This window comes from Bradyrhizobium sp. MV1.5 (assembly GCF_055807615.1).
In genome coordinates, this window is sequence record NZ_JBVVPL010000011.1 from 145,498 (window position 1) to 188,170 (window position 42,673).

At 64.6% G+C, this 42,673-nt stretch carries 39 protein-coding genes; 17 read left to right on the forward strand and 22 right to left on the reverse strand.

Features of this window, described 5'->3' with window-relative positions:
• Window positions 1–168 precede the first annotated feature (168 nt).
• On the reverse strand, window positions 169–432 hold the full coding sequence (locus AC0L2J_RS13685; RefSeq protein ID WP_007605493.1) for a DUF7662 domain-containing protein: 264 nt from the start codon (window positions 430–432) through the stop codon (window positions 169–171).
• Window positions 433–576: 144 nt separating this feature from the next.
• On the opposite strand from AC0L2J_RS13685, the gene AC0L2J_RS13690 reads away from it, so the two are divergent.
• The gene (locus AC0L2J_RS13690; protein ID WP_063994706.1) at window positions 577–2,073 is read left to right on the forward strand and encodes a sensor domain-containing diguanylate cyclase; all 1,497 of its coding nucleotides are present in this window, start codon (window positions 577–579) and stop codon (window positions 2,071–2,073) included.
• Between the two features lie 104 nt (window positions 2,074–2,177).
• On the opposite strand, the gene AC0L2J_RS13695 is transcribed toward AC0L2J_RS13690, so the two are convergent.
• On the reverse strand, window positions 2,178–3,053 hold the full coding sequence (locus AC0L2J_RS13695; RefSeq protein WP_007599884.1) for a UTP--glucose-1-phosphate uridylyltransferase: 876 nt from the start codon (window positions 3,051–3,053) through the stop codon (window positions 2,178–2,180).
• A gap of 206 nt (window positions 3,054–3,259) precedes the next feature.
• Between AC0L2J_RS13695 and AC0L2J_RS13700 the strand changes: the two genes are divergently transcribed.
• Together AC0L2J_RS13700 and AC0L2J_RS13705 are read left to right on the forward strand one after the other, a co-directional pair.
• Entirely contained in the window at window positions 3,260–4,654 is a 1,395-nt protein-coding gene (locus AC0L2J_RS13700) for a lytic murein transglycosylase (RefSeq protein WP_007605486.1), read from the forward strand.
• A 189-nt stretch (window positions 4,655–4,843) separates the two neighbouring features.
• On the forward strand, window positions 4,844–6,532 hold the full coding sequence (locus tag AC0L2J_RS13705) for an SGNH/GDSL hydrolase family protein (protein ID WP_007605484.1): 1,689 nt from the start codon (window positions 4,844–4,846) through the stop codon (window positions 6,530–6,532).
• Between the two features lie 170 nt (window positions 6,533–6,702).
• Here AC0L2J_RS13705 and AC0L2J_RS13710 read toward each other — a convergent pair whose 3' ends face one another.
• A complete protein-coding gene (locus tag AC0L2J_RS13710) occupies window positions 6,703–7,077 on the reverse strand; it encodes a CsbD family protein (RefSeq protein WP_063994704.1) in 375 nt (124 codons plus the stop codon).
• A 73-nt stretch (window positions 7,078–7,150) separates the two neighbouring features.
• On the reverse strand, window positions 7,151–7,888 hold the full coding sequence (locus AC0L2J_RS13715; RefSeq protein WP_063994703.1) for an SDR family NAD(P)-dependent oxidoreductase: 738 nt from the start codon (window positions 7,886–7,888) through the stop codon (window positions 7,151–7,153).
• Window positions 7,889–7,986: 98 nt separating this feature from the next.
• Between AC0L2J_RS13715 and AC0L2J_RS13720 the strand changes: the two genes are divergently transcribed.
• Both AC0L2J_RS13720 and AC0L2J_RS13725 read left to right on the forward strand, forming a co-directional pair.
• Window positions 7,987–8,766, forward strand: coding sequence for an SDR family NAD(P)-dependent oxidoreductase (locus tag AC0L2J_RS13720; RefSeq protein WP_473390592.1), 780 nt, complete (start codon window positions 7,987–7,989; stop codon window positions 8,764–8,766).
• Between the two features lie 202 nt (window positions 8,767–8,968).
• Window positions 8,969–9,856 (forward strand): TauD/TfdA dioxygenase family protein, encoded by an 888-nt coding sequence (locus AC0L2J_RS13725; protein WP_473390596.1) that lies wholly within the window; start codon window positions 8,969–8,971, stop codon window positions 9,854–9,856.
• A gap of 136 nt (window positions 9,857–9,992) precedes the next feature.
• Here AC0L2J_RS13725 and AC0L2J_RS13730 read toward each other — a convergent pair whose 3' ends face one another.
• The gene (locus tag AC0L2J_RS13730) at window positions 9,993–10,637 is read right to left on the reverse strand and encodes a YqgE/AlgH family protein (RefSeq protein WP_007605477.1); all 645 of its coding nucleotides are present in this window, start codon (window positions 10,635–10,637) and stop codon (window positions 9,993–9,995) included.
• A 142-nt stretch (window positions 10,638–10,779) separates the two neighbouring features.
• On the opposite strand from AC0L2J_RS13730, the gene AC0L2J_RS13735 reads away from it, so the two are divergent.
• The 3 genes from AC0L2J_RS13735 (at window position 10,780) to AC0L2J_RS13745 (ending at window position 14,254) form a co-directional block, all read left to right on the forward strand.
• Complete coding sequence (locus AC0L2J_RS13735) at window positions 10,780–11,619, forward strand: protein-disulfide reductase DsbD domain-containing protein (RefSeq protein ID WP_473390599.1); 840 nt, start codon at window positions 10,780–10,782, stop codon at window positions 11,617–11,619.
• 245 nt (window positions 11,620–11,864) lie between these two features.
• Window positions 11,865–13,232, forward strand: coding sequence for a flippase (locus tag AC0L2J_RS13740; RefSeq protein ID WP_473390602.1), 1,368 nt, complete (start codon window positions 11,865–11,867; stop codon window positions 13,230–13,232).
• A 197-nt stretch (window positions 13,233–13,429) separates the two neighbouring features.
• Window positions 13,430–14,254: a sulfite exporter TauE/SafE family protein gene (locus AC0L2J_RS13745; protein ID WP_007605473.1), complete on the forward strand. Its 825-nt coding sequence runs from the start codon at window positions 13,430–13,432 to the stop codon at window positions 14,252–14,254.
• Window positions 14,255–14,488: 234 nt separating this feature from the next.
• Here the strand turns inward: AC0L2J_RS13745 and AC0L2J_RS13750 are convergent, their stop codons facing one another.
• The 12 genes from AC0L2J_RS13750 to cysG all read right to left on the reverse strand — a co-directional run bounded on the left by AC0L2J_RS13750 (window position 14,489) and on the right by cysG (window position 25,773).
• Complete coding sequence (locus AC0L2J_RS13750; protein WP_007605472.1) at window positions 14,489–15,277, reverse strand: 3-hydroxybutyrate dehydrogenase; 789 nt, start codon at window positions 15,275–15,277, stop codon at window positions 14,489–14,491.
• A 1-nt stretch (window position 15,278) separates the two neighbouring features.
• The gene (locus AC0L2J_RS13755) at window positions 15,279–16,454 is read right to left on the reverse strand and encodes a DUF3734 domain-containing protein (protein WP_473390606.1); all 1,176 of its coding nucleotides are present in this window, start codon (window positions 16,452–16,454) and stop codon (window positions 15,279–15,281) included.
• 78 nt (window positions 16,455–16,532) lie between these two features.
• Window positions 16,533–17,036 (reverse strand): CAP domain-containing protein, encoded by a 504-nt coding sequence (locus tag AC0L2J_RS13760; RefSeq protein ID WP_007605470.1) that lies wholly within the window; start codon window positions 17,034–17,036, stop codon window positions 16,533–16,535.
• 164 nt (window positions 17,037–17,200) lie between these two features.
• Window positions 17,201–18,235: a sulfate/molybdate ABC transporter ATP-binding protein gene (locus AC0L2J_RS13765; RefSeq protein WP_007605469.1), complete on the reverse strand. Its 1,035-nt coding sequence runs from the start codon at window positions 18,233–18,235 to the stop codon at window positions 17,201–17,203.
• Complete coding sequence (gene cysW, locus AC0L2J_RS13770) at window positions 18,225–19,136, reverse strand: sulfate ABC transporter permease subunit CysW (protein ID WP_473390613.1); 912 nt, start codon at window positions 19,134–19,136, stop codon at window positions 18,225–18,227. The genes AC0L2J_RS13765 and cysW overlap by 11 nt, the downstream gene beginning before the upstream one ends.
• 9 nt (window positions 19,137–19,145) lie before the next feature.
• Complete coding sequence (gene cysT / locus AC0L2J_RS13775) at window positions 19,146–19,979, reverse strand: sulfate ABC transporter permease subunit CysT (protein WP_473390617.1); 834 nt, start codon at window positions 19,977–19,979, stop codon at window positions 19,146–19,148.
• Between the two features lie 36 nt (window positions 19,980–20,015).
• Window positions 20,016–21,017, reverse strand: a complete 1,002-nt coding sequence (locus AC0L2J_RS13780; protein WP_473390621.1) for a sulfate ABC transporter substrate-binding protein — start codon at window positions 21,015–21,017, stop codon at window positions 20,016–20,018.
• A gap of 120 nt (window positions 21,018–21,137) precedes the next feature.
• A complete protein-coding gene (locus tag AC0L2J_RS13785; RefSeq protein ID WP_063994695.1) occupies window positions 21,138–21,869 on the reverse strand; it encodes a phosphoadenylyl-sulfate reductase in 732 nt (243 codons plus the stop codon).
• Window positions 21,866–22,381 carry a DUF934 domain-containing protein gene (locus tag AC0L2J_RS13790; protein ID WP_063994694.1) on the reverse strand — a complete coding sequence of 172 codons (516 nt, stop codon included), beginning with the start codon at window positions 22,379–22,381 and terminating at the stop codon, window positions 21,866–21,868. The genes AC0L2J_RS13785 and AC0L2J_RS13790 overlap by 4 nt, the downstream gene beginning before the upstream one ends.
• Window positions 22,368–24,023, reverse strand: coding sequence for a nitrite/sulfite reductase (locus AC0L2J_RS13795; protein ID WP_473390628.1), 1,656 nt, complete (start codon window positions 24,021–24,023; stop codon window positions 22,368–22,370). Before AC0L2J_RS13795 ends, AC0L2J_RS13790 begins: the two co-directional genes overlap by 14 nt.
• Window positions 24,024–24,034: 11 nt before the next feature.
• Window positions 24,035–24,352 carry a DUF2849 domain-containing protein gene (locus tag AC0L2J_RS13800; protein ID WP_007605455.1) on the reverse strand — a complete coding sequence of 106 codons (318 nt, stop codon included), beginning with the start codon at window positions 24,350–24,352 and terminating at the stop codon, window positions 24,035–24,037.
• On the reverse strand, window positions 24,349–25,773 hold the full coding sequence (gene cysG / locus AC0L2J_RS13805; protein WP_007605444.1) for a siroheme synthase CysG: 1,425 nt from the start codon (window positions 25,771–25,773) through the stop codon (window positions 24,349–24,351). The genes AC0L2J_RS13800 and cysG overlap by 4 nt, the downstream gene beginning before the upstream one ends.
• 245 nt (window positions 25,774–26,018) lie before the next feature.
• Between cysG and cysD the strand changes: the two genes are divergently transcribed.
• The 3 genes from cysD (at window position 26,019) to AC0L2J_RS13820 (ending at window position 31,314) form a co-directional block, all read left to right on the forward strand.
• Window positions 26,019–26,813, forward strand: coding sequence for a sulfate adenylyltransferase subunit CysD (gene cysD / locus AC0L2J_RS13810; RefSeq protein ID WP_035974680.1), 795 nt, complete (start codon window positions 26,019–26,021; stop codon window positions 26,811–26,813).
• A 19-nt stretch (window positions 26,814–26,832) separates the two neighbouring features.
• Complete coding sequence (gene cysC / locus AC0L2J_RS13815) at window positions 26,833–28,770, forward strand: adenylyl-sulfate kinase (protein WP_473390633.1); 1,938 nt, start codon at window positions 26,833–26,835, stop codon at window positions 28,768–28,770.
• 378 nt (window positions 28,771–29,148) lie between these two features.
• The gene (locus tag AC0L2J_RS13820) at window positions 29,149–31,314 is read left to right on the forward strand and encodes a malate synthase G (protein WP_473390637.1); all 2,166 of its coding nucleotides are present in this window, start codon (window positions 29,149–29,151) and stop codon (window positions 31,312–31,314) included.
• Window positions 31,315–31,381: 67 nt separating this feature from the next.
• On the opposite strand, the gene AC0L2J_RS13825 is transcribed toward AC0L2J_RS13820, so the two are convergent.
• Window positions 31,382–31,537 (reverse strand): Thivi_2564 family membrane protein, encoded by a 156-nt coding sequence (locus tag AC0L2J_RS13825; RefSeq protein ID WP_007599832.1) that lies wholly within the window; start codon window positions 31,535–31,537, stop codon window positions 31,382–31,384.
• A 275-nt stretch (window positions 31,538–31,812) separates the two neighbouring features.
• Here AC0L2J_RS13825 and AC0L2J_RS13830 point away from each other — a divergent pair, with 275 nt between their 5' ends.
• Window positions 31,813–33,906 (forward strand): methyl-accepting chemotaxis protein, encoded by a 2,094-nt coding sequence (locus AC0L2J_RS13830; protein ID WP_473390640.1) that lies wholly within the window; start codon window positions 31,813–31,815, stop codon window positions 33,904–33,906.
• Between the two features lie 166 nt (window positions 33,907–34,072).
• Here AC0L2J_RS13830 and AC0L2J_RS13835 read toward each other — a convergent pair whose 3' ends face one another.
• Both AC0L2J_RS13835 and AC0L2J_RS13840 read right to left on the reverse strand, forming a co-directional pair.
• Window positions 34,073–34,741: a DUF2865 domain-containing protein gene (locus AC0L2J_RS13835; RefSeq protein WP_473390644.1), complete on the reverse strand. Its 669-nt coding sequence runs from the start codon at window positions 34,739–34,741 to the stop codon at window positions 34,073–34,075.
• 17 nt (window positions 34,742–34,758) lie between these two features.
• Entirely contained in the window at window positions 34,759–35,565 is an 807-nt protein-coding gene (locus AC0L2J_RS13840; RefSeq protein WP_473390647.1) for a L,D-transpeptidase, read from the reverse strand.
• A gap of 209 nt (window positions 35,566–35,774) precedes the next feature.
• On the opposite strand from AC0L2J_RS13840, the gene AC0L2J_RS13845 reads away from it, so the two are divergent.
• The 5 genes from AC0L2J_RS13845 (at window position 35,775) to AC0L2J_RS13865 (ending at window position 39,896) form a co-directional block, all read left to right on the forward strand.
• Window positions 35,775–36,887 (forward strand): AI-2E family transporter, encoded by a 1,113-nt coding sequence (locus AC0L2J_RS13845; protein WP_063994688.1) that lies wholly within the window; start codon window positions 35,775–35,777, stop codon window positions 36,885–36,887.
• Window positions 36,888–36,965: 78 nt separating this feature from the next.
• The gene (locus AC0L2J_RS13850; protein ID WP_007599824.1) at window positions 36,966–37,337 is read left to right on the forward strand and encodes an ElaB/YgaM/YqjD family protein; all 372 of its coding nucleotides are present in this window, start codon (window positions 36,966–36,968) and stop codon (window positions 37,335–37,337) included.
• Between the two features lie 76 nt (window positions 37,338–37,413).
• The gene (locus tag AC0L2J_RS13855) at window positions 37,414–37,869 is read left to right on the forward strand and encodes a hypothetical protein (RefSeq protein WP_007605433.1); all 456 of its coding nucleotides are present in this window, start codon (window positions 37,414–37,416) and stop codon (window positions 37,867–37,869) included.
• 188 nt (window positions 37,870–38,057) lie between these two features.
• Entirely contained in the window at window positions 38,058–39,200 is a 1,143-nt protein-coding gene (locus AC0L2J_RS13860) for an OpgC domain-containing protein (protein WP_473390650.1), read from the forward strand.
• An 87-nt stretch (window positions 39,201–39,287) separates the two neighbouring features.
• A complete protein-coding gene (locus AC0L2J_RS13865) occupies window positions 39,288–39,896 on the forward strand; it encodes a TetR/AcrR family transcriptional regulator (RefSeq protein ID WP_473248292.1) in 609 nt (202 codons plus the stop codon).
• Window positions 39,897–39,903: 7 nt separating this feature from the next.
• Here the strand turns inward: AC0L2J_RS13865 and AC0L2J_RS13870 are convergent, their stop codons facing one another.
• Together AC0L2J_RS13870 and ureG are read right to left on the reverse strand one after the other, a co-directional pair.
• A complete protein-coding gene (locus AC0L2J_RS13870; protein WP_063994686.1) occupies window positions 39,904–41,562 on the reverse strand; it encodes a CHASE domain-containing protein in 1,659 nt (552 codons plus the stop codon).
• A 296-nt stretch (window positions 41,563–41,858) separates the two neighbouring features.
• Window positions 41,859–42,482 carry an urease accessory protein UreG gene (ureG, locus tag AC0L2J_RS13875; protein WP_473390657.1) on the reverse strand — a complete coding sequence of 208 codons (624 nt, stop codon included), beginning with the start codon at window positions 42,480–42,482 and terminating at the stop codon, window positions 41,859–41,861.
• Window positions 42,483–42,673: the final 191 nt, after the last annotated feature.

The following is a 42,673-nucleotide window of genomic DNA, read 5'->3' on the forward strand; positions in this document are numbered from 1 at the left end:
CCCCTCCCCCCTTGGGGGTTTTTGGGGGCGCCCCGGGCGGGTGGGGGGGTTGCCAAACCCAATTAAACCGCTCCCGTCCCCACCCCCCCCCCTCACCCGTCTCGCCGCTGCGCGGCGAGCCACCCTCTCCCACAGGGGGAGAGAGGAAGAGCGCACCTCTCCTCGATATCAACGCCGCCGGTCACTCTTCCGCTTCGTGAACCGCACGCTCTCGCCGTCCGGCATCCGCATCGCCACGAAGCCCGCGGCGAGGCAGGCTTCGCGCTGCGGCATCTGGATGTCCGGGCTGCGCAGAGTGTCCCACCATGAGGCACGATTGGCCGCGCGCGGCAGGGCCGCGCCGATGATCTCTTCGATCTGTTCATAGGTCAGCACGAATTCCGCCTGCTTCTGCCGCATCAGATAATCGCGCAACGCGTCGTAGTCGTTCACCGCTGTCCTCTTCGCTGGTCGAAGTCCCGCTTTGCCCAAAACCGTCAGCCGCGGAAACCAATTTTTAACTCATTCCGGCAGCGCCGTCCCGGCTTAAACACTGCTCAAGCTTTCGGGCGCATTCACTAATGTCGGGAGCAAACGATGTTGTCTCGATGGCGCGACGTCACGGCCCGCCGGCCATGGCGGCTTTCGGCGAAGCTGCTGATCATCTCGTCCGTGGTGACGGTGATCGGCTTTTCCGCCATTTGCGTCAACGTCATGCTGGACATGCGCCACGGCGAGGAGGCGCTCGCCCGCCAGACCTTGGAAAACCTGGCGACGACCATCGACTCCGACATCAGCCGCAACATCGAGATCTACGACCTGGCCCTCAAGGCGGTCGCCAGCAACATGCTGCTGCCGGAGATCGCCACGGTCTCGAAGCCGATCCGTCAGCTCATCCTGTTCGACCATGCGACCACGGCGAGGCATTTCGGCGCGATCCAGGTGTTCGACGCCGAGGGCAGGCTGACCATCGACGCTTCCACGCTCGATCCCGTTGCCGAAAACCGCATCGACGAGGATTACTTCAAGGTCCATCGCGATAATCCGCAAGCCGGGCTCTTCATCAGCCGGCCGATGCTGTTCCGCGGCGCCTATTCGATCGTGCTGAGCCGGCGCATCAGCGACACCGACGGCGGCTTCCTCGGCGTCGTCGCCGGATCGATCCGCTTCAGCTATTTCCACGAATTGTTCGAGCGGCTGAGCCTCGATCCCGACGACACCATCACCGTACTCAAGCGCGACCGTACCGTCATGATGCGGCGGCCGTTTGATCTCGATGTGATCGGCACGAATCTGGCCGCCCGGCCGGTCTGGAAGGCCGATAATCTGAAGGTCGGCGGCGCATTCGCCGGACAGGGGCCGATCGACGGCACGCCGCGGCTCTATGTCCGCAGCAGTGGGACCAGCCCACTATTCGTGGTGGCGGGCAAACCGCTCGCCGCCGTGTTCGAGCTCTGGCAGAGGGAAGCCTACCGCATCGGCGCCGTGGTCCTGGCGCTCAGCCTGTTCATGCTGGCATCGACGCTGGTGCTCGCGCGCGAGATCGGCCGGCGCGCCGAGGCCGAGCGCAAGCTCGAGGAGATGGCGACGACCGACGCGCTCACCGGCCTGAAGAACCGCCGCAAGTTCGACCAGGTGATCGACGTCGAATGGCGCCGCGCGATGCGGCAGCAGACGCCGATCGCGCTCTTGATGATCGATGCCGATCACTTCAAGGCCTACAACGACACGTTCGGCCATCAGGCCGGCGACCAGGTGCTGGTCGGCATCGCCATCTGCATTTCCGATTCGGTGAGCCGCGCCGGCGACTGCGCCGCGCGCTATGGCGGCGAGGAATTCGCCGTGCTGCTGCCGGGTACTTCGGTCACCGACGCCCTCACAGTGGCCGAGAAGATCCGCGCCAAGGTGCAGGGATGGTCCGACGACCACACGAACTCGACGGTGTCCTGCGGCATCGCGAGTCTCGTTCCCACCACCGGAATGGACTGGCCGCTCCTGGTCGCCGCCGCCGACAAGGCCCTCTACGCCGCAAAAGCCGGCGGCCGCAACCAGTCGGTGGTCGCAAGCTTGCCGAAGCTGTCGCTGGTGGCGTGAGGGGTTCCTTCCGTCATTGCGAGCGAAGCGAAGCAATCCAGACTGTCTCCGCGGAGGCAGCCTGGATTGCTTCGTCGCTTCGCTCCTCGCAATGACGACAGAGACTACTGCCCCAAATACTTCTTCATTTCCGCAATGAGCCCGTCACGCAGCTCCGGCCGCTTCAGGCCGTAGGCGATGTTGGCGCGGAGGAAGCCGGGCTTGGAGCCGCAATCGTGGCGCTCGCCCTCGAACTCGACGCCGTAGAATTTTTGCGATCTGGCGAGGCCGATCATGGCGTCGGTGAGCTGGATCTCGCCGCCGGCGCCGCGCTCCTGGGTCTCCAGGATCTTGAAGATCTCCGGCTGCAGGATGTAGCGGCCGGTGATCGAGAGGTTGGAGGGCGCGGTGCCCTTGGCCGGCTTCTCGACCATGCCGTCGACCTCGAACATCTTGCCGGTGCGTTTGCCGACGCCGCAGATGCCGTATTGATGGGTCAGATGATCGGGCACCGGCTCGACCGCGATGACATTGGATTTTTCCCCGAGCTTGCTGGCGGTGTCGATCATCTGCTTCAGGCAGCCGGGCGAATTGAGCACGAGTTCGTCGGGCAGCACGACCGCGAACGGTTCGTTGCCGACGATGTCGCGCGCGCACCAGACCGCGTGACCGAGGCCGAGCGGCGCCTGCTGGCGGGTGAAGCTGACGGCGCCGGCTTCGGGCTGGTTCTGCGCCAGAACGTCCTGCTCGGTCTTCTTGCCGCGCGCGGCCAGCGTCGCATCGAGCTCGAACATCCGGTCGAAATGATCTTCGATGACACTTTTGTTGCGGCCGGTGACGAAGATGAAGTGCTCGATGCCGGCTTCCCTCGCCTCGTCATAGACGTACTGGATCAGCGGCTTGTCGACGATCGTCAGCATTTCCTTCGGCATCGCCTTGGTGGCGGGCAGGACGCGGGTGCCGAGGCCGGCAACGGGAAATACGGCTTTGCGGATTTTCATGGGATTGATCGAATACCTGAGGAACACGTGAAGGGAGCAATGCCATCTTGCTAGCTTGTTTGCAGCCGCCAACAAAGGCGGATGTGGGGCCTCATCCTCACAGAGTTAAGAAAAAGGCCACCATCAAAATTTCACCTTTGTTAAGCTGTTGGCAACCGTAACCAGGCCTCCTGAGGGCGGATTTTGGCCAGACGGGTGAGGACATGATGCAATCAATGGCAGAGCTGGCGAAACGGGGCGGGTCCGTGATCGGTGCGACGATGATTGCGGCCGCCCTGCTGTTCCCGCTTCCCGCCCGCGCACAGGCTCAGAACGGTCTGTCCAATCTGTTCGGCGGTATTTTCTCCGGCCCGAACCCGGCGCCTTCGCAAGCAGCGCCCGGGCCCGGCGGCGCTCAAACGGGAGTTCAACCCTGGACCGGCGAGGACGGCGCCTCCGGCCATCCGCTGATGACAGCCGCCGCGATCCGCGAGGCCGCGGGTAACTTCAACAATTGCGTCGCAGGCATGTGGCCCGATGCCGCACGGCGCGGTATCACGCCGGAAAATTTCCAGCGCTTCACGGCGGGCCTCGCGCCCGATCTGCGCATCATGGACCTCATGGACTCGCAGCCCGAGTTCACCAAGTCGATCTGGGATTATCTCGACATCCTCGTGAACGACAACCGCCTCGCCAAGGGCCGCGAGGTCCTGGCCAAATACAAGGCGCAGTTCGACGCCACCGAAAAAGCCACCGGCGTCGACCGCTACATCATCGCCTCGATCTGGGGCATCGAGTCCAATTACTCGACGCAGATGGGCGACCGCAGCGTGCTGCAATCGACCGCGACGCTCGCCTGCATCGGCCGCCGCCAGGCCTACTTCAAGGACGAATTCCTCTCGGCGCTGGAGATCCTCAACCGCGGCGATCTCAGGCCCGAACAATTGCGCGGCTCCTGGGCCGGCGCCTTCGGTCCGACCCAGTTCATGCCGACCGCGTTCAAGCGCTTTGCCGTGGACGGCGACGGTGACGGCCGGCGTGACGTCGTCGACAATCCCTCCGACCTGATCGCGTCGACCGCCAACAATCTGAAGAAGGACGGCTGGCAGGCCGGCCAGACCTGGGGCTACGAGGTCGTGGTGCCCCAGGGCTTCAACTACATGCTGGCCGATCGCGCCAAGGCGATGACGGTGGCGCAATGGGAAAAGCTCGGGCTCAAGCGTCCGGCCAACCAACCCTTCCCGCATCCAACCGAGAAGGCCTATCTGCTGGCGCCGGCCGGTGCCCAGGGGCCGGGCTTCCTGATGCTGCAGAATTTCCGGGTGATCATGAAGTACAACCCGGCCGAGGCCTATGCGCTGGCGATCGGCCATTTCGCCGATCGCCTCCGCGGCGGCCAGCCCTTCGTGCAGCCCTGGCCGCGGCAGGAACGGGAATTGTCCCGCACCGAGCGGCTGGAACTGCAGCAGCTTCTGGCCCAGCGCGGCTTCTACAAGGGCACCCCGGACGGCCAGTTCGGCGGCCAGACCCGGGAGGCCCTGCGCAGCTTCCAGGCCTCGATCGGGGTCCCCGCGGACGGATTTGCCTCCTCCGACGCGCTGGAAAGGCTGCGCGGGCGGTAAAATCGCGCTGAAAGTAACCCTGAACAGGGATTTTGGCCGGCAGCCTTGACCGGGGCGGCGGTTCGCCGTGTATGGGCCAAGGATCCCAGTATCTGAAGAGAATCCGAAAAGAGAATCTGCCCGTTTGGTGCCCGATTCCGTTATTATATTCGAGCCTGTCCCGATCCCCATTGCACGTGCCGAGATCGCATGTCGAAGAAGTCCCTGTTCAAGGTGCTGACCGAGACCGGCCCGCTGATCGCGCTGGGGACGGCGCTTGCGATTCTGGTCTCGGTCGCGGGACCCGCCTCGGCGCAGTTCTTCAACTTCCCCGGCTTCGGCGGCCCGCCGCAGCGCGCGGCTCCGCCGCCACCGCGGAACGGCGGAGGCGGAGGCGGCGGATGGTTCGGCGGCGACTTCTTCGCGCCGTTCCAGCAGCAACAGCCGCAAGCACCGCGTCAGGACTTTTCGCGCGCGCCGGCGCCGGCCAAGCGCGACACCATTCCCGACAGGAACGTGCTGGTGATCGGCGACGCCATGGCCGACTGGCTCGCCTATGGCCTGGAGGACGCCTACACCGAGCAGCCCGACATGGGCGTGATCCGCAAGCACAAGACCACGTCCGGCCTGATCAAGTATCAGCCCAAGGGTGAGCCCTCGGACTGGACCGCTGCTGCGAAGGGCATTCTCGAGACCGAGAAGCCCGACGTGATCGTGGTGATGCTCGGCCTCAACGACCGCATTGCGATCCGCGAGGCGGCAGCACCTGAGAAATCGGACAAGGCGACGGACAAGGACAAAAAGAACGACAAGGGCGCACGCGGCAAACCACCGGCCAAGCCCGGCGATGCCAAGCCCGGCGACACCGCGGCGAAGCCTGACGACAAGCCGGCCGATGCCGACCTGCCGCAGGATGATGCCGACAACGCCGACGCACCGGCGGTCGCAGCGCCCGAGAAGACTGCGCGCAACCCGAACGGCCTCTACGAATTCCGCGACGAGCGCTGGGTCGAGCTCTACGGCAAGAAGATCGAGGAGCTCGCCAACGTCCTCAAGTCCAAGGGCGTGCCGGTGCTCTGGGTCGGCCTGCCCGCGATCCGCGGTCCCAAGGGCACCGCGGACATGCTGTTCCTGGATTCGCTCTATCGCGAAGGCGCGGCCAAGGCCGGGATCACCTATGTCGACGTCTGGGATGGCTTTGTCGACGAGGCCGGCCGTTTCCTGCAGAAGGGCCCGGACTTCGAAGGCCAGATCCGTCAGCTCCGCAGCGGTGACGGCGTCTATTTCACGAAACCCGGCGCGCGCAAGCTCGCCCACTATGTCGAGCGCGAGATCACCCGCCTGCTCGCCGGGCGCTCCGGCCCGATCGCGCTGCCGAGCGAGCCGGCGACCCCCGACACCAGTGCCGAACCCGGCAAGCCCGCGCCGCGGCCGCTGGCCGGCCCGATCGTCCCGCTGGTTGCGGCCTCGATCTCAACCGATCAATTGCTAGGTGGACCGGGCTCGCGTCCTGCCGCCGTCGATGCGCTCGCTGCGAAGACGATGGTGAAGGGCGAGCCACTGGCTGCGCCCGCCGGCCGTGCCGACGATTATGCCTGGCCGCGCCGCGAAGTCGGCCGCGAGCAGGCCAAGGGCGATACGCCGGTCGCCGCGACGACGCCCGATGGCGGTACGCCGGGTGCGGCCGCAGCGATCGCCCCACCAAAGCTTGCGCCGAAGAAGCCACCGGCGCCGCAGCAACCGGCACAGGCCGCGCCATCGATGCGCGATTTCTTCGGCTTTGGCTCGCCGCCGCCCCCGCCGCGTCAATTGGCACCGGCGCCGCGCAATCCGAATCCCAACCCGGCGATCCCGCGTCCGCCTGGCAATGTCGGGCGATCGGCGGAAGTGTTCCGATAATTTTTCTAAGCTGAGGTCTCGTGTCCCGGACACGCTGCAGCGTGAAACGCTGCTGCGCAGAGCCGGGACCCAGCACGTCCGACAGTCACAAAATGAATCGGCCCCGGCTCAGCAATGCGGCGTTTACACGCCGCACTGCGTCCGGGGCACGAGAGATCGAGTTACAGCAACTAGCCGTAATAGCGCCAGCGCGGCGGCGGACGGCGGGCGGGGCGCGCCATCAGCAGCGCGAGGGCAAAGCCGATGCCGCCGGCGACCAGCAGTGCGCCAAGCGGGTTGTCCTGCACCTTCTGGGCAATCGCCTGCGAGCCGTCGCGCAAGGTTTCGGCCGGCTTGTCGTAGGCGTCCTTGGCATAGCTGGCCGCGGTGTCCGTGGCGTCACGTACGGCATCCTTGGCCTGGCCGTAGAGATTTTGCACGGTGCCTGCGGCCTCACGCGCCTTGCCCGACGCCTGTGTCTGTGTATCGCTGGCCATGTCTCCGATGGCACCTTCCGCGCGTCCGGCGAATTCCTTGGCCGATCCGACAATCCGATCCTTATCCATGATGCTCCTCCTCGGGGGTCAGCCCAAGTAACCGATCAGGAGCGGCACAGTTCCATCTGACTTGAAATTGGACTCAAAGAATAAGCCCGCCGTCGACGACCAATGTCTGGCCGATGATGTAGGACGACAGCGGCGATGCCAGGAACAGCGCCGCGCCCGCCATGTCAGCCGGCGTGCCCAATCGCCGCAGCGGAATGCGTGAAAGTGCACCTTCGAGCCGCTTGGGATTGTCGGTCGTGACCTTGGTCATCTTGGTATCGACAAGACCGGGCGCGATGCCGTTGACGCGGATACCATCTTCGGCCCAGGCCTCGCCCAGCGTCCGTGTCAATCCGACCGCGCCGGTCTTCGACGCGTTGTAAGCGGGATTGCCCATGGTGGAATGATAGGCCGCGGTCGAGGACACCATGATCAGCGATCCCCGCGCGTCCCGCAGCATGGAATGAAAGCGCGTGGCACAGGCCATCAGGCTCATCAAATTGACCTCGACGACCTTGCGAAAGCCTGCCATCTCGAACTCGCCGCGGCGATAGAGCACCGCACCCTGCGCGAGCACCAAAATATCGAGCCGATCGAACGACGGCTTGAACGCTTCGACCGCTCCGGCATTGCCGACGTCGAGCTGCGCGTAGGAGAGACCGGTGAGATCCGAGCCCTCCTCTTGCGAATATTCCTTCGCGTGGGCACGCGTGCCGCAGACCGCAACTTGCGCGCCCCTGACACGAAAGGCTTGCGCAATGCCGTTGCCGATGCCGCTGGATCCGCCGACGACCAGCACCTGCTTGCCTGAGAAATCGAGCTCGTTCGTCATCGCTGGCCTCCCCGATTGTCTTGCTTGTTTGACCTGTCTGCGGATCGATGCCAGCCTTGTCAATCACAACAAGAACAAGCAAGGCACGAGGAAACAGCATGTCCGATTTCAAGCAGCTCAGCCGATCCGTGAAGGGCCTGACCGTTCTCGTCACCGGCGCGGCCAGCGGCATGGGACGCGCGACGGCACGCGTGTTCGCCGCTGAGGGCGCCAACGTCGCCGTCACCGATTATGACCAGCAGGGCGCGCTGGCCGTCGCGAACGAGATCGCGGCAAGCGGCGGAGCCGCGAAAGCCTGGAAGCTCGACGTTGCCGACGGCGATGAGATCAAGCGCGTGGTCGGCGACGTCGCCGCGCATTTCGGCGGGCTCGACATCATCGTCAACAATGCCGGCATCTCCGTGCGCGTCGCGATCGACGACGAGGCCTATGAGGACGCCTGGACCAAGGGCCTCGCGGTGATGCTGACGGCGCATCCGCGCATCATCCGCGCCGCGCTGCCTCACTTGCGCAAGTCGAACAGTCCGCGCATCGTCAACATCGCCTCGACCGAGGCGCTCGGCGCCACCGCATTGCACAGCCCCTATTCCGCGGCGAAGGGCGGCGTCGCCAGCCTCACCCGTTCGCTCGCAGTGGAGCTCGGCCGCGAAGGGATCACCGTCAATTGCATCTGCCCGGGGCCGGTCCGCACCGCCATCACCGACCGGATCTCGGAAGAGCACAAGACCATCTACGCCAGACGCCGCACGGCGCTGGGCCGCTACGGCGATCCCGAGGAAGTCGCGCACATGACGCTGAGCCTGTGCCTGCCGGCAGCGTCCTTCCTCACTGGCGCGGTCATCGCTGTCGATGGCGGCCTGATGGCGCGCAACGCGTGAGCGGCATGAAAGGGCGGTAGCCCGGATGGAGCGCAGCGCAATCCGGGGTTCTCACCTCGCGGGAAGACTCCCCCGGATTGCGCTTCGCTCCATCCGGGCTACGGGCAGCCATGCGCGCCCAGCGTTGACATCGCCTGTTACGGGAGTAACTTTTTCTTCGACAGAGCGGGACCAACCGCTCGCAGCCGCGGGAGAAAACGCAATGACGATCGCCATCCGGCAGCTTCACAAACATTTTGTCGGCGAGGTCTCCGGCCTCGATCTGCGACAGCCTCTCACCGAGGCCGAGGCGCGCGAGATCGAGGCCGCCATGGACAAATATGCGGTGCTGGTGTTCCACGACCAGGACATCACCGACGAACAGCAGATGGCTTTTGCGCTGAATTTCGGCCAGCGCGAGGACGCGCGCGGCGGCACTGTCACGAAGGAAAAGGACTACCGGCTCCAATCGGGCCTGAACGACGTCTCCAATCTCGGCAAGGACGGCAAGCCGCTGGCGAAGGACAGCCGCGCGCATCTGTTCAATCTCGGCAACTGCCTCTGGCATTCCGACAGCTCGTTCCGTCCCATCCCGGCGAAGTTCTCGCTGCTGTCGGCCCGCGTGCTCAACCCGAAGGGCGGCAATACCGAATTCGCCGACATGCGCGCGGCCTATGACGCGCTCGACGACGAGACCAAGGCGGAGATCGAGGACCTCGTCTGCGAGCACTCTCTGATGTATTCGCGGGGATCGCTCGGCTTCACCGAATACACCGATGACGAGAAGGCGATGTTCAAGCCGGTGCTGCAACGGCTCGTGCGTACCCATCCCATCCATCGCCGCAAGTCGCTCTATCTCTCATCGCATGCCGGCAAGATCGTCAGCATGAGCGTCCCCGAGGGAAGGTTGCTGCTGCGCGATCTCAACGAGCACGCGACGCAAAGCGAGTTCGTCTACGTCCACAAATGGAAGCTGCACGACCTCGTGATGTGGGACAACCGCCAGACCATGCACCGCGTCCGCCGCTACGACCAGTCGCAGCCCCGTGACATGCGCCGCGCGACGGTGGCGGGCACGGAGCCGACGGTGCAGCAACAGGCGGCGGAGTAGCTTGTTGTCGTCCCGGCGAAGGCCGGGACCCATATTCCAGAGACGAAGTTATCGGACAAAGCTGATAACTCCGAATCATCGCCAAACCTCGTTCGGTGGTTATGGGTCCCGGCCTTCGCCGGGACGACATACAAGGCTACGCGTGGCCCGCCTCGTTCGAGAGCATGCCGGGATCGATGCCGATCTTGCGCAGTGCGCGTCCGTATTTTTCGTCGACGTCGTCGCCGAAGATCAGATCCGAATCCGCGTCGCAATGCAGCCAGCCATTGCTCTGGATTTCGGTCTCGAGCTGGCCCGGCGCCCAGCCGGCATAGCCGAGCGCGAGGATAGCGTGCTTGGGGCCGGAGCCGTTGGCGATCGCGCGCAGGATGTCGACCGTCGCGGTGAGGCAGACGCCGTCGTCGATCCGGAGCGTCGCGTTCTCGATGTAGAAATCGCTGGAATGCAGCACGAAGCCGCGGCCGGTATCGACCGGACCGCCGCGCAGCACCTTCATGCTTTCGGCGTTCTCCGGCAGCTTGATGTGCTCGCCCTTGTTGATGATGCCGAGCTGCTGCAACAGCTCGGGGAAGTCGATGCTGCCGGCCGGGTGGTTGACGATGATGCCCATCGCGCCTTCGGCGGAGTGGGCGCAGAGATAGATCACCGAGCGCTCGAAGCGCTCGTCGCCCATCACGGGCATGGCGATCAACAGCTGGCCGTCGAGGTAACCCGCCGAACTCGGGAGCGCGGGGGCTGACTTGCGGGTGCTTTCGCCCGTCCTCTTGCCTGTGGGAGCCATCGGTGAAGCACTCCGGTTTCAATTCCTATCCTGATGTCGGGCCGGCCGGCTGTCAAATCAAGGCTTGCAGGGACTTGATTCAAGTGCATCCATCACAAGCAATTCAATGGTTTGCCGCGGGGCGACCCTGTAAAGACGTACCATGCTGACAAGAGTTCCCCGGCGTGCGGCGATTGGCGTCGCGACAACCCTGCTCGCGTCGTCGCTGGCGCTTGCGGCCCATGCCGACGACGCATCGCCGTGGCAGCGCGACGGACATTCCGCGGTGCGGTTGCTGGCGGGATCGCGCAGCGGCGCCGTCCTGCTCGGCGGTATCGCCTTCCAGATCCAGCCCGGCTGGAAAACCTATTGGCGCATGCCGGGCGATTCCGGCGTTCCGCCGCGCTTCGATTTCTCGAAATCTGACAATGTCGAAGCGGTGACGGTGATGTGGCCGGCCCCGCAGAAATTCGACGACGGCGCGGGCGGCCATTCGATCGGCTATCACGACCAGATCGTGCTGCCCCTGCGCATCATCGCCAAGGCGGCCGACAAGCCGGTAACCTTGCGCGCCGAGATCAATTATGCGGTGTGCGAAAAGCTTTGCATTCCGGTCGAGGCCCGCGCCGAGCTTGGCTTCAACAGCGTCGCCTCGACCGAGGACGCCAATCTGCGTGCAGCGCTCGACACCGTGCCCAAGCCTGCCACCATCGGCGATCCCAACCCGCTCACCATCCGCGACGTCAAGCGTGACGGGCCCAAGAATGTCGTCGTCGACGTGGTCGCGCCGGATGCGCGCACCGTCAATCTCTACGTGGAAGGCCCGACGCCCGATTGGGCGTTGCCCATCCCGGCACCGGTCGAGCCCAGCCCACCGGGCGTGAAGCGGTTTTCTTTCGAACTCGACGGACTGCCGCCGGGCGCCAAGGCCGACGGTGCTGCGCTGAAGTTCACGCTGGTCGGACCGGAGAAGTCGTACGAGTTCAATACCAATTTGGAATAGTTGTCGTCCTGGCGAACGCCAGGACCCATTACCCCAGGGAGTAGTTTGGCGAAGATTCCTAGTATGGAACTGCTACCCGATCCCTCCCGATAGATCACGCGGTATGGGTCCTGGCTTTCGCCAGGACGACGTTTGGGGTTGCAACACACTCCACCCAACCGAATCTTAACGAATGGTTGCTAATCCCCAAGGCTAGCGCAGAGGCCTGCCGCAGCATGCGCGTGCGCGCCTGGGGATCCTTCGAATTGGCCGTAATGGATGCAGAACCCGCAACGACCGGACCTGCCGGCCTCATCGCGCGGCTGCGCGAAAAATTGACGGGCGGGTCGAGCGAGGCATCGCTGACGCGGCGGCTGGCCGGCACCATCTTCGTCATCCGCGTGATCAGCGCCGGCCTTGCATATTTCTCGCAGGTCCTGCTCGCGCGCTGGATGGGGACGTCGGACTACGGCATTTATGTCTATGTCTGGACCTGGGTTCTGCTGCTCGGCAGCATGATGGACTTTGGCATCTCGGCCTCCGCGCAAAAGATCATTCCGGAATACCGCGCCCGTGGCGAGCATGCGCTGCTGCGCGGCTTTCTCTCGGGCAGCCGCTGGCTGACCTTTGCCGTTTCCGCACTGGTGTCGCTCGGCCTCGCCGGTCTCGTCAAATTGCTGTCACCCTGGATCGATCCGGCCGAAGAGCTGCCGCTCTATATCGGCTGCATGACGCTGCCCGCTTTCGTCGTGGCCAACACCCAGGACGGCATCGCGCGCTCGCATGACTGGATGCAGCTCGGCCTGATGCCGCAATTCATCATCCGCCAGGCCCTGATCATCGGCATCACGGCCTGCGCCTTCCTGCTCGGCTATCATCTCGGCGCGGTCGCCGCGATGGTCGCGAGTGCCGGCGCGGTGTGGATCGCGATGACCGGGCAGATGGTGGTGCTGAACCGCAGGCTCACCGATCACATCGAGCCCGGCCCCAAGGCCTACGACGTCGGCGGCTGGCTCGCCGTCTCGCTGCCGATCCTGCTGGTCGAAAGCTTCTACCTGCTGCTGTCCTACACCGACGTGCTGGTGCTTCAGCAATTCCGCCCCTCCGACGAGGTCGGCGTCTATTTCGCCGTGGTGAAGACACTGGCGCTGGTCTCTTTCATCCACTACGCGATGTCGGCGACGACCGCGCATCGCTTTGCCGAATACAACGCCGCTGGCGACAAGGCGCGGCTGTCGGCTTACGTGGCGCATGCCATCAACTGGACGTTCTGGCCGTCGCTGGCGGCGACCATCGTGCTGCTCGCGCTCGGCAAGCCGCTGCTCTGGCTGTTCGGGCCGCAATTCGTGGTCGGCTACGACATCATGTTCGTCGCCGCGATCGGCCTCGTGGTGCGCTCCGCGATCGGCCCGGTCGAACGGCTGCTCAACATGCTCGGCCAGCAGAAGATCTGCGCGCTGGCCTATGCGCTGGCCTTTGCGATGAACCTGGTGCTCTGTATCGCGCTGGTGCCGCGCTTCGGCGGCCACGGTGCTGCCGCCGCGACCTCGATCTCGCTCAGTTTCGAGACGGTGCTGCTGTTCTGGATCGTGCGACAGCGGCTCGGCCTGCACGTGCTGGCGTTCGGGAAATAGGACCAGCGCCCCTGCTCTTCCGCGCTTCCGCTGGGGAACAACCGTTTCGCGGCACGCTGGGGAGCGCGGCTAAACCCCTGCCCGTTCAGCGAGGACAGCACGATTTTTCTTATTGCTCCCAAACGGTTGCTCTGCAGGGAAAGTTTATTCTACGTCATATTGCCCAACTGACGAGATAAACCTAAGATTCCCTGGACATGATAGATCCACTCTACGTCGCCTCCGGGTTCGGCGTCGGCCTGCTGGTCGGGATGACCGGCGTCGGCGGCGGTTCGCTGATGACGCCGCTGCTGATCCTGCTGTTCGGCATTCACCCATCGACCGCGGTCGGCACCGACCTGCTCTATGCCGCCGCCACCAAGACCGGCGGCAGCGTGGTGCATGGCTGGTCGCGCAGCGTGCACTGGCCGGCGGTGCTGCGGCTCGCCTGCGGCAGCCTTCCGGCGAGCGCGCTGACGCTGCTCGTGCTGTGGAAGCTCGACCTCAAGAGCGATTCCGAGCGCAATCTCGTCAACCTCGTGCTCTGCTTCGCACTGCTGCTGACCGCGACCTCGCTGATTTTCCGCAGATCGATCATGGAGCGCTTTCGCCGGCGCCTGGAGCAGGTCGATGACCGCACCACCGCGATCGCGACGGTCGTCACCGGAATCGTGCTCGGCGTGCTGGTTTCGATTTCATCGGTCGGCGCCGGCGCGGTCGGCGTCACCGTTCTGCTGCTGCTCTATCCGCGCCTGCCGGTGGCGACCATCGTCGGCTCCGACATCGCCCATGCGGTCCCGCTGACGCTGATCGCCGGAATGGGGCACTGGGCGCTTGGCGACGTGGATTGGGCGCTGATGGGCGTGCTGCTGTTGGGCTCGCTGCCCGGTATCGTCGTCGGCAGCTTCAGCGCGACGCGCGTGCCTGAGACGGTGCTCCGCCTGACACTTGCCTGCGTGCTGTTCGTGGTCGCCGGCAAGATCATGTTCGCGGAGCTGCACCTGTCCTCGGCGTTCGAGACGGCGCTGGCCTGGACACATTAGACAGAGAACGGCCGCACCACTCTCACTGTCATCGCCCGCCTTGTGCGCAATTGCGCACTGGGGCGGGCGATCCAGTACGCCGAGACCGTTGTGATTGGCCGAGAAGCTGCGGAGTACTGGATGCCCCGCCTGCCGCCTACGCTAAAGCTTCGGCGCCCCTAGACCTCAGCCCCGGCGAAGCCTTGGCGTAGCCGGGTCGCGGGGCATCACCGAGAGTTGTTGGGTTGACGCGAACTACTCCGCGGTCCAGCCGCCGTCGATCGACAGGTTAGTGCCGGTGATCTGCGCGGCATCGTCGCCGCACAGGAACAGCGCGAGGGCTGCGACCTGCTCGGAGGTGACGAACTCCTTGGTCGGCTGCGCGTCGAGCAACACGTCGTTGATGACCTGCTCGCGCGTGAGGTTGCGGGCCTTCATGGTGTCGGGGATCTGCTTCTCCACCAGCGGCGTCCAGACATAACCGGGGCTGATGCAGTTGCAGGTGATCTTGTGGGTCGCGACCTCCAGCGCCACGGTCTTGGTCAGGCCGGCGATGCCGTGCTTGGCCGACACATAGGCCGACTTGAAGGGCGAGGCGACCAGCGAGTGCGCGGAAGCGGTATTGATGATGCGGCCCCAGCCCTTCTTCTTCATGCCGGGGACGGCGGCGCGAATGGAATGGAAGGCCGAGGACAGGTTGATCGCGATGATCTGGTCCCATTTCTCCGGCGGGAATTCCTCGATGGGCGAGACGAACTGGATGCCGGCATTGTTGACGAGGATGTCGACCGAACCGAAACTCTTCTCGCCGAGCGCGATCATCCCGGCGATCTCGGCCGGCTTGGTCATGTCAGCCGGCGAATAGACCGCCTTAACGCCGAAGTCGGACTCGATCTTGGCGCGCTCCTTCTCGATGTCCTCCGGCGAGCCGAACCCGTTGATGACGACATTGGCACCGGCGGCGGCGAAGGCGCGCGCATAGGCGAGGCCGATGCCGCTGGTCGACCCGGTCACGACGGCGTTCTTGCCTGACAGACTACCCATATTAGTCGCTCCTTTTTGCCGGGGGCGCAGTGACGTCCCCCGTGAGATCGTAGGTCACCATGGTCTCGCCGGATTGCGGCCGCTCGAGCCAGTCCTTGTGGCGCATCGACAGATGCACGTCACGCACGCCGGCTTCCCAATGCTCGACCATGGCGACATGTGAGAAATCGTAATCCTTGGACGAGGATTCGTAGTTCTTGCTGCGGTAGATCAGGTGCACCACAGTCACGGTGCTTTCGCGCGATACCTTGGCAAGGAATTCCACGGAAGGGTCGTTCTTGAGATAATCGGGCAATTTGGAAATCAGGTCGCGCACGGCCCTGCGGGCATTGTGCACCTGCTTGTTCTTGTCGGTGTTCATCCGCGTGCGGCTGGAGAAGCGGATGTCCTTCTCGCGCTCGGTCGCCTCGAGCAGCGAGGTCGGCAGGTCGCCGCGGGCGCTGAACAGGTCGACCTGGAAGATCAGGAGATCGCGGTCGGTCTCGGCGTCGAGCACGTAGTCGAGCGGCGTGTTGGAGGCGATGCCGCCGTCCCAATAATGCTCGCCGTCGATCACGACGGACGGAAAGCCGGGCGGCAGCGCGCCGGAGGCCATGATGTGCTCGGGGCCGATTTTCTTGCCGAGCTTCCTGAACTCGAAATTGTCGAAATATTTGAAGTTGCCGGAGGTGACGCCGACCGCACCGACCGACAGCCGCGTTTTCAGATCGTTGATGCGGTCGAAGTCGACCAGACGCTCCAGCGTCTTCTTCAGCGGTGCGGTGTCGTAATAGCTCTCGGCCTGCGGGCTGCCGGGCGGCCAGAGCGGCGCGGGCGGAATGCGCGGCGTGAAGAAACCGGGGACGCCGAAGGTCGCGATCAATGCGGCGCTGGTCGAGTTGAACAGCTCGCGGCTGTGGTCGCTCTTGCCGATCGGCTTCCATGGCACCGGCGCGGAGACCATCTCCCAGAATTCCTTCAGCCGCTTGACGCGCGTCTCCCCTTCGTTGCCGGCGATGATCGCGGCGTTGACAGCGCCGATCGAGATGCCGGCGACCCAGTCCGGCTCGAACCCGGCATGGCAGAGCGACTGATAGGCGCCGGCCTGATAGGAGCCGAGCGCGCCGCCGCCCTGGAGGACCAGGACACGTTGCGCGTTCGCGGGGATCGTTGCGACTTGTGGACTATGATCGGTCATGCGGGAACAATAGCAGATGGCGAGCGACCGTGGCGACAGTCTGCCGCGGCGTCAATGCATCCCGGGATCAAGTCTGGCTTATCGGGCGTCCGTCGAGGCCAGGATCATGGTCCAGAACACCTTGTATTTGGTGCCGGGAGCATAGCCCGCCGCGATGCCCAATTTTGTGACACCGCTCTTGAGCATGTTGGCGCGGTGCGGGGGCGAGTCGCGCCAGCCGGAAAACGCTTCCGCCAGCGTATGATAGCCGGCCGAGACGTTCTCGACCGCAACGGTCGCCGGATAGCCGCCGGCGCTGAGGCGCTTGGCCAGCGGTGCGCGGACGTCATGGTCCATCTTGTTGGCGGCAGCCATGGCCTGGGACTGAGATTCGGCGAGACTCATCAGGGCAGGATCGATCACGACGGTGCCGAGCCCGTTGTTCTGGCGGTATTGCGAGATCATGATCGCTGCCGCCTGCGCATCGAGCTTTGCGCCCGGGACAGCCATATCGGCATACATCGAGGGCTGCTGGACCGGTGCCTCGTTGCCAGCACAGCCGGCGAGCAGCAAAAGGATTGATATCGCGGCCGCGACGCGCATGAACAGGAGCCCCCAAATCACGGCGGTTGTTGCATACCAACCGTGGCTGAAAGGTGAATATTGAGGAAAAACGACCAAGTCGTTCCGGGGCGATGCGAAGCATCTAACCCGGAATCTCGAGATTCCGGGTCCGGTCCTGCGGACCATCCCGGAATGACGGGGATCTAGCCCGCAAATATCCGGTAGCGCCGGGGCTCCAGGCCGATCGTGTCGCCGGCTCGCAGTTCCCTGCCGCGGGGAGCGTCGATCTCGATGGTCTCTCCGCCTGATAGTGCCACCTCGGCCCGCTGCACGGGGCCGAAATTCCGGACATGCCGCACGGCGCCCTCGAAGGCGCCGCTGCCGGGCGGGCCGACCAGCATGTCGTGTCGCCGCACGAACAGTCTTGACGCGCCAGGCGCAAGGCCATCTGCCGCGAGCCGCAGCGGCCGGTCGCCGAGCGTGATGAGACCGCCGGCGATCAGGACAGGAAGCTCGATGGATTCGCCGATGAAGCTGTGGACGAAGGCGGTCGCCGGGCTCTCATAGACGTCATCGGGCGAGCCGATCTGCTCGATCTTGCCCTTGTCCATCACGACGACGCGGTTGGCGACTTCGAGCGCCTCCTCCTGGTCATGGGTGACGAAGATCGAGGTGACGTTGATCTCGTGGTGCAGCGAGCGCAGCCATTTGCGCAGCTCCTTGCGCACCTTGGCATCAAGCGCGCCGAAGGGCTCGTCGAGCAGCAGGATACGTGGCTCGATCGCGAGCGCGCGGGCCAGCGCGATGCGCTGGCGCTGGCCGCCCGAGAGCTGGCTCGGATAGCGGTCGGCGAGCCAGTCGAGTTGCACGAGATCGAGCAGCTCCTTGACGCGCGCACGGATGGTCGCTTCATCCTTGCGGATCGCGCGCGGCTGCACGCGGAGCCCGAAGGCGACGTTCTCGAACACCGTCATGTGGCGGAACAGCGCGTAGTGCTGGAATACGAATCCGACGTGCCGCTCGCGCGCGCCCTGCGCCAGCGCGTCCTCGCCGTTGAAAGACACCTCACCGGAATCGGGCCAGTCGAGCCCGGCGATGATCCGCAGCAGCGTCGTTTTGCCCGAGCCGGACGGCCCGAGCAGCGCCAGCAGCTCGCCGTCGTTGACCTTGAGGTCGACGCCGTCGAGGGCTGCGAAGCTGCCGAACTTCTTGACGAGATTCCTGACTTCAATGCTCACTTGCGTCATGTCCTTCGTCGAGGTGATTTTCGAGAACGGTTTTCGCGATCAGCGTGATCAGCGCCAGCATCGCCAGCAGCGAGGCGATCGCGAACGCCGCGACGAACTGGTATTCGTTGTAGAGAATCTCGACCAGGAGCGGCATCGTGTTGGTCTCGCCGCGGATATGGCCGGAGACGACGGACACCGCGCCGAACTCGCCCATCGCGCGCGCGTTGCAGAGCAGGACGCCGTAGAGCACGCCCCATTTGATGTTGGGCAGCGTGACGCGGAAGAAGGTCTGCAGGCCTGAGGCGCCGAGCGAGATCGCGGCCTCCTCCTCCTGCGTGCCCTGCTCCTGCATCAGCGGGATCAACGCCCGCGCCACGAAGGGGAAGGTCACGAAGGTGGTCGCAAGCGCGATGCCGGCCACCGCGAACAGGATCTGGACGTCATGATCGCGCAGCCAGCCGCCGAAATAGCCCTGCGCGCCGAACAGCAGCACGAAGACGAGGCCCGAGATCACCGGGCTGACCGAGAACGGCAAATCGATCAGCGTGATCAGGAAGGTCTTGCCCGGGAATTCAAATTTTGCAATCGCCCAGGCCGCGACCAGGCCGAAGACGAGATTGAGGCCGACGGAAATTGCAGCAACCAACAGCGTCAACCTGATCGCGGACAGCGCCTCCGGGTCGGTCAGCGCGGCGAGATAAGCAAGGATACCCCTCGAGAAGGCCTGCGCGAACACCACGACCAGCGGCAGCACGACGAAGACTGAGAGAAAGGTCATCGCCAGCGCGATGATGACGATGCGGACCGCGCGTGGTTCGGTGCGCAGGTTGTTCCGCGCGGCCGCCGCTTGCGCGCGTGCCTTGGCGTCGGGGGCCGGGAGCGAAACCGAATCTGCGATCTGCATCGTCATGATCCGCCCTCAGCGTGCCGGGATCCGGCTCTGCGCCCAGCGCTGGAGCCGATTGACGGCGAAGATAATGACGAAGGACACGACCAGCATGACCACCGCGATGGCGGTCGCATCGGCATAGCGGAATTCAGAGAGCCGGATCACGATCAGCAGCGGCGCGATCTCGGAGACGTTCGGCAGATTGCCGGCGATGAAGATCACCGAGCCGTATTCGCCGACGGCGCGGGCGAAGGCGAGCGCGAGCCCCGTGAGCAGCGCCGGCCCGAGCGAGGGCAGGATCACGCGAATAATGGTCTGCCAGCGGCTCGCGCCGAGGCTGCCCGCCGCCTCCTCGATCTCGGGGTCGAGATCCTGGAGTACCGGCTGCACCGTGCGCACCACGAAGGGGATACCGATGAAGATCATGGCGACGAAGATGCCGACCGGTGTGAACGCCACCTTGATGCCGGCCGCCGCAAGCGGCGCGCCGAGCCAGCCCTTCTCGGCGAACAACGCGGTCAGCGCGACACCGGCGACCGCCGTCGGCAGCGCAAAGGGCACGTCGACGATGGCGTCGAACAGCCGCCTTCCCGGAAAGCGGTACCGCACCAGTGCCCAGACGATGATGCTGCCCATCACCAGATTGACGCAGGCGGCCGCGAAGGCGAGCCCAAAGGACACGCGCAAGGCGTTCAGAGCGCGGCGGCTGGAGAGGATGTTCCAGAACTGCTCGGGGCTCAGCTCGAGCGATTTCAGGAACAGCCCGGCGAGCGGAATCAGGATGATGATCGACAGCCAGGACAGCGTCAGCCCCATGGTGAGACCGAAGCCCGGCAATGTCCGGCGTCGTGCGATTGCGCTCACCAGGCCCCCTGTTTAAGCCCCGCCGACAGCGCCCGATCAGTTCTTGTAGATCTGATCGAAGACGCCGCCGTCGGCAAAATGTTCCCTCTGCGCCTTGGTCCAGCCGTCGAAAAGTTCGTCGATCGTGAACAGCTCGACCTTCGCGAAGGAGTTTTCGTGTTTTTTGGCGATCTCGGGATCGCGCGGACGATAGAAGTTGCGCGCCGCGATTTCCTGACCTTCCTTGGTGTACCAATATTGCAGGTAGGCGTCGGCGGCGTTGCGGGTGCCCTTTTTATCGGCAACCTTGTCGATGATCGTCACCGGCGGTTCCGCCAGGATCGAGAGCGGCGGCGCCACGATCTCGAATTTCTCCGGACCGAATTCCTTGAGCGCCAGGTACGCCTCGTTCTCCCAGGCGAGCAGCACGTCGCCGACGCCGCGCTCGACGAAGGTCACGGTCGCGCCGCGCGCGCCGGTGTCGAGCACCGGCACCTGCTGATAGAGCTTTCCGATGAAATCCTTGGCCCTGTCCGCCGAGCCGTATTTCTTCTGCGCAAAGCCCCATGCCGCGAGATAATTCCAGCGCGCGCCGCCTGACGTCTTCGGGTTCGGCGTGATCACGGCGACACCCGGCTTGAGGAGATCGTCCCAATCCTTGATGCCCTTCGGATTGCCCTTGCGGACCAGGAACACGATGGTCGAGGTGTAGGGCGACGAATTCTGCGGCAGGCGCTTCTGCCAGTCAGCCGTCGTGAGGCCTTTGCCCGCGATGGCGTCGATGTCGTAGGCGAGCGCAAGCGTCACCACGTCGGCCTGCAATCCGTCGATCACGGCGCGCGCCTGCGAACCGCTGCCGCCATGCGACTGCTTGATCTCGACGCTCTTGCCGGTTTCTTTCCGATAGGCACTCGCGAACGCCTTGTTGAACTCGACATAGAGCTCACGCGTCGGATCGTACGATACGTTCAGCAGATTGATGTCGGCGGCGAGAGCCGAGCTTGCCAACATACCTGTCACGAGTAGTCCTGCAGCGAGCGGAACGATACGACGCATCATGTCCATCTCCATTCACATCAATGACGTCGGCGTCATCGATGGCAGGCATAACTCGGGTCGAAACACGCTTAAGTCAACGGAACCGGATTTTCTTGTTCGTAGCCGGGCAGCGTAACTTTGCTACGAAATCTTCATCGTGTGGATGCCGCATTCCGTCTTGGCCCGGCCGCGCCAGCGACCCGCACGCTCATCCTCGCCCTCAGTCGTTCTGCTCGTGCATGGCATACACCCAACCGACAGAAATCCCGACGCAACCAGAGGATGACGCGGCAATTTGGCGCGGGCGAAGATCGCCTCGAGTTCCTCGCGCGAAACATTGGCGAAGGGATTGAACTTCAACCGCGCGCCGTCGTCCTCGACCACCGGGATGTCGGCGCGCGAGTTGCCCTGGAAGCGCTTGCGGCCGTTGAGCCATGCGTCGAACGGCTTCAGCGCCCGCGCCAGCGGCTCGACCTTGCGGATACGGCAGCAGGCGTCGGGATCGGAGAACCAGAGGTCGCGGTCGGGATCTTCGCGCGACAGCGTCTCCTCGGCGGGCGTGATCGAGCGGACATCCTTCAGGCCGAGCATCGCAATCAGCGCATCGCGATAGGCCAGCGTCTCCTCGAACAGCCAGCCGGTGTCGAGGAAGATCACCGGGATCGCCGGATCGACATCCGCCATGACCTTGAGCAGCGTCGCCGATTCCGTGCCGAAGGACGACACCAGCGCAAGCTTGTCGCGCCCGACCGCCTTCAGCGCAGCGGCGATGATTTCGGCGGGCGAGGCATCGCGCAAGGCACGATCGAGCTCCTCCGCCGAGGGCAGCGCAGAGGCGGAGATTGACGAAACTGGGGGCGCGATTGCGTTCACGTGCCGACACCTTCGGAGTGACGCAGTTGCATGCGCCGGTGCAGCGCCGTGATGCGGCCGTCACCGGTCGGCTGGTAGAACACCGAATAGCGCTTCGCGGTCTGCATGAAGGCTTCCGCGTCGGCCTGCTTCTTGACGTCGAAGGAATCGAAGCCCGCACGCAGCATGAACACGAACTGGTCCCGCAGGATCTGGCCCGTCGCACGCAATTCGCCGCGGTAATTGTAGCGCTCGCGCAGCAGCCGCGCCTGGCTGTAAGCGCGTCCGTCGCGGAAGGTCGGGAACACCAGCGCGACGACGGCGATCTTGCCGAGATAGGGCACCAGCTCGGCGATGTCGCGATTGTTCGGCCAGATCACACCGACCTTGCCGGTTCGCTTGAGCAACGCATCCGCCTCGGCGACGAAGCGCTCGGCCGGCACGAGGATGTCGCCGCCCTCGGGCAGCGGCGTGTCGACGGCGAGCTTGACGAAGCTGTCGTCGGCGATCTTTCCGCCGTTAACGAGTGGCATAGACGCGCTCCTTGAAGGGTTCGACGCCGAGGCGTTTTACGGTGTCCATGAACAGCTCTTCAGGCCGCTCGCGCAGCGCCAGATAAGCTTCCACGATGTCCTCGACGACATCGGCGACCTCGTCGAACTTCACGCCGGGGCCGATCAGATTGCCGAGTGCGGCACTCTCGTCGGCGCGCCCGCCGATGGTGATCTGGTAGACCTCCTCGCCGTTCTTCTCAACGCCGAGAATGCCGATGTGACCGACATGGTGATGGCCGCAGGCGTTGATGCAGCCGGAGATATTGATGTGCAGCCGGCCGATCAGATTGGCCAGCTCGTGATTGGCGAAGCGCCGCGTCAATTCCTGCGCGATCGGGATCGAGCGCGCATTGGCCAGCGAGCAATAGTCGAGGCCCGGGCAGGCGATGATGTCGGTGATCAGATTGACGTTCGGGGTCGCCAGCCCGAGCTTGTCGAGCGCCTTCCACAGCGCCGGCAGGTCGCGCTTGGCGACATGCGGCAAAGCGAGGTTCTGCTCGTGGCCGACGCGGATCTCACCGAACGAATATCTGTCGGCAAGATCGGCAAGCGCATCCATCTGCTCGGCGGTAGCGTCACCCGGAGGCGCCCCGATCGGCTTCAGCGAGATCGTGACGATGGAATAGCCCTGGACCTTGTGCGGGGCCACCGAGTTCTTGCGCCATGCCTCGAAATCGGGATCCGCCGCGGCCTGCCGCAGTTCGTCCGGCATGTGCGGCAGCTTCTCGTAGGCGGGATAGGTGAAGCGCGAACGGATGTCCTCGACAACCTCGTCATCGATCAGGAGCGAGGAGTTGCGGATGTGCTGCCACTCCTCCTCGACCTCGCGCGAGAACTTCTCGATGCCGAGCTCGTGCACGAGGATCTTGATGCGCGCCTTGTAGATGTTGTCGCGGCGGCCGTACTGATTATACACTCGCAGGATCGCCTCGATATAGCTGAGAATGTCGCGGCCATGCACGAAGTGCTTGATAGTCTTGCCGATGAACGGCGTGCGTCCGAGCCCGCCGCCGACCAGCACCTCGAAGCCGGTCTCGCCCTTCTCGTTCTTGATCAGCTTCAGCCCGATGTCGTGGATCTTGATCGCGGCGCGGTCGTGGTCCGACGCGGTGATCGCGATCTTGAACTTGCGCGGCAGGAACGAGAATTCCGGATGCAGCGTGGTGTGCTGGCGGATCAGCTCCGACCAGATGCGGGGATCCTCGATCTCGCCGGGCGCGACGCCGGCCCACTGGTCCGAGGTGACGTTGCGCATGTTGTTGCCGGAGGTCTGCATCGCATGGATGCCGACCTCGGCGAGATCGGCCAGCGCATCCGGCAGCTCGGCAAGCTTGATCCAGTTGAACTGGATGTTCTGCCGGGTCGTGAAATGGCCGTAGCCGCGGTCGTATTTGCGCGCGACGTGGGCGAGCGCATGCAACTGGTTCGACGCCAGCGTCCCGTAGGGGATCGCGACGCGGAACATGTAGGCGTGCAGTTGCAGATAGACGCCGTTCTGAAGCCGCAGGATCTTGAACTCGTCCTCGGTGAGCTCGCCGGACAGGCGGCGCTTCACCTGGTCGCGGAATTCCGAGACGCGCTCGTTGACGAGCGTACGGTCGATTTCGTCGTAAGCGTACATGAGAGAATGCCTTAAACCTGGACCGGCTGTCCGATGGTCACGCCGGTGCGGCGGATCTGTTCGCGCAGATTGCCGGGCTCGATCTTGCCGTCCGCGCCGACCTGCACCGGCGCGATATAGGGACCGATTGCGCCGACGTCATCGGCCACGGACTCCGCAAGCAACGCTTTCGCCTCGTCGGAGTTGCGCACGATCGCGGCTTCCGACAAGTCCGCGGACCAGCTCTTGGCGGCGGTGCGGTAAACCACGATGCCGTCCCAGGTGCGGTTGGCGGTCACGACCGAGGGGCCGGCGATCTTGATCTTCTTCTGTTCAAGCGGGGAGGTCATTCGGCTGCATCCAATAGGTCAGAGATGATTTGCTTTGGGGTTTGGCGACGAAGCGAACCGGCATGCCGGAGCACATCGCCGATGATGAGAATGGCGGGACCGCCGTTGGTCCGGCGGACCAGCTCAGGCAGGTCGCGCAGCGTGCCGATCGCGCCTTGCGCATCGAGCCGCGTGACCCGGGCGAACACGCCGACCGGCGTCTCCGGCGAACGACCGGCGGCCAAGAGGCCGGCGCGTATGGCCGGCGCAGCCGTCATGCCCATGTAGACCACGACGGTCATCCTGGCGTCGGTCAGCGTCGACCAGTCCACGACTTCCGCGTCGCGCGCCTTGTGCGCGGTGAGGAAGGTGATGCGGGTCGCTTCGTTCCGATAGGTGAGCGGCACCTCGAAATCGGCGGCACCGCCGAGCCCTGCGGTGATGCCGGGAATGATCGAATAGGCAACGCCGGCGGCACGCAACGCTTCGACTTCTTCGCCGCCGCGGCCGAACACGAAGGGATCGCCGCCCTTCAGCCGCACCACACGCTGGCCGGATTGCGCGGCCTCGATCATGCGCGTGTTGATGGCGTCCTGCCCGATGCCGGGCTTGCCGACGCGACGGCCGACCGGCACGCGCGTGGTGTCACGGCGGATGCGGTCGAGAACTTCAGGCGAGACCAGTTCGTCATGGAAGACGATGTCGGCGTCCTGGAGCGCGCGCAGCGCCTTGATGGTGAGCAAATCCGGATCCCCCGGACCGGCGCCAACCAGCGCGACCGAGCCTTCCGGCTTGTCGGCGCGCGCGAACGCGGATGGATCGGAAATCGCCTTGAGCGCTGCGTCCGCCTCGCCTTTGCGGCCGGCCAGAACGGCGGCGCCGATCGGACCGTCGATGACGCGCTCCCAGAAGCGGCGGCGGAGCGGAAACTCGGCAATACGTTCGTTGATGGATTTGCGGAAGCCGCCGATGAACTCGGCGAGCTCGCCGATGCGCGCCGGCAGCAGTGCCTCGATCTTCTCGCGCACGCGCCGCGCCACCACCGGCGACGTGCCGCCAGTGCCGACGGCGACGACGACATCGCCGCGATCGACGATCGCCGGGAAGATGAAGCTCGAATGCTCGAGATCATCCATGACGTTGACGGGCAGGCCGAGCGCCTTGGCGCGGACCGACATCGCCACGCCGACATCGCCAGCGCCGGCGCAGACGACCGCGATGATTCCCGAGAGATCGGCTGTCAGCGGATCGGCGGCCGCGATGTCGATACGCGCGGCGTGCCCGGAGCTCAGACCCAGGTCCTGATTGCCGTCGGTCGCATGCACGCGAATGCGCGCACCGGCCGCAGCGAGCACGCGCAGCTTGGCGCGCAGAAGCTCACCCGCGCCGATGAGGACCACCGGACCGGCCTTGAGATCGAGGAACACCGGCAAGAACCGCATACGATACTCGCTCCCCCCAGATCCGGGGTTGACTGGAATTATTTTCTATATATGTGTCGTTTCGAGCGCGCAAAGAGAAAATTTTTTCTTCTCTCTTGCACCGCAACTATAGAATTTTCGCCTTCAAACGCAAAGTGGCAGAGATGCATCTTCTCAAGGACAATTCCACTGCTGTCGGGTTGGGCAGCCCGGCCGCGGCCGAGCGCGCGCGCACGCAAGAATTTTCTGTCGACCTTGCCCCGAGCATGGACCATCTCGACCAGCTCGAGGCCCAGAGCATCTATATCTTCCGCGAAGCCTTCGGCCGCCTCAAGAAGATCGCCCTGCTGTGGTCGCTCGGCAAGGACTCGAACGTCATGATTTGGCTGGCGCGCAAGGCGTTCTTCGGCCGTCTGCCGTTCCCGGCCCTCCATGTCGACACCGGCAAGAAGTTTCCGGAGATGTATCGCTTCCGCGATCACTACGGGAAGGAATGGGATCTCGATCTGCGCGTCGAGCCCTGCCCGCCGATTGATGCCGTCGACCCAACGCTGCCGCCGGCCGCCCGTTCCGCCGCCCGCAAGACCGAGGGCCTCAAGATGGCACTCGGCAAATACGGTTTTGACGGCCTGATCGCCGGCATCCGCCGCGACGAGGAGGCGACGCGTGCCAAGGAGCGCGTGTTCTCGCCACGTGGGCTCGAAGGCAATTGGGACGTGCGCGACCAGCCGCCGGAATTCTGGGATCACTTCAACGCGTCGCCGCCGCAAGGCGCGCATTTGCGCATCCATCCGATCCTGCATTGGACCGAGTCCGATATCTGGGCCTACACCAAGCGCGAGAACATCCCGATCATCCCGTTGTATCTGTCGCAAAACGGCAAGCGCTATCGCTCGCTGGGCGATCAGGACATCACCAATCCGGTCGCCTCAAACGCGTCGACGATCGACGAGATCCTGATCGAGCTCGAGCAGACCAAGGTGCCGGAACGTTCCGGCCGCGCGCTCGACCACGAGACCGAGGATGCATTCGAGCGCCTGCGTGTCGCCGGCTATCTCTGATCAAGGACGCGAGCGTCGTATGAACATGATCGTCACCCCCGCTTCGCCCGCCACTCCGAACGGCACCACGTCGATGCCAAATGGCACGACGCGACCGCAGGTCCGCATCGTCATTGTCGGCCATGTCGATCACGGCAAGTCGACGCTGGTCGGCCGCCTCTTGCACGAGACCGGCAGCCTGCCCGACGGCAAGCTCGAGATGCTCAAGGCCGTCAGCGCGCGGCGCGGCATGCCGTTCGAATGGTCGTTCCTGCTCGACGCGCTTCAGACCGAGCGCGACCAGGGCATCACCATCGACACCACGCAGATCCGCTTCCGCACCAATTCGCGCGACATCGTGCTGATCGACGCACCGGGCCACGCCGAATTCCTGCGCAACATGATCACCGGCGCCTCGCAGGCCGACGGCGCGGTGCTGATCATCGACGCGCTCGAAGGCGTGCGCGACCAGACAAGGCGGCACGGCTATCTCCTGCATCTGCTCGGCGTGAAGCAGGTCGCGGTCGTCGTCAACAAGATGGACCGCGTCGACTTCTCCGCCGAGCGCTTCAAGGAGATCAGCGACGAGATCTCGGCGCATCTGCAAGGCCTCGGCGTGAAGCCCACGGCCGTGATTCCGATTTCCGCCCGCGACGGCGACGGCGTCGCCGAGCGCACCGACCGGATCGGCTGGTACAAGGGCCCGACCGTGGTCGAGGCGCTGGATCGGCTCGAACCGGCGCGGCCGCTGGAAGCGCTGGCGCTGCGCTTGCCGGTGCAGGCGATCTACAAATTCGACGATCGCCGCATCGTTGCGGGCCGGATCGAATCCGGCAGCCTGGTTGCCGGCGACGAAATCGTGATCATGCCGGCCGGCAAGATCGCCAGGATCAAGACGGTCGAGAGCTGGCCGGTGACGCCGGTCGCGGGCCGACAGGGTGCTGGCCGCTCTGTCGGCATCACGCTCGACCGCGAATTGTTCGTCGAGCGCGGTGATATCATCGCGCATACCAACAGCGCGCCGCGCGAGACGCGACGGCTGCGCGCGCGGATCTTCTGGCTGCACGACAAGCCGCTGGCCAAGGGCGACCAGCTCCTGGTTCGCTGCGGACCGAAGGAAAGCCGCGCCACGGTCGTCGCAATCGAGAAGGCGGTCGATCCGGGCGAGCTGTCGAGCGTCGAGAACAAGGCAATCGGCCGCAACCATGTCGGCGAGATCGACATTTCCCTTTCGAATCCGATTGCCACCGATCCCTACACGGAAAATCCGCGCACCGGCCGTCTCGTGATCGAGGTGTCCGGGCGCATCGCCGGCGGCGGTCTGGTGCTGTCGGTCGATGCCGGCCAGCGCGCCGTGCCCGTCGACATCGTGCCGGTGGAATCCGCGCTGCGGCCCGACGAACGCTCCGCGCGCTATCGTCACAACGGCGCCGTGGTCTGGCTCACCGGCCTCCCCGCCTCCGGCAAGTCGACTCTCGCAAAAGCGCTGGAGCGGCGGCTGTTCAGCAATGGCGGCTCACCGATCCTGCTCGACGGCGACACGCTGCGCGCCGGGCTCAACAGCGATCTCGGCTTCTCCGCCGCCGATCGCAGCGAGAACATCCGCCGTCTCGCCGAAGTCGCGACACATCTCGCCCGTAACGGCCACATCGCCATTGTCGCTGCGGTCTCGCCCGCCCGCGAGGACCGCGCCACCGCGCGCCGCATCGCCGACACTTCGTTCCGCGAGATCCACGTCGCGACGCCGGCGGAAATTTGCGAGGAGCGCGACCCCAAGGGCCACTACAAAAAGGCCCGCGCCGGCACGCTCGCGTCGTTCACCGGTATCCTCAACAACTACGAGACGCCGCAAGCAGCCGAGCTCGTGATCGAGACCTCGACGCGGACGGTCGCCGAGGCGGCGGACGAGATTGAACAGATGCTCAAGACGACCGGCGTGCTGTTCGACGAAGTCGTGGACCTCGCCGCGAATATTTGACGGCGCCGATTATCGCGCCACATCATCGGAGTCGTCCCGGCGAAGGCCGGGACCCATACCGCGCGATCTGTCGGTGGGGATGGGGCGCGAATCCCGGACTACTAATCTTTGTCAAATTTCTCCCTGTGGTTATGGGTAACGGCCTTCGCCGGGACGACGCCGGGGAGAGATCACGCTCATTGCTTTGGCATTTGACGCTTAGGTGCCTTCCTCGCCGGCCTGCCCCACCGCCTTGACATTTTGACAACTTTTGGGGGCCTTCTCACGGCCCCGATTTTGGGGCTAATAAGATCCTGAAAGCCGCCCCTTATGGGCGCATTTTGCTGCTGTCGGGTCAAAAGCAGCCAAAAACAGCCATTTCCAACGAGAAAGCCCATCATGAAACGCGTCGATGCCCACGGATTGAAGATCGCTCCCGTCCTGTTCGATTTCATCGCCAAGGAAGCGGCCCCGAAGACGGGAATCGCGCCGGATGCGTTCTGGGCCGGGCTCGCCGCCATCATCAAGGAGTTGGGGCCGAAGAACCGCGCGCTGCTGGCGGAGCGCGACACGCTGCAGACCAAGATCGACGACTGGCACCGCGCCAACAAGGGCAAGGCGTTCGACCTCAATGCCTATACCGCCTTCCTGAAGGAGATCGGCTATCTCGTCCCTGAGCCGGCGACGCAGAAGGTCGAGACCGCCAATGTGGACGAGGAGATCGGCACGATCTGCGGCCCGCAGCTGGTCGTGCCCCTGACCAACGCACGCTATGCGCTGAACGCGGCGAATGCGCGCTGGGGCTCGCTCTATGACGCCTTCTACGGCACCGACGCGATCCCGCACGATCCGTCCGAGAGCGGCAAGGGCTACAACAAGGCGCGCGGCGACAAGGTCATCGCCAAGGCAAAAGCGTTCCTCGATTCCGCGGTGCCGCTGGCGACCGGCAGTCACACCGACGTCACCGCCTATAGCGTGGTCGCGGGCCAGCTCGCGGTGAAGCTGAAGAGCGGCAATGCCACCGCGCTGAAGAACGCCGCGCAATTCGCAGGCTTCCAGGGCGATACGGCCGCACCGAGCGCGGTGCTGCTCGCCAACAACGGCCTGCATGTCGAGGTGAAGATCGACCGCACCAGCGCGATCGGCAAGGACGATCCGGCCGGCGTCGCGGACATGGTCATGGAGTCCGCGGTCTCAACCATTCTCGACATGGAAGACTCGGTCGCGGCGGTCGACGCCGAGGACAAGGTGCTGGTCTATCGCAACACGCTCGGCCTGATGAACGGCACGCTGTCGGCCGATTTCGAAAAGGGCGGCAAGACGTTGACGCGCTCGCTCAATGCCGATCGCAGCTACAAGACGCCTGACGGCAAGGGCGAGGTCAAGCTGCACGGCCGCAGCCTGCTCCTGATGCGCAATTGCGGTCACCACATGTTCACCGACGCGGTGCTGGACGACAAGGGCGAGGAGATTCCGGAAGGCTTGCTCGACGCCGCCGTCTCCGGGCTTCTTGCCGTGCACGACTTGAAAGGCAACTCCAAGGTCAGGAACAGCCGCACCGGCTCGGCCTATATCGTCAAGCCCAAGATGCACGGCCCCGACGAGGTGTCGCTGACCTGCGAGATCTTCGACCGCGTCGAGAAGATGCTGTCGCTGCCCGAGAACACGCTCAAGGTCGGCATCATGGACGAGGAGCGGCGCACCACCGTCAACCTCAAGGCCTGCATCCAGCGCGCCTCCAAGCGCATCATGTTCATCAACACCGGCTTCCTCGACCGCACCGGCGACGAGATCCACACATCGATGGAAGCGGGTCCGATGATCCGCAAGAACGAGATGAAGGCGCAGCCCTGGATCAAGTCCTATGAGGACTGGAACGTCGATATGGGCCTGACCTGTGGCCTGCCCGGCCATGCCCAGATCGGCAAGGGCATGTGGGCCGCGCCGGACAAGATGGCGGACATGCTGGCCCAGAAGCTCGCTCATCCGCAGGCCGGTGCCACCACCGCGTGGGTGCCTTCGCCGACGGCCGCGACGCTGCACGCGCTGCACTACCACCAGGTCAACGTCACCGCGCGCCAGCAGGAGCTCGCCAAGGGCGGCCCGCGGGCAAAGCTCGAGGACATCCTCACCATCCCGGTGTCGAAGTCGAACTGGGCGCCCGACGACGTCAAGCAGGAGATCGACAACAACTGCCAGGGCATTCTGGGCTATGTCGTGCGCTGGATCGACCAGGGCGTCGGCTGCTCCAAAGTGCCTGACATCCACGACGTCGGCCTGATGGAAGACCGTGCCACCTTGCGCATCTCCAGCCAGCACCTCGCCAACTGGCTGCACCAGGGCGTCATCACCGAAGCGCAGGTGATGGAATCGCTCAAGCGCATGGCGGTCGTGGTCGACAAGCAGAACGCCGGCGATCCCGTCTACAAGCCGATGGCGCCCGCCTTCGACGGCACAGCCTTCAAGGCGGCGAGCGACCTCATCTTCAAGGGACGCGAGCAGCCCAACGGCTACACCGAATACATCCTCACCGCCCGCCGCCGCGAGGCGAAGGCGGCGGGATAAGCCCGAATAAGCGAGCACCAAAAGCCCCGGCTCACGCCGGGGCTTTTTTGTTGGAGCAGTAGCCCGGCTAGAACACTGCCAAATATTTCAGCAGCGACACGATACCGATGATGATGACGACAACGCGCGCGATCTGCTTGGCGCGGCCGTCCATCGGCAGCATGTTGATGAGGTAAAGTACGAGAATGACGACGAGAAAGGTGACGAGGACGCCGACCAACATTGCTAGGACCCCCCTTTTAGGCCAGTTGCGGACGCTCTCTCAACGCACAACTCCCGTGCCGGTTCCATTGATGCAACCCTCTGCAACTTCTAGTAATTCCGTACTTCTACCGTCAGTCGGCCTGCCTAAAACTTTACCCTTTTCCTTTCAGATGCAGTCACCGTTTGGGCCCTGAGCCACAAACGGCATGCGATTGCCTGGTCTTGCGTGCCCCTCTTTTCCGATGTTGCCCGGGGCGATTTCACGAACTTTGTCATGGGAATTGGGGGACTTCGATGCTGAATCGTCTGACCGTATCCGCGCTGCTGAAGGCGGTGATCGCGATCACGTCGGTTTGCGTGGTGATCGCACTCTCGCTCACCGCCTACGAGTCCTGGGATCGCCTGAAGACCGCCAACCGCATCTCGCAGATCGCCGTCACGTCCGCCGATCTGTTCAAGGCGATGCACAATCTGCGCACCGACCGCTCGACGACCAACCGCCTCCTGAACGCGACCGAGCCGATGGACGGCGAGATCGAAAAATACCTGCGCGCCTTGCGCGATGCCCAAATGTCCGCCATGGCGCGCGCGCTCGAGCTGCTGCCCAGTATGGACTTCCCACAGTCGGGCACCCTGGTACCGGAGCTCGCGCGTCTGTTCAAATTGTTGACCGAAGAGCAGAAGCAGTTCTGGGAGGATGTGGCCAAGCCGAAGGACCAGCGCCGCGCCGGCCTGCCCAAGGAATACATGGAGACGACGCAGGGCCTGCTCGACACGCTCGACAAGCTCTCGAACACGTTGGCCGCCACGGTCAATCACCTGGACGCCACGATCGACCAGCTCCTGTCGATCAAGCAGAACGCCTGGCTGCTCCGCAACACCGCAGGCGAGGCGTCGCTGATCGTCTCGACCGGGCTTGCCGCCGGCAAAATCACGCCGGAAGGCCGCTACGCCTATACCCAATATGTCGGCGGCACGAGCGCAATGTGGAAGGCGCTGGAGTTGTCGACGTCCGGCATGCAGTTGCCGGCGGGGCTCGCCTCCGCGATGGCCTCCGCCAAGACCTCCTATTTCGAGCCGCAATATCTGGCCTTGCGCGACCGTCTCGCCGACGCGCTGGTCAAGGGTGAGAAGCCCGAGATGACGGCGAACCAATGGAGCCCGGTCACGGTCGGCCGCATGGCGAGCGCGGTCGCAGTAGCAGAAGGTGCGCTCGATGCTGCCAAGATCCACACCCAGGAGCAGCGCGGCGCCGCAGAGCGCGCACTGATCGTGCAGCTGACGCTGCTGGCGCTCGCCGTGGGCCTTGCCGTCGGCGCGATCATGCTGGTCAGCCGCCGCGTCATCACTCCGCTCAATACCATTCGGGACGCCATGCTGAAGGTCGCCGGCGGCGACCTTGCCGTCGACAGCGGTTATCTCGACCGCAGCGACGAAATCGGCGCGCTTGCCGGCGCGCTGGAGACGTTCAAGCAGCAGGCCAACGAGAAGCTCAAGATCGAGGCACAGGAGCGCGAACGCAATGCGGGCGCCTCCGCGCGCCAGCGCGCGGTCGAGACCTATGTCGGCGAGTTCGAGGGCGCGGTGCGCAAGACGCTCGGCGAATTGAGCGAAGCCTCCGGCGAAATGCGCAAGACCTCGGGCGATCTCTCCGCGGTGTCGCGGCAGACCAACGACCGCGTGCAGGTCGCGGGCAAGGCCTCCAATGACGCCTCCATGAGCGTCGACAGCGTCGCCGCCGCAGCCGAAGAGCTCAGCGCCTCGATCAACGACATCAGCCAGCAGGCCGCGCATGCCGCGGGCATCGCCAGCCGCGCCGTGACCCAGGCGCGCGACACCGACGGCACGGTGCAGGGTCTTCAAAAGTCGGCCGGCCGCATCGGCGAGGTCGTCGGCCTGATCAACACCATTGCGCAGCAGACCAATTTGCTCGCGCTCAATGCCACGATCGAGGCGGCACGCGCCGGCGAAGCGGGGCGCGGCTTTGCCGTAGTCGCCTCGGAGGTGAAGTCGCTGGCGAGCCAGACGGCCAAGGCGACCGAGGAGATCTCCGAGCAGATCGCCGATATCCAGAAGGTCGCGGGCGACGCCATCAGCGCGATCCAGACCATCGGCGGCATCATCGGCGAAGTGAACGAGGTCGCGACCGCAATCGCTGCCGCCGTGCAGGAGCAGGGTGCGGCCACGCAAGAGATCACCCGCAGCACCCAGTTTGCGGCGCAGGGCACCAGGAACGTCTCGGACAACATCACCGGCGTCAAATCCGATGCTGACGCTGCGGCCGCCGCCGCCGACAACGTGAAGCACGCCTCCGAGATGCTGGAGAGCCAGAGCCGCCAGCTCGGCCATGAGGTCAGCGACTTCCTCGGCAAGATCCGCGCGGCTTAGGGTGGGCCTTTAAAGAGAGTCGCGCCCACACCCTCGGTGTCGTCCTGGCGGAAGCCAGGACCCATAACCACCGCCGTCCGCAATAGGCAGGCTGGTGGTTAGCGGTGCGGGCCCACATCGGCATTCGGGGTAATGGGTCCTGGCTTTCGCCAGGACGACATTGACGCTACTCCTTCGCCACAACCGGCACTTGGCGGAATCTTGCGCGCACCGAATCCGGCAGCGGGGAGAAATTCATCGCGACACCGCGGCGGTCGTTGGCATTGCGGCTGGCGACCACCAGACCGTCGGCGCCCGCGACGATGTCGCCCTTGCGCAAGGTGGGATCGTCGTCGATCTTGACCTGGGCGAGCCCGACCGGATCCTTGCCGTTGCAGGTGCAGCCCGCCACGATCTCGTTGCGGTACCGGAAGGCGTTCGGCAGGTCGGAATAGGATTTCCCCTTGTCCGTCGTCGCGTCGTCGATGTTGCCGCCATAGACCAGCGAGGTCTCCGAGGCCGGGCAGAAGCTCTTGCAGGATTGCGCCTTGCTCTCGGAATCATTTCCCTGCGCCGGGAAATAACGTCCGTCGCAGCCGCGCACACAATAGGCCGTGCCACCGCCATAGGAGGCCCGCTGGCGCGGCGTGTCATAGCGCGGCGTGTCGTAGCGCGGCGCGTCATCGGTCTGGAACGGCATGCGGATCTCGGGCGCCGCCCGCCCGCGGAAGCCGCCGAATAGCGCCGAGAAAAACTCCTCCGCATGGGCCGATGGCGTCAGCGCGAGGCCGAAGGAGGCAACGGCGACGAATGCCGCCGCGCCACCGGCGAGTTTGCCGATCGAACGTCTCTTCATGTGACCTCACTCGGCCCTTAGTTCACGGCCGAATTCGAAATGTTCAGCGCCTGCCGGCCCGAGGGCAGCGCCGTCACTGCCGGGCGCTTGCGCACGGAATCGCCGCCTTTCGCCATCAGCGGCGCGTTCTTCGGCAGTACGACCACCTTGGCGCCGACATTGACACGTCCGAACAGGTCGGTGACGTCCTCGTTGGTCATGCGGATGCAGCCGGACGAGACGAATTTGCCGATCGTGGTGGGATCATTGGTGCCATGGATGCGGTATTCGCTCGACCCGAGATACATCGCACGCGCGCCGAGCGGATTGCCGGGGCCGCCTGCGACGAAGCGAGGCAGATAGGGCTGGCGCGCAATCATCTCAGCCGGCGGATGCCAGTCCGGCCACTCCGCCTTGCGGCTGACGCTCTGCACGCCCGACCAGGTGAAACCTTCGCGCCCGACGCCGACGCCATAACGGATCGCGCGGCCCTGGCCGAGCACGTAGTAAAGATAAGTATTGTTGGTATCGATGACGATGGTACCGGCCGGCTCGCTCCGGTCGAAACTGACAATCCGCTTCCGCAGGCGATCGGGCAGCGCGGCATCCTCGTCGGCGGCCTGCGCGCTCTGGCTTGCATAGCCTTGGTTCGCATAGCCTTGGTTTGGATAGCCCTGGCCTGGATAGCCCTGGTCCTGCAGGTAGCCCTGACCCTGCGGATAGGTGTAGCCCAGAGTCTGTGCGCTTGCGGCGCCGAACGGCACCGCCAGCAAAGCGGTTGCGAACGCGAAAGCGGTGATGCGGCGCGGCGATAAGCGGCGTCGGACTGGAGAGAACTTCGTCATGTGCTGCCCCGTTGGATGCCTGCATCAGGGTGATGCGCTGGTTTGATCAACGCGGTCGAACCGCCACAAGTTCCGCGGCGCGATGCAGCAGCCACGTCACAGTCAAGAGAGCGCTTCTTCACGAAGCCGCGATGGAACCCGCAGGGCGCTTTGACGTTCTCTCCTGATCATGGGCGCGAGGACCGAAGACTCCGTGCCGGAGAGGTATTGTGCGCGTCCTTCCCAGTGAACGTATGACTTCCGGCAACGGCGAAGGCACTCCGCTTCCCGAGAGCCACGGCGAACTCCCGCCGGTGATCCGCCGCACCGAGCTCGTCGCCTTCTCGCTCGCCGGACTGCTCCTCATCGCAATCGTCGCGGTGCTCTATGTCGGAAAGGCGTTCTTTCTGCCTGTGGTGATGGCGTTCGTCACCGGCACGATGCTCTCGCCGGCAGCGACCTTCCTGGAGAAACGGAAAGTGCCGCGGAGCCTCGCCGCCGCGCTGATCGTGTTCGCGGTGACCGCCGTAGTCGGCTTCATCGTCGCGCTGATCGCCTCGCCGGCGATGGAATGGAGTTCGCGCCTGCCCGAACTCGGCGCGCAGTTGAAAGACAAGGTCCACGTGTTCGACCGGCCGCTGGCGCTGTGGCGAGAGCTGCAGTTGATGCTCGGCGGCTCGGAGGGATTGCCGAGTTTCCAGATGCCGAAATTCGATTGGGTGCAGCCGACGATCGAATTCCTGTCACCGACCTTTACCGAATTTCTGCTGTTCTTCGTCACCCTGATCCTGTTCATCGCCAGCTGGCGCGACCTGCGACGGGCAATGATCATGACCTTCAGCGATCATGAGGCACGGCTGCGCACGCTTCGCATCCTCAATGAGATCGAGGTCCATCTCGGCAACTATCTCTTGACCGTGACCCTGATCAATGTCGGCGTCGGCGTCGCCGCCGGCATCGTCTGCGCGCTCACCGGAATGCCCAATCCGGCTGGCCTCGGCGCGCTCGCGGCCACCCTCAATTTCATTCCGATCATCGGACCGGTGGCCATGTTCGCCATTCTGGTCGTGGTGGGACTGGTCACCTTCCCGACCGTCAGCGGCGGCCTGATGGCGGCGCTCGCCTTTGGCGGCATCACCTTCCTGGAGGGACATTTCGTCACGCCGACCATCATCGGCCGGCGGCTGGCGCTCAATGCGCTCGCGGTGCTGCTGGCGCTGGCGTTCTGGACCTGGCTGTGGGGCCCGATGGGCGCGTTCCTGTCGTCGCCGCTGCTGATCGTCGCCCTGATCCTGAAGGAGCATCTGTTGCCGCAGGATTCGCCGCAGCTCCCGCAGGACTGACCGGTTTCCGTGAACGGAACTTACCCGACGACGAAACGTTTCCCGGCTGTCTCAACCGTCAACAGCTCGGAGCCCCTGATGTCCACCACCAATGCCGAAGCCGGGATGAGAGACTGGACCGACAAAGCCACCCGAGAACGCCTCGAGAAGGATGTAGCAGCCGTGAAAAGCGATATCGCCGCCCTCACCGATCAGATCACCGACGCGCTCAATACTTTTGCCAACTCGTCCGGCAAGCAGGCCCGCCGCGGCTATCGCCAAGCGCGCGAAAACGTGGATTCCGCGATCGACGACATGTCGGAGCGCGGTAGCGCGATGATGGGCGCGGCACAGGAGGCCTACGGCTCGATCGAGGAGACGCTGGAGGACGCGATCAGCCAGCGGCCGCTCGCGACCGTCGGGCTCGCGCTCGGCATCGGCTTCCTTATCGGCGCGGCCTGGCGCCGCTGAGGTTGCGAACTTGTATCGAGACGGTGGCGCAGCGGCGCCGCCGGTGCCGGCTTGTGGGGATTTGAGGAGCAACGCCATGTTTCAGCGCATCATCGACGGGATCAGCGCATCCACCGGCACCACTGTGCGGCTGACCTCGCTGGCAGCAGGCGCGGCGTTCGCACTGTTCATCACCACGTGCTTCCTGTGCGCGGCGGCATTCATCTCGGTGCTCAACAAATATGGTCCGGTGCAGGCCTGCCTTGCCGGTGCAGGCGTTTTCTTTCTGCTGACCTTGGCCGCGGCGGTGAGCTATTGGGTCTACAAACGGCAGTTGCGCAAGCAAGCTCATATCGCGGCCGAGCGCGCCACGAAGTCGGCGGCCTCGAGCATGCTCGCGGATCCCATGCTGCTCGCCACCGGACTCCAGATCGTTCGCGCCGTCGGGATTAAGCGGCTGTTGCCGATCCTGGCGATCGGCGGCGTCGCCCTCGGAATCATGGCGAGCCGCGCCGGCGCACCCGACGAGGTCTCGGCTGAACCTGCCGAGTAGCGGCTAGCGCGCGTTAGAATATTTCGTCGTAGGTCCCGCAAGCGCAATCTTTCGGAATTCGACGCTGGCGGCGCCGCGCCAAATTTCCGTCGCCCGGCGCGAATGTCCCCCACTCACGCAAACGCTACTCGGATAGGCAGGCGGTTGCCGCTAAAAGCAGCGCCCCTGATTCCAAAAGTCATTTTTCGATGAAACCGTCCGTCCAGGCGAACCTCGCCGCATTCCATCACGACCCCCGGCTCTATTTGACGCTTGGCATCGCCAACTGGTCGGTTTTCGTCGACCACATCCCGAACAACGTCGTCAATTTGCTGACGCTGCGCAACTTCGGCTTCAGCGGCGCCGCAGACTTGTTCGTATTCGTGGTGGGCTATGGCGTCGCGATCATTCACGGCAGGATAGCGCTGGAGCGCGGCTACGTCGTCGCAGCGACGCGCATCTTTCGCCGCGTCTGGCGGCTGTACGCCGCCTATGTCGTGCTGTTCGTGATCTATATCGACACCATCGCCTATGTCGCCTCGCAATCCAAGGCGCCCGAAATCATCCACGAATACAACATATCGGGAATTCTCGAGCACCCGCTGCGCATCCTGGTGCGTGGCCTCGTGCTCCAGGAGGAGCCGCTGAATCTCGATCTGTTGCAGCTTATGATCCCGCTGATGGCCTTCTTTCCGTTCGCGCTGTGGGGGCTGTTGCGGCGGCCGAACCTGACGCTTGCGGCATCGGTCGCGCTGTACGTCGCGGCGCGCTGGTTCGACTGGAATTTCCATGTCTATCCGGACCAGGAGTGGACCTTCAACCCATTCTGCTGGCAGATGCTGATGGTGCTGGGCGGCTGGTTCGCCGTGACCGGAGCGTCGGGCCGCGCGCTGCACGGCCTGTCCTGGCTGCGCGTGCTTGCAGGCGCCTATCTCGTATTCGGGATGGCGATCACGCTGATGCGCCACTCGCCGGCGCTTGCCGCCTACCTGCCGGACATCGTGCTCGACAACATCACGCCGACCGACAAGGAAAACCTCGCACCGTATCGCGTGGTCCACTTCCTCGCGCTCGCTTTCATCGCGACACATCTCGTCCCGGCCGATCATCCCGGCCTGCAATGGAGATCGCTACGGGCGGTCATCCGATGCGGCGAGGAATGGCTCGCGGTGTTCTGCGTCGGCGTATTCCTGTCCCTCGCCGGCCATCTCATCCTGATCACCGGCGCCAATCTGGTGGTGATGCAGATCGCCGTGAGTCTGGCCGGCTTCGCGGCGATGGCCGCGGTCGCATATTACATCGCCTGGTCGAAGCGGCAGGACCTGCCCGCGGCCTTGCGGCAACAGGCCTAGCCCGGCACCTTCCGATTCCGCTAGGCCCGCCATCACGGCTGGGCTATGCGGAGCGGCAGCGGATTGCGCGAGGAGGCCGGCGTGGTGATGGCGAATGGCGGGGGTGAGGGAGCCGACACCGCGCCCCGGCGCGGCCGGCCAAGGTCGATCGAGACCACCAACGCCATTCTCCAAAGCGCCTATGCGTTGATGGCCACCACCGGCCTTGCCGCCACCACCATCGACGCGATCGCGCGCCACTCCAGCGTCTCCAAGATGACGATCTACAAATGGTGGCCGTCCCGCGAAGCCTTGCTGATCGACGCCTTTCTTCACCATGCCGCGCAGATGCTGCCGCTGCCGCCTGCAAGCTCGGGCAGCCCCGCCGCGCGCGCACGCCGCCATGCCGCCGCCTATGCCGAAGCCCTCCAGGGCGAGTTCGGCAAGGTCCAGCTCGCCGTCATCTCCGAATGCATCTCCAAGACCGGCTCGGCGGAGCTGTTCTACGCCCGCTACCTGCAATTCCGCCGTGACGCGCTGATCGAGATGATCGCCGCAGGCCAGAGCGACGGCAGCATTCTGGCGGAAGCACCGCCGCAGGATCTCTACGACGCGATCTATGGCAGCCTGTTCTACCGCTACGTCTTCGGCATCGCGCCGATAACGCCGGCCTACGCGCGGACTCTGGTTGACCTCGTGCTGCGGCCGACGAGCTAGCCTGGAATTACCGCGCCGGCCGGATCGGTGCTGACAGCTTGTCGGTGCGGTCGCGCTCGGTCATGTCCTCGACCGTCTCCATCGGCGCGGTCAGCTCGTAGACATAGGAGACGTCGGTGAAATAGCGCTTGGCGGTGCCGCCGAGCGCCTCGGGCGCGACGCGGTCGAGCAGGATCAGGCCGAAGTCGGAATCGGGGCGGCGCGTCGCTTCGCTGGTGTTGAACTCCTCCCAGCGGAAATAGAAGACCTCGCCGGCCCCCTCGTTCGTCACCGTCCAATTGGCAGTGATGTGCGGATGCTTGCCGACCAGCGACAGGCCCTCGTCGGAGTGCGAGGCGAGCTCGAAGAACAGCAGCGACAGGCTCTGCGCCGCGCGCGCGCTGACTGCGATATCAGGGCCGGTGACGGCGATGCGGTCGGCATGCGGGATGGCGCGCGCCTCGAACAGGCCCTTCAGCTTGACACCCTGCCACTGGCTCTCGCTCAGCAGCGAGACGACGTTGGACATGGCGTGGATGCGGCCGATCAGGAGCTCGCGCGCGACATCGATGTCGGAGCCATGGCGCAGCGTGCGGGTCACGATCGACTGGATCACCGCCAGGATGTTTTTGACCCGGTGGTTGAGCTCGTCGATGACAGCGGTCAGCCGGCGCTCGAAACCGATTCTGACCTGGATTTCCCGGCTGAGCCGCAAATTGTTGTAGGCGACATAGCCGAACAAGCCGCACACCATCGCGGTGATCGCAAGGCCGATCGCCGCCACGATGATCGCAGTCTGCTCGGCGCGGCGCGCCGAATTGGTCTTGGCGTAATAGCCGAGCTGCCAGTCGCGACCACCGAAGCTCACCGTGCGCGTCGCCGACGGCGCCGGCCCATCCGCCGCCGTCGTGCGGGCAGAGACCACGCCTTGATCGTTGGCGACGAGCTCGCCGCCCTCCCGGCGCGGATCCTTCAGCGCGACCGCGAACAACGACATGTCGTCGTTGGTCAGCATCAGGGAAGAGAGCTCGTAGGAAAATGTGATGAAGCCCGCCGGCTCCGTTGCGCCCTCTGGGATGACGGGAGCGGCCACAATGATGCCGATCGGCCCGCCGATACGCAGGAGGGCAACCGGTTCTGAGGCAACCGACCTCTTCTCCACTCTGGCGCGCGCCAGCATGGCGCCGCGCACCTGATCCTGGTCGTAACTGCGGCCGGGCAGCCCCTTGGTCTCGTTGCTGCGCGGCTCGAGATCCATCAGCACGTCGATCGGCTGGGTGACACCTGCCGGATCGATCGGCTTGTCGTCATAGCTGCGGATTCGCGGATTGGGGAAGCCGGCGCTCGCGATGGCGGCCTGCGCTGCGGCAAGCTCGTTCGGCTTCAGTCGGGCGATCCAGCCCGCCACCACAAAATCGGTCTTGAAGGCGTAGATGGCCGAGCGCAGCGGCTCGAGCATGTTGGGTTTGAGCACCGACGGCGCCCGGAACAGCCCGGAGGCAACCCGCGCGAGCAGTTCGCGCTCGGTGAGCCGGTCCTGGACCAGGCTCGCATGGACGTCGATCGCGCGTGCCAGCGCGATCCGGTCCAGCGCCAGCTCCTGGTCGTGGACGCGATAAGCCGCAAGCCCGGAGAGCAGGGCTCCGAGCAGAGCAATGAAGCCAATGATGAAACCCAGCCTGACCACGCGACTACTCAGGCGAAAGCAGGAGGTCGGCAATAAACACGGAGCATATGGACGCCGCTCGAACGGGCACGTGCCGAAACAGGGTGAACCCCAATGGCCGGGATAATGAAGGAGGAGGCATCGGTACGCAACTTGGTCGCCTGAGAAGCTTAAATCGGCCCGCCGATGGTCGGGCCGGGATGGATTTGCTCCGGGCACCGGAGGTAATCAATTGCCGTGACCGAAATTTGTTCCGCGGACACGGCTTTGCCCAACGCGTTAACGGGGGAAACGCCTGCGTTAGGTCGTCGCGGCGGTCAGCCGGCCCGTTTCAAGCCGCCTTTGGCCTCAATGAAGCCGATGATGCGGTCCAGCCCCTGGCTCTTCTTCAGGTTGGTCATGACGAACGGCCGCTCGCCGCGCATGCGCCTGGCGTCCGTCTCCATCTTTTCCAGGGAGGCGCCGACATGGGGCGCCAGGTCGATCTTGTTGATGACAAGGAGGTCGGACCGGGTGATGCCGGGGCCGCCCTTGGACGGAATCTTGTCGCCGGCGGCCACGTCGATGACGTAAATGGTGAGATCGGCGAGCTCGGGGGAAAAAGTGGCAGCGAGGTTATCACCGCCGGATTCGATCAGCACGAGATCGAGCCCGGGAAACTTGGCGCGCATATCCGCCACCGCGGCGAGATTCATCGAGGCGTCCTCGCGGATCGCGGTGTGCGGGCAGCCGCCGGTCTCGACCCCGGCAATGCGATCCGGCGTCAGCGAGCCGGAGCGGACAAGAAATTCCGCATCCCATTTGGTGTAGATGTCGTTGGTGATCGCGGCGATGTCGTAGCGCTCGCGCATGGTCTTGCAGAGCAGGTCCATCAGCGCGGTCTTGCCCGATCCGACCGGACCGCCGATACCGACACGCAAGGGGCCGTGAGATTTCGACATGTAACTCACTCTCTCTTAACGTCGTCCCGGCGAAGGCCGGGACCCATAGCCACCGAACTCAGTTGATGTGGCGGGCTGTGGCCACATCCCTCCATCTCCACAAAGATTCGTGGTTATGGGTCCCGGCCTTCGCCGGGACGACAGAGTGAGGCTCGTGCTCAAGATCTGAACAGCCGCGTATATTGCGTCTC

Coding starts and splice junctions, on each gene's coding strand:
- AC0L2J_RS13755 (WP_473390606.1), bottom strand. CDS start 16,454: ATGACCGATCATAGTCCACAAGTCGCAACGATCCCCGCGAACGCGCAA.
- AC0L2J_RS13705 (WP_007605484.1), top strand. CDS start 4,844: ATGTCGAAGAAGTCCCTGTTCAAGGTGCTGACCGAGACCGGCCCGCTG.
- AC0L2J_RS13790 (WP_063994694.1), bottom strand. CDS start 22,381: ATGCCACTCGTTAACGGCGGAAAGATCGCCGACGACAGCTTCGTCAAG.
- cysW (WP_473390613.1), bottom strand. CDS start 19,136: ATGACGATGCAGATCGCAGATTCGGTTTCGCTCCCGGCCCCCGACGCC.
- AC0L2J_RS13690 (WP_063994706.1), top strand. CDS start 577: ATGTTGTCTCGATGGCGCGACGTCACGGCCCGCCGGCCATGGCGGCTT.
- AC0L2J_RS13840 (WP_473390647.1), bottom strand. CDS start 35,565: ATGACGAAGTTCTCTCCAGTCCGACGCCGCTTATCGCCGCGCCGCATC.
- AC0L2J_RS13710 (WP_063994704.1), bottom strand. CDS start 7,077: ATGGATAAGGATCGGATTGTCGGATCGGCCAAGGAATTCGCCGGACGC.
- AC0L2J_RS13855 (WP_007605433.1), top strand. CDS start 37,414: ATGTTTCAGCGCATCATCGACGGGATCAGCGCATCCACCGGCACCACT.
- AC0L2J_RS13715 (WP_063994703.1), bottom strand. CDS start 7,888: ATGACGAACGAGCTCGATTTCTCAGGCAAGCAGGTGCTGGTCGTCGGC.
- ureG (WP_473390657.1), bottom strand. CDS start 42,482: ATGTCGAAATCTCACGGCCCCTTGCGTGTCGGTATCGGCGGTCCGGTC.
- cysD (WP_035974680.1), top strand. CDS start 26,019: ATGGACCATCTCGACCAGCTCGAGGCCCAGAGCATCTATATCTTCCGC.
- AC0L2J_RS13825 (WP_007599832.1), bottom strand. CDS start 31,537: ATGTTGGTCGGCGTCCTCGTCACCTTTCTCGTCGTCATTCTCGTACTT.
- AC0L2J_RS13735 (WP_473390599.1), top strand. CDS start 10,780: ATGCTGACAAGAGTTCCCCGGCGTGCGGCGATTGGCGTCGCGACAACC.
- AC0L2J_RS13820 (WP_473390637.1), top strand. CDS start 29,149: ATGAAACGCGTCGATGCCCACGGATTGAAGATCGCTCCCGTCCTGTTC.
- AC0L2J_RS13730 (WP_007605477.1), bottom strand. CDS start 10,637: ATGGCTCCCACAGGCAAGAGGACGGGCGAAAGCACCCGCAAGTCAGCC.
- AC0L2J_RS13835 (WP_473390644.1), bottom strand. CDS start 34,741: ATGAAGAGACGTTCGATCGGCAAACTCGCCGGTGGCGCGGCGGCATTC.
- AC0L2J_RS13750 (WP_007605472.1), bottom strand. CDS start 15,277: ATGGGTAGTCTGTCAGGCAAGAACGCCGTCGTGACCGGGTCGACCAGC.
- AC0L2J_RS13695 (WP_007599884.1), bottom strand. CDS start 3,053: ATGAAAATCCGCAAAGCCGTATTTCCCGTTGCCGGCCTCGGCACCCGC.
- AC0L2J_RS13760 (WP_007605470.1), bottom strand. CDS start 17,036: ATGCGCGTCGCGGCCGCGATATCAATCCTTTTGCTGCTCGCCGGCTGT.
- AC0L2J_RS13860 (WP_473390650.1), top strand. CDS start 38,058: ATGAAACCGTCCGTCCAGGCGAACCTCGCCGCATTCCATCACGACCCC.
- AC0L2J_RS13700 (WP_007605486.1), top strand. CDS start 3,260: ATGCAATCAATGGCAGAGCTGGCGAAACGGGGCGGGTCCGTGATCGGT.
- cysG (WP_007605444.1), bottom strand. CDS start 25,773: ATGCGGTTCTTGCCGGTGTTCCTCGATCTCAAGGCCGGTCCGGTGGTC.
- AC0L2J_RS13865 (WP_473248292.1), top strand. CDS start 39,288: ATGGCGAATGGCGGGGGTGAGGGAGCCGACACCGCGCCCCGGCGCGGC.
- AC0L2J_RS13850 (WP_007599824.1), top strand. CDS start 36,966: ATGTCCACCACCAATGCCGAAGCCGGGATGAGAGACTGGACCGACAAA.
- AC0L2J_RS13720 (WP_473390592.1), top strand. CDS start 7,987: ATGTCCGATTTCAAGCAGCTCAGCCGATCCGTGAAGGGCCTGACCGTT.
- cysC (WP_473390633.1), top strand. CDS start 26,833: ATGAACATGATCGTCACCCCCGCTTCGCCCGCCACTCCGAACGGCACC.
- AC0L2J_RS13800 (WP_007605455.1), bottom strand. CDS start 24,352: ATGACCTCCCCGCTTGAACAGAAGAAGATCAAGATCGCCGGCCCCTCG.
- AC0L2J_RS13745 (WP_007605473.1), top strand. CDS start 13,430: ATGATAGATCCACTCTACGTCGCCTCCGGGTTCGGCGTCGGCCTGCTG.
- AC0L2J_RS13795 (WP_473390628.1), bottom strand. CDS start 24,023: ATGTACGCTTACGACGAAATCGACCGTACGCTCGTCAACGAGCGCGTC.
- AC0L2J_RS13780 (WP_473390621.1), bottom strand. CDS start 21,017: ATGATGCGTCGTATCGTTCCGCTCGCTGCAGGACTACTCGTGACAGGT.
- AC0L2J_RS13725 (WP_473390596.1), top strand. CDS start 8,969: ATGACGATCGCCATCCGGCAGCTTCACAAACATTTTGTCGGCGAGGTC.
- AC0L2J_RS13830 (WP_473390640.1), top strand. CDS start 31,813: ATGCTGAATCGTCTGACCGTATCCGCGCTGCTGAAGGCGGTGATCGCG.